This is a genomic window from Halobacterium sp. KA-6 (genome assembly GCF_021029015.1).
In the GTDB taxonomy this organism is placed as follows: domain Archaea; phylum Halobacteriota; class Halobacteria; order Halobacteriales; family Halobacteriaceae; genus Halobacterium.
Genome location: NZ_JAJJZH010000001.1, coordinates 651,730 through 706,060, shown reverse-complemented (window position 1 = coordinate 706,060; position 54,331 = coordinate 651,730). Strand labels below are relative to the sequence as shown.

The window sequence follows — 54,331 nt, the reverse complement described above, 5'->3', positions numbered from 1 at the left end:
CTGCCGTTTCTTTTCGCTGTAGAGCCTCGCCTCCGCCCGAGGACAGAAGGTTTATGCGCGGCGTGGTCCGCCACTTCGATATGTCAGACGCCGCCGTCGTCCTCCGCTGGCTCGTGTTGTACGGCGTGTTCCTCGTCGCCGCGCTGCCGATAGCGCGGCTGCTGTTCCCGTCCGCGCCCGACGACGGCGCGGGGTTCGCGATTCCAATCGCGACCGTCGTCGTGACGATGGTCGCGTTCTACGTCGGGCAGTTCAGTTTCGGGCCGTGGACCGCGCTCGTCAGCGTCGCGGCGCTGGTCGCGCTCGGCGCGGTGGGCCATCGGCTCGCGCAGCGTCGCGGACTGGCCGACTACGACTGGAACCGGGTCGCGGGCGCGTTCGCCGTGTTCGCGGTCGGGTTCGGGTTCGTGCTCGCGTTGCGGTCGATGAACCCCGTGATGAGCGGCTGGGGCGGCGAGAAGTTCCTCCACACCGGGCTGTTGAACGCCGTGCTGCGCGCGGAGGCGCTGCCGCCCGAGGACATGTGGTACGCGGGGAAGCCGGTGCGCTACTACTACGGGCTCCCGGTGTTCAACGCGGTCGCGGCGTTCCTCACGGACACGAGCGTGGAGTACGTCCACAACGTCGCGCTCGCGGGCTACTTCGGAACGCTCGTCGTGGGCGCGTACTCGCTGTGTGGGTGGATTACCCGGGACCGCGGCTACTCGCGGCGGCTCGGCGGCGCGCTCGGCGTGTTCTTCGTCGCGTTCGCCGGGAACGCCGTGACGATCGTCCGGTTCGCGCTCGGGCAGCTCCCCCGCGACCTCGCGGTGCGGTGGGGGCGGGCGGCGTTCAATCTGAACCGCTCGGACTACCCCCAGATTCTGTTCGAGCAGTCGTCGCTGTCCTCGTGGGGCTGGTGGGACACCCGCTACGTCGTCGAGGGCACGCTCCAGGAGTTCCCGCTGTACTCGTTCGTGAAAGCCGACATGCACGGCCACACCGTGACGACCGGCTTCCTCGTGCTGTCGGCGGCGCTGGCGTACGCTTACGTGCAGACGCCGACGACCGCCCGTAAGCGCCGTGCCGGCCTGCTGTTTGGCGGGCTCGGCGCGGTCGCGGGCTACTTCGGCGTGACGAACACGTGGTCGCTGCCGAGCGCGGTCGGGATGGCGTGGCTGGCGGTCGTCTACGCTGGCTCGCACCCGGCGACGCTCGTGCCGGGCCGCGTCGGGGAGCGACTCCAGGCTGTCGCACCCGACCGGGACGAGTCACGGCGCTCGCTGGTGCTCGCGGAGGCGTGGCGGACCGTACTCGCGGCGGTCGTCGCCGCGGGCGTCGGCGCTGTGGGATACCTGCTCGCGTCGCCGTTCCTGCTCGCGAGCGTCCCGCCGAACGACGGCATCGGGCTGTTCCCACCCCGGACGACCGCCGCGGGCGTACTGCTCATCTACGGCGCGCTACTCGCGCTGTTCGCGACGTACCTGTTTACGCGACTCTCCACCGTCGAAGACAGCGACACGACGGACGTGGCGAAAGCACTCGGCGCAGTCGCCGTCGTGGTCGGCGTCGGCGCGCTCGTCGGTGACCTCGGCGCCATCGTCGTCCTCCTGCCAGTCGTCGCGGGCGCGTGGCTCGCGATGCGCTTCCGGGAGTCGGCGGGCTTCGAGGCGATGCTCGTCGTGGGCGGCGTCGGGCTCGTCCTGGCGATGGAGCTCGTCCACGCCAAGGTCCACCCGTTCGAACTCGCGCGCTGGAACACCACGCTGAAAGTCGCCATCCAGGGGTGGGTGTTCTGCGGGCTCGCCGCCGGCCCCATCGCCGCGATTCTCGTGAGCGACGTTCGGGACGCCGCGCCCTCGCTAGCCGAGGTCCGGCAGTCCGGTACGGCGACCGCCACGACCGCCGTCTCGGTCGTACTCGCGCTCGTGCTCGTCTCCTCGGCGCTGTTCGCGCCCCTCGTCGTCGCGACGGACGTCGTCGAACCGTATCAGGACGGAGTGGAGCCGTCGCTGGACGGGTACGCCGACCACCGCGAAGACCACCCGCAGGAGGTCGCCGCGATGGAGTGGTTCGAGGACGAAGTGAGCGCGACGCAGTCGGTGCTCTGGATGGAGCGCGAGACCGGGACGCCGCCGTTCGTCGAGAAGCCGGGATTGAGCCGCGGCTGGCAGAACCCCGTCTCGACGCTCACGGGGCTCCCGGCGGTCGCGGGCTGGTTCCACGAGACCGGCTACCGCGGCGACGAGCCGTACTACCAGCGCGTCAGCGACGTGAACATCGTCTACGAGACGAACGACGCGCGCTCGCGGGCCGTCCTCCTCGACAAGCACGACGTGCAGTACGTCTGGGTCGGGCCGCTCGAACGCGAGGAGTACGACGTCGGGTCGCTTTCGAGCGACCCCGGCATCGAAGCGGTCTACCGGAACGACGCGGTCACCATCTACGAAGTCCACCACGACGAACTCGTCGACCAGTCCACCGAATAGGCCGAAGGCGTCCCGCGCCGAATCGGATTCGACGGCGTCGCCGCGCCCAACGCCGACAAGCGCGCGTTTCAAGTGTCTCAATCGGATACGTACGCACAACTGATGAGCGAGGACTTCTACGAAGCTCTCGGCGTCTCACGGGACGCCTCCGAGGAGGAAATCAAGCGGGCGTACCGCGAGAAGGTCTCGGAGTACCACCCGGACGTCAACGACGACCCCGACGCCGAAGAGAAGTTCAACAAGATACAGACGGCCAAGGACGTCCTCACCGACGAGGAGAAGCGCCAGCGCTACGACCAGCTCGGCCACGAGCGCTTCACGGAAGCCGAGAAGCGCGGCGGCGCCGGTGGCGGCGCGGGCGGCATGGGCGGCGGCCCGTTCGGCGGCGCTGGCGGCGGTGGCGCCGGCGGCATGGGCGACATCTTCGACCAGTTCTTCGGCGGTGGCGGCCGCGGCCAGCAGGGCGGCCCTCAGCCCGGTCGCGACCTCCGCACCCGCCTCACTATCTCGCTCGAAGAAGCCTACGAGGGCGTCCAGAAGCAGGTCACGGTCCGACGGCCCGAAGCCTGTCCCGACTGTGACGGCGCGGGCTACCCCGAGGACGCCGACGTGCGGACGTGCCCGCAGTGCGACGGCCAAGGCCAGGTGACGCAGGTCCGGCAGACGCCGCTCGGCCGCGTCCAGCAGACTCAGGAGTGTTCGCGCTGCGGCGGCGACGGCGAACTCGCCTCCGAGACGTGTTCGACCTGCAGCGGGCAAGGCCAGGTCCGCGAACAGGCGACGCTCACGGTGGACGTGCCCGCCGGCATCCGTTCCGGGCAGACGCTCCGCATGGACGGCGAAGGCGCGCCCGGCGACCGCGGCGCGCGCAACGGCGACCTGCTCGTCGAAGTCGCCGTCGAAGACCACCCAGACTTCGAGCGCGACGGCAACGACCTCCACCACCGCCACGCCGTCTCGTTCCCCCAGGCCGTCTTCGGCGACGAAATCGAAGTCCCCACGCTCGACGGCGGCGCAACCTTCGACCTCGACGCCGGCACCCAGAGCGGCGAGACCTTCCGCCTCAAAGGCAAGGGGATGCCCCGACTACGCGGCCGCGGCAGCGGTGACCTCTACGTCACTGTGCAGGTCGTCACGCCGGAGTCCCTCAACGACGAACAGCGCGAAGCCCTCGAGCAGTTCGCGGAAGCCGGCGGCGAAGAAATCGACGTCGACCAGGGCTTCTTCGAGAAACTGAAGAGTAGCTTCTAAACGCACTTTTTGCTGTGCGAGCGGCCTGCGGCCGCTCGCTGGCAGAACTTGCGGAAAAAGCACTCCTCGCTCCCTCCGGTCGCTCGTCGGCCTCGCGGCTTCGCCGCGAGTGAACCGCTCGCGCCATACGGCGCTCGCGGATGCTATCTCGACGGCTACGTAGGTTCAAGTAGGAAGCCGGGACCAACCCGGCGCGTGACCTGACGGCCGCCCGGTGTGCTCGGACGTGGAACGGCGGCAGCACACACCGGCACAGTTCGCCGCCTGCAAGCCCTTATCCGACGGTTCGGGTCCGCTTACAACTCCTCGTCGTAGTCGTAGAACCCCCTCCCGGTCTTCTTGCCGAGGTCGCCGGCGTCGACCTTGCGCTTGAGGAGGTAGGCGGGCTTGTATCGGTCGCCGAGCTCCTCGTGGAGCGTCTCGCTGGCGTCGTAACAGATGTCGAGGCCGATGTGGTCTGCCAATTCGAGGGGGCCCATCGGGGCGTTCGTACCGAGTTTCATCCCCTTGTCGATGTCCTCCTTCGTGGCGACGCCCTCGTCGAACGCGCGGATGCCCTCGTTTATCCACGGCATCAGGATGCGGTTCGTCACGAATCCGGGCTTGTCGTCGGACTCCCACGTCTCCTTGCCGAGCGCTTCGGCGAAGCCGTGGGCGAGGTCGACGACCTCCTCACTGGTCTTCTCGCCGACGACGACCTCCACGCCGGTCATGATGGGGACTGGGTTCATGAAGTGGAGGCCGACGATGCGGTCCTCGCGCTGGGTCGCGGCCGCGATGGTCGTAATCGAGAGCGTCGACGTGTTCGTCGCCAGCGGCACGTCGTCGGGGACTTCGTCGTCCAGCTCCGCGAAGATGTCCCGCTTGATGTCCATGTTCTCGACGGCCGCTTCCACGACGAGGTCCGACTCCGAGAAGTCTTCGAGGTCGGTCGTCCCCGTGATGCGGTCGCGGATGTCGCCGCGCTCGTCGGCGTCGACCTCGCCCTTCTCCACGAGGCGGTCCAGGGATTCCTCGATGCGGTCGAAGCCCTGCTCGACGAACTCCGTCTCGATGTCCCGCATCACGACGTCGTAGCCGGCGGTCGCGGCGACCTGCGCGATGCCCGCGCCCATCGTGCCAGCGCCGACGACGCCGACCGTCTCGATGTCTTGGAGGTCTCGCATAGCCGCGACTGCGACTGGCTGACACCTAAGGATGCCGGAACGTGGAAACACTCAAGCACCTTCGGGGGCTTCGTCCCGTCAACTGTGGCAGACGAGGACACGCGGGACGCGTTGCTGTCGCTGAAGTGCGTTGGGCCAGCGACCGCAGACGTCCTCGTCGACGCCGGCGTGGACGCCCGCGACCTCGAGTCGAAGGCGGTCTCGCACGCGGAACTCGTCGAACTCGGCGTCAATCCTGGGGTCGCTGCCCGCATCCGCCGCGAGCACTCTCTCCAGTGGTCGTTCGAGGGTGGGCAAGACCTGGACCGGCGCGCCGAGCAGGTGCGTGGCCTCCACGACGAGGAGCGCGAGTGGGTCGCTGCGAGCTACGGCGAGGACGAGGCGTCCGCCGACGGCAGCGGGGACGCGACCGCCGAGGAGTCGGCGTGGCGCAAGCAGCCCGTCACGCCGAGCGGCGGCGCGGACTCCGGGGTCGACGAAACCGAGGACGAGGCCGCGTGGCGCGAGCGGTCGTGGCCGAACGGCGACGACGGCGAGGCGTCGCCCGAGCGCGACGAGCGCGAGTGGCGCGAGCAGTCGACACCCACTCCCGTGACCGCCGTCGACGGAATCGACGCCCACGATGCGGAACTGTTGGCACGAGCGGGTGTGACCTCGGTTCGGAGCCTCGCGACCGCGCACGTCGAGCACGTCGCGGACTCGCTCGGCATCGCCGAGGACGAGGTCGCGGCGTGGAAGCGCGCCGCCGCCGACCTCGAACAGTAGTTACTCGGAGTGCAGTAAATATGCAGAGGATCGGCGCCTCGGAGCGGCTCGCGGACAGTTAGACACTTATACGTCCTCGCCGCACGTGCAGTTGATGCGTCCCTTCGAGGACTCTCCGATTTCGCGCGACGGGAAGGTACTGATTCTCGCGTACGACCACGGGCTCGAACACGGCCCGGTGGACTTCGAGGAAGTGCCCGAGACGATGGACCCCGGCAACGTCTGGGACATCGCCACCCACGACGCGGTGTCGGCGATGGCCGTGCAGAAGGGCATCGCCGAGGCGTACTACCCCTCCTACGAGGACGACGTGAACCTGCTCGCGAAGCTCAACGGCACGTCGAACCTCTGGATGGGCGAACCCGACTCGGCGGTGAATTGGTCGGTCGACTACGCCGCCGAACTCGGCGCGGAAGCCATCGGCTTCACGCTGTACGGCGGCTCGAACAACGAAATCGAGATGGCCGAGGAGTTCCAGCGCGCTCAGGAGGCCGCCCGGGACTACGACCTCCCGGTCGTGATGTGGTCGTACCCGCGCGGGCAGGGCCTCAAGAACGACACGTCGCCGGACACCATCGCGTACGCGGCGCGGCAGGCGCTGGAACTCGGCGCTGACGTCGCGAAGGTGAAGTACCCGGGGAGCACGGACGCGATGTCGCACGCCGTCGACATGGCGGGGCCGACGGACGTCGTGATGTCCGGCGGGTCGAAGACCAGCGACCGCGACTTCCTCGAGAGCGTCAAGGGCGCAATCGCCGCTGGCGCGAAGGGACTGGCGGTCGGGCGGAACGTCTGGCAGCGCGAGGAGCCCGAGCCGTTCCTCGACGCGCTCGAAGCGGTCATCTACGAGGAGACGAGCGTCGACGACGCCCTGGACCGAATCTGATGGTCGTCGAGGCAGTCTTCGACGTCGTCGCCGACGCCGCGCCCGAGATTCGCGACGGCCTCCCCGAGCGCCGCGCGAAAGCGGCGACCGAGAACGTCTCCGGGGACGTGCAACTGGAGGCGGACCTGTGGGCCGACGACCTGCTGGTCGAGCGGTTCGCCGACGTCGACGGCGTGAATTGGTACGCCAGCGAGGAGCGCGACGCCCTCGAAGTCGTCGGGGACGCCGACGACGGCTACGCGGTCGCCGTCGACCCACTGGACGGCTCCTCGAACGTGAAGTCGAACAACCCCTGCGGGACGGTCGTCGGCGTCTACGACGAGCAACTTCCCGCCTCCGGGCAGAGCCTCGTCGCCGCAGGGTTCGTGCTGTACGGCCCGATTACGACGATGACGGTCGCTCGCGACGGCGACGTCACCGAGTATCTCGTCGATGACGACGGGCGCACGGACCTCGGCCCCGTCGAACTCCCCGACGACCCGGTCGTCTACGGGTTCGGCGGGCGCGTACCGGACTGGACAGCCGACTTCGAGTCGTTCGTCCGCGACGTCGAGGACGAGCTGAAGCTCCGGTACGGCGGCGCGATGATTGCGGACGTGAATCAGGTCCTGACGTACGGCGGCGTCTTCGGCTATCCGGGCCTGCAGTCCCGGCCCGAAGGAAAGCTGCGCGCGCACTTCGAGTCGATGCCCATCGCGTTCGTCGTCGAACAGGCCGGCGGCGCGTCCAGCGACGGCTCGCAGTCGCTGCTCGACGTCGAGCCCGAGACGCTCCACGAGCGCGTGCCGACGTTCGTCGGGAACCAGTCGGTCATCGACGACCTCGAAGCCGCGCTACCGGACTGACTTTTACCGTCCAGTCCTTCTCCCGGGGTATGTGTGGCCGGTACGCGCTGTTCAGCGACCCGGAGGACCTCGCCGCGGAGTTCGTCTTGGACGACGCCGACTACGAGGCGACGTACAACGCCGCGCCCTCCGAGGAGTTGCCCGTGCTCCTGGACGACGACCCGACGGCGTTCTCGACGGCGCGCTGGGGGCTCGTGCCGTCGTGGTCCGAGGGCCCGAAGGACGGCCCCGACCCAATCAACGCTCGCGCGGAGACGCTGACCGAGCGCCGGCTGTTCGCGGAGGCGTACCGGGAACGGCGGTGCCTGGTACCCGCGGACGGGTTCTACGAGTGGACCGAGACTGGCGACGGCAAGCAGCCGTACTTCGTCTCGCGGGCCGACGGCCGGCCGCTCCTGCTGGCGGGGCTGTGGGAGACGTGGACGCCCGAGCAGAAACAGACCGGGCTCGGCGAGTTCGGGAGCGGCGGCCCGAGTCGAGACGTCGAGCCGGTGCGGTCGTTCACCGTCGTCACGACCGAACCCAACGACTTCCTCGCGGACTACCACCACCGGATGGCGGTCGTGCTCGACCCCGAGGCGGGCGAGCGGTGGCTGTCCGCGGACGACCCCAGCGACCTCCTCGAACCGTGCGACGTCGAGTTACAGGCGTGGCCGGTGTCGCAGGCGGTCAACAATCCGGCGAACGACCGGCCGGAACTCGTGGAGTCGGTCGCGTAGCTGGTCGGAATCGGGAGTACTAGACGGAACCGTGGCTACGAGATGTTCTGTCGGCGCTCCGGTAGCCGCCGGCAATTTGCCGGCGGCGTGGAGCATGTCAGAGGCACAGCCGGTGTTCGTACACCAGCATCCAACTGTCGATACGCGGAGGCCTTCACGTTACCGCTTGCACACCCACTCGGAAACCGAAGAAGAGTGATAATCCTGCCGGTCATTTATATACTCGTAGTCAGAAGTTGACACTCGTCCGGTGACACGATGACCGAAGCCGACGACGCCGTCGCGTTGCTCGCCCAGCGCGCGGAGCTGCTGCGCTCGCTCCGGGACGGCCCACGCGCGAAGCAGGACCTCGCGGCGGCACAGTCGGTCTCGCGGTCGACCGTCGACCGCGCGGTGCGCACGCTCGAAGCACACGGGTTTGTCGCCCGCGACGACGCCGTCTCGCTCACGCTCCGCGGGCGCCTCGCGCTCGACGCCTACGACGACTTCGTGGACCTCCTCGACGCGCTCGACACCGCGGGCGACCTGCTGGACGTGCTGCCGGCGGACGCGACAATCGACGGCGCGCTGCTGCGCGGCGCTGACGTCGTGCAGTCGAACCCCGTCGCGCCACAGCGCCCGTACGTCGCGTACCAGTCGGTCGTCGAGGACGCGACCGCGATTCGGGGCTTCGCGCCGGCCGTCCTCGACGAGAACGTCTCCCAATTCCGCGACCGCATCGTGGACGGAGCGGCACCGGTCGACCTCACCGTCGCGCCCGCGGCGCTGGACGAACTCGTCTCGTCGCACGCCGACGCCGTCGAGGAGGCGCTCGGAACCGGTCGGTTGACGCTCCGAGAGGCGACCACGGTGCTCGACTACGGACTGGTGCTCGCCGAGCAGCCCGAGCGCACGGTCGTCTGCGCGCTCGTCTTCGACGACCACGGGCTCGCTGGCGTCGTCGAGAACGACGAGCGCCACGCCATCGAGTGGGCCGATAGCATCTACGAGCGGATTCGGGAAGACGCCGAGCTACTTCACGGCTAGGAGGGGTTTCGTCTCGTATCCAGGTTGCAGACCGAAATCAGGTGACACGCGCGGCTACAACCGGTTTCAGTCGGACGGGCCTCCTCCCGAATATGTCGCACAACACAGGGGGTGAGCGGTCGTGGCGATAACCGGAACGGCTGGGGCGTTCCTGCTGGTGGGCCGCGTGCTGTTCGGCGGCCTCATCGCGTTCCAGGGGGTCAACCACTTCACGAACGTCGACCAGCTCACGGGCTACGCGGACGCGAAGGGCGTGCCCGCGCCGCGCGTCGGCGTCGTCGCGTCCGGCGTGATGTTGATACTCGGCGGCCTCTCCATCCTCGCCGGCGCGTACGCGACCATCGGCGCGGGCATGGTCGCGGTGTTCCTCCTCGTCACGTCGCCCGCAATTCACGACTTCTGGGCGGCGTCCGAGGAGCAAGCCCAGAGCGAGATGACCGACTTCATCAAGAACGGCGAGCTGCTCGGTGCGGCGCTAACGTTCCTCGCGATTAGCGGCACGGAGTGGGGGTACGCGGTCGGCATCGGCCTCTTCTGAGGCTCCCACTCGCGACTTCCGCCGGGCGAACGCCTTTGAGCGACGCGGCCGACACCTCGCGTATGGAGTACACGACACTCGGCGACACTGGGTTGGAGGTCTCCCGAATCTGTCTCGGTTGCATGAGTTTCGGCTCCTCGGACTGGCGGCCGTGGGTGCTGGACGAGGAAGAGGCGCGCCCCGTCATCGAGCGCGCCATCGAGTTGGGCGTGAATTTCTTCGACACCGCGAACATGTACTCCGAGGGCGAGAGCGAGCGCGTGCTCGGGAACGTGCTCGCGGACTACGACCGCGACGCGCAGGTCGTCGCCACGAAGGGGTACTTCCAGATGGACCCGGACGACCCGAATTCGGGCGGGCTCTCCCGGAAGGCAATCGAGCAGGAGTTAGACAATTCGCTGGACCGCCTCGGGATGGAGACGGTGGACCTCTACCAGACCCACCGCTGGGACTACAACACGCCCATCGACGAGACGCTGGCGGCGCTCACGGACGCCGTGCGGCGCGGGAAGACGCGCTACATCGGGACGTCCTCGCAGTGGGCCCACCAGTTCGCGGACGCGCTACACACCAGCGAGCGCGAGGGGTACGAGCAGTTCGCGACGATGCAGAACCACTACAACCTCGTCTACCGGGAGGAGGAGCGCGAGATGCTGCCGCTCTGCGAGAAGGAGGGTATCGGCGTGATGCCGTGGTCGCCGATGGCGCGGGGCTACCTCACGCGCCCCCACGAGGACGTCAAAGCCACCCAGCGCGGTGCCAGCGAGAAGCGCCTCTACGAGCACCCCTACCGGCAGGGCGGCGGCCCGGAAATCAACGAGCGCGTGCAGGAGCTCGCCGACGAGAAGGACGTGAAGATGGCCCAAATCGCGCTCGCGTGGCTGTTCCACAAGGACCGCGTGGACGCGCCCATCGTCGGCACGTCCAGCGTCGAACACCTGGAGGACGCCGTCGAAGCCCTCGACATCGACCTCTCGGACTCGGACATCGACTACCTCGAAGAGCCCTACGAGCCCGTGCCCGCCTCGGGCCACGAGTGAGGATGCAACCGGGCACGTACACGCTGCTCGTGGAACTCGCGGCGCCGGCGACCGTCGAATTCGGCGCGCGCGGCGCGTACGACCTCGACGCGGGCTGGTACGCGTACACCGGCAGCGCGTTCGGCGCTGGCGGACTGACGCGCGTCGAACGCCACCAGCGGCTCGCACGCGGCGAGTCCGACGCCCGCCACTGGCACGTCGACTACCTGCTCGGGCACCCCGAATCACGCATCCGGGAAGTCTACGTCACCGAGAACGAGGAAATCGAGTGCGAGACCGCACGCGCGCTGAACGAGGCTGGAACGCCGCTTGCGGGCTTGGGCGCGTCGGACTGCGAGTGCTCCACGCACCTCGCGTACAGTCCGGAGAGGGAATCAGTCGTCGAGGTCGCTGCCGCGCGTCACGAACGCCAGTTCTAGGCCGTCACTCCACGACGGTCCACTCGGTCGGTACGTCCGTGACGCCGCGGACGCGGACTTCGCGGTCGCCGTCGTCGGTCAGCCGGACGTCGACGACGCCGTCGAACAGCTGGCTGATGGTGTTGATGGTCTGGTCGTCGTGGCTCTCCGGGTCGACCGAGAACACGCCCAGCCAGCCCTGTGACTGTATCTGGCTCGTGAACACGTGGAGGAACCGGAAGAGCCGCTGGAGGTCGACGTACATCAACAGGGGAGAAAGCGAGTCGAAGCCCACGCGGAGCCGGTCGACGCCCGCGTCGCCGGCGCTGCGTGCGACTTCCGAGAACTCGATGCCCATCCCGGTCAGGTCGCCCGGCGAGGAGACGTAGTGGGTGTTGTCGCCGTTCGTAGCGCTGCCGCTCTGCGCGCTGACGCAGTCGATGATGCGGAGGAACCGGGGCTCCGCGCCGACCGCGTCAGCGTACTCGGTGGCCACCTCCTCCGCCGGGTCGCGCGCGGTCACGATGACGGAGCCGTCGCCGTCGGCCTCGCCGCGCGCCAGCAGCGACAGGAGGAGTTCGCGCTTACCAGACATCGCCGGGCCGCTCAACAGGAGGTTCGTGCCGTCGTCGAACCCCGAAACGAGCCCGGTGGGAAGCACCCCGTCGACGTTGTACGTCATTTGTACGGGCGAAACCGACGTCACCTCGGCCTGTTCCGCTTGCTGATAGTTGCACGGAGACACATAAGTATGTGCGGGATAGCGGGCCCTACGCCGGTTTCAACGGTGGATAGCCGTCCTACTGCGGCAGTACGCCCACGTCCGGTCGTGCGCGCTCGCTGGGGAGCTATCACTTCCCGGACGTTTCTCGCGGGCGCGGTCACGGCGGGCCCGCGTGCACGCCCGCGACCTCGTTGAACCGCGCGACGTCCGCGTCTGCACCGACCACGACGAGCGCGTCCCCCTCGGGAATCCGGAAGTCGGCGTCGGGCTGGGAGACGACGTCGCCGTTGCGCTGGACCGCGACCACCGTACACCCGGTGCGAGCGCGGACGTCCGCCTCCGCGAGCGTCTGGCCGACGAGCGCCGGTGCCTCGGTGCGCACGACGTCAATTTGCTTGTCGAGGGCCATCACGTCCTCGTCGAGGATGGTCTGGGCGAGCATCCGACCAGCGACCGTCGCCAGCGACAACACGTAGTCCGCGCCCGCCGCGTACAGTTTGCGGGCGCTCTCGGTGTCGTTCGCCCGGCAGAGAATCTCCACGCGCTCGCTCTCCTCGCGCGCGACGAGCGTGGCGAACACCGTCGACGTGTCGTCACCGAGCGCGAGCACGAGCGCGGTCGCGTCCTCGATACCCGCGCTGCGCAGCGTCCCACCCTCCGTGGCGTCCCCGACGACGTCCACGCCGGGGCGGTCCTCGATGTCCACGACCGTCGTGTCGATGTCCTCCTCGTCGAGCACCTCGCGGACGGTCGACCCGACCTCGCCGTACCCCGCGACGACGACATGCTCGTCGCCCTGCTCGTCGGTGGGCGCGAGCGTGCGCTCCTCGAAGGCTTCGAGGTCGTCCTCGCGGCCGGCGACCAGCAACACGGTGTTGCGCGTGAGTTCGCGGTCGGGGCCCGGGGAGCCGACGAACTCGCCGGCGAACCACGCGCCGACCGCGTTCACGCCGCCGGGTTCGAGCAGGTCGGTGTCGCGGAGCGTGGCGCCGTCGAGGTCGCTACCGTACTGGACGGGCATCTCCACGACTTCGAAGTCCTCGCCGATTTCGACCGCGTCCCCGAGCCGCGACGTGATGGTGGTCGTGACGTTGCGCGCGAGACTCCGACCGAGAATCTCCCGCGGCCCGAGCACGCGGTCCGCGCCCGCGTACCGGAGGTACTCCGAAAGCGACGGGTCCTCCACGAAACACACCGTCTGGACGTCGGGCGCGAGGTCGCCGACGGTCAACGCGATGGTGGCGTTGCGCTCGTCGCTCTCGTCGAGGACGACCGTGCGGGCGTCCGCGACGTTCACGCGTTCGAGGCCGCGCTCGGTCTCCGGGTCGCCGTGGACCGCCTGCCAGCCGTCCTCGTACAGCGAGAGCGCGGTGTCGCGGTCGTCGGTGAGGACGACGTACTCGACGCCCTGCGCGTCCAGTTCCGCCGCGAGCGTCTCGTCGCGCGCCCCGAACCCGCAGATGACGACGTGGTCCTCGAGGTCGACGCTGCGCGGCGGCTCGACCTCCAGACGCTCCTCCATCCACGGCACGACGAACAGCGGCAGCGTCAGGAAAATGAGGAAGACGCCGCTGAGCTGCATCACGACGACCGTAATCAGCATCACGTTCGACGTCCACGGTGCGTACTCGCCGTACCCAGTGGTGGTGAACGTCTGCCCGACGAATTGGAGGGACTCGACGTAGGTGAGCTCGCGGCCCTCGAAGAACGCCATCCCGTGCTTGAACGCGACGGTGTACGTCGCCGCGACGGCCACGAGGAGGCCGGCGTACGCGAGCACGCGGCGCTCCTGTCTCGACATCGCTGTGAGGTACCCGTGCACTGGACTTAAAACCCGAACGTTGAGAGGGGTGGCCGCCGAGGTGGTGGACATGAGTCTCGTCTCGCTCGTCGTGCACGCCGCGCTCGGCGTGTGGCTCGGCAGCATCGTCTTCTTCTCGTTCGTCGCCGCGCCCGCGCTGTTCGACGAACTCGGTGAGGAGCGCGCCGGCGACGCGGTCAACGTCGTCTTCCCGCGCTACTACTCGTTCGGCATCTGGATGGGCACAGTCGTGCTCGTCGTGTGGGCGCTCGGCCCGACCGTCGCCAACGTCGCCGAGCCGCCGCTGATTGCGGACGTCGGCGTCGTGGCGGCGTTCCTCGCGAACCTCTACGCCCGCTACCAGTTGATTCCGAAGATGGAGGCCGCCGGCTCCGACGCGTTCGCGCGCTACCACAAGCAGTCCGTCGGCCTGAACCTCGTCGCGCTCGTGGGGCTCGCCGCCGCGTTCGCCGTGCTCCACCTGTAAGTCGCAGCCCAGACCCGACCAGCCGGTTTGGATTCGAAGGTTCGACCGATTCCGTAGTTTGCTTCCGAAGGGACAACTCGCTTGAATGATTAGACCGTACTAGTTCCCAATGACAGAGCGACGAGTCCACATCGACATCTCGGGGATGACGTGCGCGAACTGCGCGTCCACCGTGGCGGACGCGGTCACGTCCCTCGACGGCGTCCACGACGCCGACGTGAATTTCGCGACGGACGGCGGCACCGTCGAGTACGACGCCGACGAGGTGTCGCTGGCCGACATCTACGCGGCCATCGAGGACGCCGGCTACGACCCCGTCGACGACGACCGGACGATTTCGGTGACGGACATGTCGTGTGCGAACTGCGCGACGACCATCGAGGACGCTGTCGGCGACGTGCCCGGGGTCGTCTCGGTGGACGCGAACTACGCCACCGACGAGGTCAGCGTCCGCTACAACCCCACGGAGGTGGACTTCGACGACGTCTACGCCGCCATCGAGGAGGCGGGCTACACGCCCGTCCGCGAGGAGAGCGGCGAGGGCGGCGAGAGCACGGGGGACAGCCGGAGCGCGGCGGACGCGGCGCGCGAAGCGGAGACCCGCCGCCAGCGCAACCTCACGCTGTTCGGCGCGCTGCTGTCCGTGCCGCTGCTGTTCTTCGTCGTGGAGACCCACCTCCTCGGCGGCGGTATTCTCCCGGAGACCGTCTTCGGCGCGCGCTTCGGCTGGGTGGAGTTCCTGCTCGCGACGCCGGTCTACGCCGTGCTCGGCCGCGAGTTCCTGGAGAACTCCTACAAGGCGCTCGTGAAGAATCGGACCGCGAACATGGACGTGCTCATCGCGCTCGGCTCGACGACCGCGTACGGCTACTCGGTCGTCGCGCTGCTCGGTGTCCTCCCGGAGGCGGGGCTGTACTTCGACACGGCCGCGCTCATCCTCGTGTTCATCACGCTCGGGAATTACCTCGAAGCGCGCTCGAAGAGCCAGGCCAGCGACGCCCTCCGGAAGCTGCTGGAGATGGAGGCTGACACCGCGACCGTCGTTCGCGAGGACGGTACTGAAGAGGAAATCCCGCTCTCCGACGTCGAAGTCGGCGACCGGATGAAGGTCCGGCCCGGCGAGAAGATTCCCACCGACGGCGTGGTCGTCGAGGGCGAGTCCGCGGTCGACGAGTCGATGGTCACGGGTGAGTCCGTCCCGGTCTCGAAGGAGCCCGGCGACGAGGTGGTCGGCTCCACGGTCAACGAGAACGGCGTGCTCGTCGTGGAGGCGACGAAGGTCGGCGAGGACACGGCCATCCAGCAAATCGTTCAGACGGTCAAGGAGGCCCAGTCGCGCCAGCCCGAGATTCAGAACGTCGCCGACCGCATCTCGGCGTACTTCGTGCCCGCGGTCATTGCCAACGCCGTCTTCTGGGCGGTCGTCTGGTACGCGTTCCCCGACGCGCTGACGGGCGTCGTCGGCGCGCTCCCGCTGTGGGGCGTCGTGGTCGGCGGTCCCGCGGCGGTGGGCGTCTTCGAGTTCAGCGTCGTCGTGTTCGCGTCGGCGGTGCTCATCGCGTGCCCCTGTGCGCTCGGGCTCGCGACGCCCGCGGCGACGATGGTCGGCACGAGCATCGGCGCGCAGAATAGCGTCCTGTTCAAGGGCGGCGACGTCCTCGAGCGCGTCCGCGACGTCGATACGGTCGTCTTCGACAAGACGGGCACGCTCACCACCGGCGAGATGGAACTGACCGACGTCGTCGCTATCCCGGACGAGGAGCACGCGGCTCCGGACGGCGGCGCAGTCGCGGCACCCGAATCCGGAGCGGCGGGCGACGAGTCGTTCGTCCTCCGGATGGCAGCAGCCGCCGAGTCCGGCAGCGAGCACCCGCTCGGTCAGGCAATCGTCGAGGGTGCGCGCGAGCGCGGCGTCGACGTCGGCGACGCCGAGGACTTCGAGAACGTCCCCGGACAGGGCGTGAAGGCGACCGTCGACGGGCGCGACGTGCTCGTCGGCAACCGGAAACACCTCGAAGACGCGGGCGTCGACGTCGCGCCTGCGGAAGCCGAGATGGAGCGCCTCGAACGCGAGGGGAAGACCGCGATGCTGGTCGCCGTCAACGGCCGCGTCGCGGGCGTCGTCGCGGACGCCGACACCGTCAAGGAGAGTTCCGCGCGCGCCGTCAGCGAACTCCGCGAGCGCGGCGTCGACGTCCACGTCATCACGGGCGACAACGAGCGCACCGCGCGTGCCGTCGCCGAGCAGGTCGGCGTCGACCCCGAGAACGTCCGCGCGGGCGTGCTCCCCGACGAGAAGGCCGATGCCGTCGACGACATCCAGGCGGACGGCACGCAGGCGATGATGGTCGGGGACGGCGTCAACGACGCGCCCGCACTCGCGACGGCGTACGTCGGGGTCGCCATCGGCTCCGGGACGGACGTCGCCATCGAAGCCGCGGACGTCACGCTGATGCGCGACGACCCCTACGACGTCGTGAAGGCCATCCGCGTCAGCGAGGGGACGCTCTCGAAGATCAAGCAGAACCTCTTCTGGGCGCTGGGCTACAACACCGCGATGATTCCGCTGGCGTCGCTGGGGCTGCTCCAGCCGGTGCTTGCGGCGGTCGCGATGGCCATCTCCAGCGTCAGCGTGCTCACGAACAGCCTGCTGTTCCGGCGCTATACGCCAGACGAGGACTATCGGCTGTTCGGCCGGTAGGCGAGGCGGCGTATAGCACGGGAGACGTAGTCTCCCGACGGTACACGCCGGACGAGGACTACCAGCTGTTCGGCCGGTAGCAGACGCCGCCAGGGTTCTTCCGCCGCTCTCGCGGGAAGCCGAAAAACCCTAGCCGGCGGGTCGTGTACGTGCTGTCGACATGACGACGACACTCACCGTCGAAGGCATGGGCTGTGAGGGCTGCGAGGACATCGTCGAGAACGCGCTGTCCGGCGTGGACGGCGTCGAGGAGGCGAACGCGGACCGCGAGGAGGGCGTCGCGACCGTCGAGGGCGACGCCGACGTCGAGGACCTCGTGGAGTCGGTAGAATACGCGGGCTACGAAGCGGCGCTCGCCGACTGACTGTAGTTAACTTCCCGGCGAAATAGTTATAATTTTACGAAGAGTGGGGGCGTCTATGGGACAGCGAGACGAGACGACGGGCTTCCAGCGGGACATCCTCTGCGTGCTCTGCGGGCTCGACGACCCGAAGGGCATGGAGATTCAGTCGGAACTCGAATCGTACTACGGCTCGGAGGTGTTGCACGCCCGCGTCTACCAGAACCTCGACTCGCTGGCCGAGCGCGGCCTCGTCGAGAAGGGCGAACGCGACTCCCGGACGAACTACTACCGCATCACGGACGTGGGCCGCGACGCCGTCCAGGACGTCCTCGGCTGGAAGCGCACGTACACCGAAGACGTCCACGCGGACACCGTGTAGCGGCCCGGCCAACCTCGCGCCGTACCGCATACTCGCCCGGAATAGCGTCGCGTTTCCCCGCCACGAACACGGGGGCGGTTACCCGACGGTAACTGGCTCACACCTCCGTTACCGAGCGCTAAAGGGGGTGGCGTCCACACTGTGTAGTAGATGACGACGACCGACGAACTCGTTCAGGACCTACCCCCGAGTGCGAAGCTCGTGCTGAAAGTACTGGAGTACAACGGCGGACTCACGCAGAAGCAAATTGTCGAGAACTCCCGGCTGTCCCAGCGCACGGTCCGGGACGCCCTCGACCGCCTCCAGGACGCCGACGTCGTGGAGAAGGACATCTACATCCCGGACGCCCGGCAGAACCTCTACCGGCTCTCCATCGACGAGAGCGAGGAGGACGCCGAACAGGAAGCGGAAGCCGTTCTCGACTAGCCGGTTCCTCCGGTCGTCGCGTTTCGCTACGCTCGGAGCCACAGGTTTTCTCCGGTTCGCGACGCTCAGACGAGCGACGCCGCTTCTTCGTCGACCGGTTCGAGGTGTTCGTTCCCCCAGTCCTCGAGCGCGGTCACGACCGGTTCCAGCGACTCGCCGAGTTCGGTGAGCGCGTACTCGACGCGGACGGGCTTCTCGCTGACGATGGTCCGGGAGACGACCTGCTTCTCCTCGAGGTCGTCGAGGCTCTCGGAGAGCACCTTGCTGGAGATGCCGTCGACTTCCTCCTGGAGGGCGTTGAAGCCGAGCGGGCCGCGCGTGAGCAGCCGGTGGATGATGACCGGGTGCCACTTCTTCCCGACGAGAGAGGCCGTCGCGGTAATCGAACACCAGCCGTCCCCGGGACACCACGCGGGCAACTGCTCGCTTTCGCTCATGGCTCCCAGTAGGAGTGACCGCCAGTTAAGGCTACCTAACGATAGCCCCTTACGTAATCGTAATCGGCTCCGCGGGACCGCCCCGGCCCGCTCACTCCTCGCCGCGACCGAACGGCGAGAGCCCCTTCCAGCCCGTGAGCGTGCCGATGTCGTCGACCACGTCCGCGAGCGCGCCGCGGGTTCGCTCCTCGCCGACAACCCACTCGCCGTCGCGCTCGATGGCCTCGAAGGCCCGCTCGTTCGCCTCGTCGAAGTAGATGGGGACGCCCGTCGCGTCGACGCCGACGAGCCGCGCGCCCTCGACGTGTTCGGGGACGTCGGTGAGCGGATCCGTCGGCGCGTCCGGGTTGATGCCTGCCATAGTCGACGTGAGCGCCGCCCCGCCTATGAACGCGGTGGCCAAACCCGGCGACGGCTCAGAGGTCCTCGGACTCCGCGAGCGAGCGAACGTCGTCGGCGCGCTCTCGAATCGCCGCGAGGTCGCCGGCGTCGCGCTTGTCGTCCAGGTGGCCGTACACGAGTCCCATGCGGTGGTTCGCCCGAAGGGCGTCCTCGTGCTCGGTGAGGAAGTCCCAGTAGAGGCTGTTGAACGGGCAGGCGTTCGCGCCGGTCGTGCTGTCGGGGTCGTACTGGCAGCCCGCGCAGAAGTCGCTCATGCGGTCGACGTAGTTCGCGGACGCCGCGTACGGCTTCGTCGTGAACGCCGCGGTGCCGAACGACCCCATGCCGACGACGTTCGGCGTGACGACCCAGTGGAAGGCGTCCACGAACCCGCCGTAGAACCACTCGTTGAGCGCCTGCGGACTGGCGCCGTACAGCAGCGCGAAGTTCGACAACACCATCAGCCGCTCGATGTGGTGGGTGTAGCCGCGGTCGTGGACGCGCTCTATGGCGGACCCCACGCACTCCATCTCGGTCGCGTCCGAGTCCCAGTACAGCGGGGGCAGGTCACGGGACTGGCCGAGTTGGTTCGCGTCCGCCAGCGCGGGCATCTCGCGGCGGTAGACGTGGCGCACGAACTCCCGCCAGCCGACAATCTGGCGGACGAACCCCTCGACGGAGTTCAGCGGGACGTCGTCGCGCTCGCGGTACTCCGAGATGGCGGCCTCCACGACTTCCCGCGGCCCGAGCAGGCCGACGTTCAGCGCCGCCGACAGCAGGCTGTGGTCGAGGTGCCAGTCGTCGGCGAACATCGCGTCCTCGTAGGGGCCGAAGTCGGCGAGACGATTCTCGAGAAAGTCGGCGAGCGCGCGCTCGGCGTGCTCGCGGGTCACCGGCCAGCCGAACCCCTCGGAGTCGCCCCACGTGTCGACCTCCTCGGCGACCCACTCGCGGACTTCGGGGACGTGCTCGCCGTACTCGAAGTCGGGGAGTGCCGGACTCTCGTAGTCGTCGGGCGGCGTCTCGCGATTCTGGTCGTCGTAGTTCCAAGCGCCGCCCTCGGGGTCGCCGTCGGTCGTCAGGTAGCCCGTCTCGCGGCGCATCCAGCGGTAGAACGCCTCGTGGCTGTAGGCGTCGCCGTCGCGGTCGTCGACCCACTCGTCGAACGCCGCGGGCGAGCAGAGGAACTGCTCGTTCTCGGCGACGCGCAGGCTGCCACCGCGCGCGTCGACGAGTTCGCGGAGGCGGTCGGCGGCGCCGTGGGTCGCGGGCCGCTGGACGACCAACTCGTCGCCGGGGTGAGCGTCGAAGTACGCGTCGAGGCCGTCGCCGAAGGAGTCCGCGCGCTCGTAGACGACATCCACGCCGTCCGCGCGGAGGTCGTCCGCGAGGTTTCGCATCGCGGCGAACACGAGCGTGAGCTTCTGGGGGTGGTAGCGCCGCCGGCGCGCGAAGTCGCTGGCTTCCACGAAGAGGACGCGGTCGGGGTCGTCGGCGAGCGGGCCGCGCTCCCGGGAGAGTTGGTCGCCGAGCACCCAGGCGGCAGTCATGGCGGGAGCGTCGGACGGAGCCGGCAAATGTCTGTGGGCGTCTTGCTGGGGCTACGGAGACAGGAAAATTGTTTGTCGGGGCCGGCCGATGCCGTCGGTATGCCCGAGTCCCTCCTCGACAGAGCGGCCCGCGTCGCGGGTCGCGTCGCGCCCTACGCGGTCGTCCCCGCACTGCTGACGCTGCTCGCGTTCGACAACGTCACCGCGACCGCCGCCAGCGGTGGCGGGCTCAGTTTCTCCGTGAAGTTCTCACTCCCGACCGCCGTCCCGACGCTGTGGACGGTCTTCGACCCGCCGACGACCGGCGTCTCGTTCGTCACGCCGACCTCGCTGAGCGTCCTCCCCGTCTACCTCCTCGTGGACGCGGTGCTCACGGCGGGCTACCTCGGCGGCATCTACGACGCCGCCCACGACGTCGAGCCGGACTTCGCGGAGAACGTTTCGTCGTACGCGCTGCCCGTGCTCGGCGTCCGCGTCGTCGAGTTCCTGACCGTCGGCGCGTTCGGGTTCCTGCTCGTCGCAGGCGGAAACGTCCTGCTGGCGTTCCTGGGCTTCCCGCTCGTGCTGCTCGCGGGCTACCTGCTCTGGGGCGCGCCGTTTCTCGTGGTCGCCCGCGACCGCGACGTCGTCGACGCGCTCGCGGAGAGCGTCGCGCTGGCGCTGGACGGCGGCCACTACCTCTACTTCTCCGTGGTGTTCGCCGTCGGCGTCGCCGTCGTCTCGCTGTTCGTCTCGCCCGTGCTCGCCGCGGGCGGCTTCGGGACCATCGTCGTGATGGCCGCCATTATCGCGTACCCCGCGCTACTCGCGTCGGCGGCCGCGATGCTCGTCGTGGACGAAGTGGCCGACCAGCCAGCACGCGACCAGCGAGCCCCCGACGAGCCATCGCCCGGCAACGACGGCCAGTCTCGCGGCGCTTAAGTCCCGGAGTCGCCTACGGCGCGTCGTGCAGAACGTCACGGACCGCACGAGCAACCCGTTCGGCATGCAGCCGCCCTGCGATTCGTTCATCCCGGGCTACGGCGACGCGAACGCGGACTTCCACGTCGTCGGCGACCACCCGGGCGTCCACGGCGGCGGCGACACCGGCGTGCCGTTCACGGGGACGCCAGGTGCCGAGCGCTTCCGACGCGCGCTGACGGCCGCGGGGCTGCTCGACAGCGACGACGAGCCGGTCGAACTCTTCCTCTCGTACCTCCACGCCTGCGTCCCCGACGGCGAGCCAACGGAGCGCGACTACACGGAGATGGAGCCGTTCTTCGACGCGGAACTTCGCGCCATCACCGCCCACGTGCTGTTGCCGGTCGGGGAGCGCGCGACCCGCCACGTCCTCGAAACGTACACCGCCATCGTCGCCGACGAGGTCGACCTCGCGGACGTCCACGGCGAGGAACTCCACGGCAGCGGCTGGCTGGTGGTGCCCGCGCTCGACCCCGACGAGTGGACCGACGACGACGAGGCCGCGTACGTCGACGCGCTCCGCGACCTCCGGGCGACGGACTACCACCGCGAGGCGGACCTCGGGCGGTTCCTCGTCGGCCCCGAGTCCTACCGCGTCCGGTAGCCAGCAGGTACGCATTTGTCGGGGTGCCGCGTACGGTGTGGTGTGCACCACATCCAGTTGTCGAACGCCGCCTTCGAGGGACACAACAGCGTCTACCTCCTCGGGGACGGCGACGCGGACGCGCCGGCGACGCTCGTCGACACGGGCGTCGCGACGCCAGCGGTGGAAGCCGAACTGCGCGCCGCGCTTGACGCGCGCGGCGTCGCGTTCGCGGACGTGGACCGCGTGTTGCTCACGCACTGGCACCACGACCACGCGGGGCTCGCGGGCGCGATTCAGAACGAGAGCGACGCCACTGTTCTCGTCCACGAGGCCGACGCGGCCCTCGTCGCGCAACGCGGGAACGCCCGCAGCGACCTTCAGGACGCGCAAGAAGCCGCGCTCTACGACTGGGGGCTCCCCGACGAGGAACGAGAAGGGCTACTCGCATTCAACGCCGAGCACCGCGGCCTCCGCGGTGAACCGGTTGACGTGACGGAAGTCGCGGACGGCGATACTGTGGCACTCGGCCCCCTCGAGGCCAAGGTCGTCCACCTCCCCGGGCACGCCGCCGGCCTCGTCGCGTACCTCGTCGAGCGTGAGGGGCGCCGCGAGGCGTTCGTCGGGGACGCTGTGCTCCCGAAGTACACACCGAACGTCGGCGGCGCGGACGTCCGCGTCGACCGACCGCTCGCGAAGTACCTCGACAGCCTGGAGCGCGTCGAATCGCTCGACCTGGACCGCGCGTGGCCCGGGCACCGCGGCCCGATAATCGCACCCAGCGAGCGCGCCCGCGACATCGCGGGCCACCACGAGGAGCGCACCGCGCGCGTCGAGAAGGCCGTCGCCGACCTCGCGCCCGCGACGGCGTGGGAGGTCAGCGCCGAACTGTTCGGCTCGCTGGCCGGCATCCACGTCCTCCACGGCCCCGGCGAGGCGTACGCCCACCTCGACCACCTCGTCCGCGAGGGGCTGCTCGAAGCGACCGCGGACGGCTACGTGCCGGCCTGAGCGCGTGCCGCAACCCCGGCTACTTTGCCGCTCGCCGCCGTAATTTCGAGTATGGTCGAGATGGAATCCGAGACGGAACTGGACGCCGGCGACCCCGCCCCCGACTTCCAGTTGGAGGGAACGGACGGCGAAACGTACAGCCTCGACGACTTCGCGGACTACGACGCGGTCCTGTTGGTGTTCACCTGCAACCACTGTCCGTACGCGAAGGCGAAGTTCGACGTGCTCAACGACATCGCGGCGGACTACGACGACGCCGCGGTCGTCGGCGTCAACCCCAACGACGCCGAGGAGTACCCCGACGACTCCTTCGAGCGCATGCAGGAGTTAGTGGACGAGGGCACAATCCAGTACGACGCCTACCTCCGCGACGAATCCCAGGAGGTCGCTCGCGCGTACGGTGCGGTCTGCACCCCTGACCCGTTCCTCCTGCGGAACACCGACGACGGCTTCGAAGTGGCCTACCACGGCCGCCTCGACGACGCGCTCAACCCCAGCGACGAGCCCACGCGACCCGGCGGCGACGTCCGCGACGCCATCGACAGCATCCTCGCGGGCGAGCCGGTCGAAAAGGAGTGGCGCCCCTCCCGCGGCTGCTCCATCAAGTGGACCGACGAGTAGTCGACGGTAGTTCTTTGAGCGGGCGGGCCGTCCGTCCGGCGTGACTCGACGCGCGACAGTCCTCGTTCTCGCAGCGCTGGCCTGCGGCGTGCTCTCGGCAGTAGCGCCCGAACTCGTTGGAACGGCGACCGTGGCTGGCTACCCCATCGCGGTCGTCGTCTCGCGCGTGTTCGCCGTGTTCGGGACGGCGTTCGCCGTCGCCGCCGCCTACCACGTCGCGGTGTCGCTGGCGCTGTCATCGACCATGGACAAGCGCCGCCGGCACCGCGCGCAGTCCGTGCTCCGGCTCGCGTTCCTCGTCGTCGCCGCCATCGCCGTACTGGGCGTCGCGACGGACCGCTGGGTGCCCGCGCTCGTCTCGCTGGGCGTCGCTGGCGTCGCGGTGTCGCTGGCGCTCCAGCAGCCGCTGTTGAGCCTGCTCGGGTGGGTGTACGTGATGACCAAGCAGCCCTACCAGGTGGGCGACCGCGTGCGCATCGACGACTCGAAGGGCGACGTCATCGACGTCGACTACCTCGTGACGACGCTGTGGGAAGTCAACGGCGAACTCGTCACGACGAACCAACCCTCCGGCCGCCACATCACGGTCCCGAACAGCGTCGTGTTGACCAGCCACGTCGTGAATTTCAGCCGCGAGGAGTTCCCGTACGTCTGGAACGAACTCCCCGTCCAGGTCGCCTACGAGACGGACCTCGAGTTCGCGAAGACACTCCTCCAGGAGACCACCGAGGAGTACCTCGGCGAGACGATGGCCCGCGAGGTCGAACGCTTCCGCCGCCAGCTCGCGGAGACGCCCGTCGAACTGGAGGTCCAGGACCGTCCGAGCGTGAACGTCAAACAAGGCGAGTCGTGGGTCGAACTCCGCGTGCGCTACCTCGTCAGCCCGAAGCGCGCCCAGCACGTCCGCAACGACCTCTACGAGCGCGTGCTCGAAGCGTTCAACGAGCACCCCGAGCGCGTGAAGTTCCCCGTGAGCCGGAACCGCTGAGTCCGGTACGGCTATGGGCCGCGCTCCCGACGGCGCACCCATGAACCGCGTGTTGAGCGACACCATCGACGCCTTCCTCGACGCCGCGAACCCCGAACCGTCCGAACTGCTCCAGGAGATGACCGCGTACGGCCGCGAGCAGAACTTCCCCATCGTCGGGCCGGACGTCGGCCAGTTCTTCCGCGTGGCGGCGACGCTCGCGGACGCCGAGCGCGTCTTCGAATTCGGCTCGGGCTTCGGCTACTCGGCGGCGTGGTTCCGTACCGCGCTCCCGGCGGACGGCGAAATCGTGCTCACGGACTACGACGAGTCGAACCTCGCGACCGCCCGCGAGTTCCTCGACCAGCAGGACGGCGCGATCGCCCACTACGAGGCCGGCGACGCGATGGCGACGTTCGAGCGCTACGACGGCCCCTTCGACGTCGTGCTGCTCGACCACGACAAACCACAGTACGTCGACGCGTTCGAGGACGCCCGCGAGAAACTCGCCGACGGCGGCGTAATCGTCGCGGACAACGTGATGGCGGGGCCAGTCGAACCCGAGAACGTCACGGCCGCGCTCGACGGCGCGGAGCCCGTCGACGACCACACGGCGGCAATCGCGGCGTACGTCGAACACATCCGCGACGGCCCCGACTTCGAGACCGCGTTCGTGCCGCTCGGCGAGGGTATCTCGGTCAGCGTGAAGAGATAGGTGCGTCAGTCGCGGTACGCGAGCAGCGCGGCTCCGGCAATCGCGAGCGCGGCGACGGCGAGCCCGAAGCCGGGCGAGTTAGCGTTCGAGCCGTCGGTCGTGGCGGCGGCCGTCGTGCCGTCGCTGTCATCGGTCGTGGACTCCGGCGTCTGTTCGTCGCCCACGGTGGTCGGCGTGTCGTCGCTGGTGCTCGCGGACTCGATGGACAGCGTCGCCGAAGTCTCGCCGCCGCTGGACTGCGGGTTGACGTCCAGTGGCGTCTCCCAGCTCCCCTGCACCATCGGGTGGTAGGCGTCGGCGTAGACGACGACAACTTCGTCGCCCGCGTCGAGGTCGTAGCTGCCGCCGAGCCCGAACGTCAACAGGTGCCCCTCGTTGGACGCGCTGACGCTGTCGAGGTCGTCGGAGACGTTCACCTCGATTGTGTCACCGGCGGCGTCGTCGCCGCGGTCGATGCCGATTTTCACGACGTCAGCCCGACTGACGTTGCCGGCGTCGACGCCGGAGTTCGAGTAGTCGACGGCGAAGCCGTTCCACGAACCGGCGGTGTCGTTGCCGGCGGTCGCGGTAACGGTGTGCGTCGACGGGCCGCTGGGGAACGTCGGGTCGGCCGAAATCGACCCGTCTGACGCGGCCCCGGCGACGCCGACGGTCGCGCCGGTGACGACGGCGAGCGCGACGAGGAGGGCGGTGAAGCGGGTGGTAGCGGGCATGATGCGTTCGGAAGCGAACTGCGCGCGGCGGAAGTGCTTTGTGACGGTCGCGTGCCGCACCGACAGGAACTCGTGGTCGGGGGGCGTCGGAGGGACCGTGCCACTGCTCCAGTTCGACACGGACTACCCGGTCGCCGACGCCGAGGCCGACGCGTTCGCCGACGTCGTCACCGACCTGTACGTCGAGACGATGAACGCCGACCGGTCGTACGTGGCAGTCGTCGTGCGGGACGACAGCCACCTCTCGCTCGGTCGCGCGGTCGCTGGCCGGCGGGTGTTCTGTTCAGCGGACGTTCGCGAGGGCCGAGACGAGGAGACGAAGCGCGCGTTCGCGACGGCCGTGATGGCCGAGGCCGCCGAGCGCTTCGACGTCCCCGAGGAGAATCTCAAAGTCGTGTTCACCGAGCACGCCGGCGCACAGATGCACGGCATCGACCGCGTCGGCGGCGACTGGGGTTAGTCGATGACTTCGAGCACTTCGTCGGCGTGCTCCTCGGGGTCGACGCCCTCGAACGCCGCGACGATGTCGCCGTCCGGCCCGACGACGTACGTGTTCCGGAAGACGCCCTCGACCTCGTTGCCGAAGACGTTCTTCTCGCCGTAGGAGTCGTAGGCGCTGGAGACCGAGCCGTCCTCGTCGCTCAACAGGTCGAACGGGAGGTCGTACTTCTCCGCGAAGTCCTCGAGGTCCTCGACGGGGTCGTCGCTGATGCCGAGCACGGGGACGTCGCGCTGCTCGTACTCGTCCCAGTTGTCGCGGAAACTGCACGCTTCCGTGGTGCAGCCCGGGGTGTCGGCGCGCGGGTAGAAGTAGACGACGACGTACTGGTCCTCGTAGTCGGACAGCGCGACAGGTTCGCCGTCCTGGTTCGGCAACTCGAAGTCGGGTGCGGGTTCGCCTTCCGAGAGCATACCTGCGATTCGCTCTCCCCCCGGGAAGCAGTTACGGTAGCAGCGAGAGCGCGTACAGGACACCCATCCCGACGGCGACGGTGGCGAGCATGTCCTCGGTCCGCCACGCGACGACGGCCGCTACCGCGCCCGCGAGGAGGCGGTCGTTCCCGAGGGAGACGGCGAGCGCGCCGTCGCTGAGCACGAGTTCCGGGAGGACGAGGGCCGCGAGCACGGCCGGCGGGACGTACGAGAGCACGCGCTCGACGCGCGGCGGCACGTCGTCGAGCCGACCGAACAGCGCGATGAACGACACCCGGAGGGCGTACGTGCCGGCCGCGGCCGCGAGGACGACCAACCAGAGGCTCACTGTCCCACCCCCGTCTCGCTCACGAGCACGGCGGCGGTCACGCCGGAGAGGCCGGCGACGATGATGCCGAGGTTCATCGGCGCGCCGACCGCCACGACGGCGACGAAGCCGCCGACCGTGGCCGCGACGGCGGTCGGTTCGTCGCTAATCGACGGGACGAGCAGCGCGAGGAACAGCAGCGGCACCGCGAAGTCCAACTGGAGGCCGTCCGGCATGCGGTCGCCGAACACCACGCCCGCGACCGTGCCGGCGAGGTACGTCACGTAGACGGCCGCAGCGGTGCCGAGGTAGTACGCCAGCCGGTCGGTGTCCTCGTTGCGCTCGAACTCGGTGACGGAGATAGCGAACGTCGTGTCCAGGAGGAACTGCGCGCAGACGAGCCGCCAGCGCTCGGACAGCCGACGGAAGTGTGGCGCGATGGCTGCGCTGTACATCGTGTAGCGGAGGTTGACAACGACTGCCGTGAGCGCGACGACTGCGAGCGGTGCGTTGCTGGCCAGGAGGTCGATGGCGGCGAGCTGCGACGCGCCGCCGAACACCGTCGCGGACATCGCGACAATCTGCACGCCGGAGAAGCCCGCCTGCACGGCCGCCGCGCCGACGACGAACCCGAACGGAATGTTGGCCGGGAGCGTCGGGAAGGTGTCCCAGACGCCGGCCAGGAAGTCCTCGCGTTGACTCACTGACTCGGAGTAGGCGGCGACGCCCGCTTGAACGTTCCGACGCCGTGGCGTCCCGCAGTCACGGGGTTACAGCGAGTAGTCGCCTTCCCGAATCTGGGCGTACTTGCGCTTGCGGTAGCGGAACTTCGCGCGCTTGTAGCGCGTGTACAGGCGGATGCCGCCCGCGGCCGAGCGCGCGTTCGACTTCGAGATTATCTTCCCGCTGTCGCTGGACTCGAGCATCTGTCGGGTGATGCGGATGGTCTTGTCCCAGTCGGCGGGCCCGAACTCCCCGACGACGTCCGCCATCGCGACGTTCCGCCGGATTTCGTCGCCGATGGCGTCGTGCCACGCGGCGTTGTACTCCCCGAGGTTGCCCTCGGCGGCGAGGCGGCCCGCGAGTTTCCCGGTGCGGTGGGCGACGTGGTCGCCGCCCTCGTGGAACGACGACGTCGCGCCCATCGCGCCGCCGACGACCGCGATGCCGGCGTCCGTGGGAGACTCGATGGGGCGCGTCGAGGAGATGGCGTACGTCTCCGTGCTGTTGGACTTCCCGTGGCCGTCCACGAGCGGGAAGTCCTCGTCGACGTCGTACTCGTCGCCGTACAGTTCCTCGAGGAGGCGCTTCAGGTACACCTTCCCGGAGGGGATGCGCTCGTCGTCCTCCCGGAGGAGTCGCCACTCGCTGGCGTCGAAGTCGTCGATGTCCAGGCCGATGGGCATCGTGAGGCCGACGCGTGCGACGCCGTCGCGGTTCGGGAACACCCACGGGTAGGCCGTCTCGCCGGGCATCCAGCCCCACCAGAACTTCAGCGTGTCCTCGTCGAACAGCTCCGCGGGGAACTGGCGGTACTCCTGGTAGGCGATGTGGTTGGCGGACGGCGGACTGAGCAGTTCGCTGGCGCGCTTGCCGTCGGGGAGCAGCGGGTCGAGCACGCGCATCGTCACCTGGCGCTGCGGGCCGTCCGCGAGCACGAGGTACTCCGCGGTGACTTCCTCGCCGTCGCCGAGCGTCAGCGTGTGCTCGTGGCCCCCAGAGAGGTCCGAGTCGACGCCCTTGACGTTCGTGCCGGCGACGTAGTCGGCGCCGGCGGCTTCGGCACGGTCGCGCAGCCAGTCGTCGAACTTCGCGCGGTGGAACGTGAACCCGAAGTTGTCGTAGTCGGCGTCGATGCCCGTGCGGTCCACGACGACCTCCTCGTCGGGGCCGATGAACGCCGCGTCCGCGAGTTCCTGCTCGACGACGTCGTCGGGAATGTCCGCGAAGTCGAGGTCCGCGACCTCCAGCCAGTAGTCCAGAAAGCCCGCAGCGTCCGTCGAGTCCGGGCCGAGGCGGTCGCGGTCGGCCCGCGGCACGCCCTTCTCGTAGACGACGGCGTCCGCACCCCGGTCGGCGGCCGCGTACGCGGCTGCCGACCCCGCCGGCCCGCCGCCCACGATGGCCACGTCTACGTCGGTCATAGTACTCTCGTCACCGCGCTGGCGTTAAAGTGCTTCGAGTTTTCACGCCGACACCCACGGAGTCGCGCGTTCCCGGCGACGCCGCCCACCCGAACACATAAGTTCTTCAACAGTAGTGTCGGGGTATGGACCGCGTGCGCGTCGCCTACGACGTCGTGCGAGCGTACGTGTACACCCTCCTGCTCGTGGCCGGTGCTACGGTCGTCTGGCTGCTCGCGCCCGAGATTGCGGAAGCGCCGCAGGTCGCGGGGCTGTGGTTCGCCGTCGGCGGATTCGGCGTGCTCGTGCTCGTCACGTTCCTGCTCGCGCAGTACGCGCGCCACGTCTGAGCACGGCCGCGTCAGTCGTCCGCGACGCCGTTCGGCGAGGAGAACGAGTAGAACTGCGCGTCGAAGTCCGTCAGCCCGAATTCGTCGACGAGGCCGTCGAGGTTCGCCTCGACTGCCTCGATGTCCGCGCGGAGTTCGTCGTACTCCGGGTGCTCGGCGAGGTCGCCGACTTCGCGCTCCAGGGCGGCGCGCTTCGAGAGCAGCCGGAAGTACCGCTGCACGTAGGCGTCGTACTGCTTGCGGTCGACGAGCGACGCCACCACGCTCCGGATGTCCTCCCGGGAGGCGGGCTTCGTGACGTAGTCGTCGAATCCCATTTCGAGAATGTCGAGGCCCGGTTCGACGGCGGTCACCATCGCGACCTGGCAGTCGTCGTACTGCTCGCGAATCGCGGTCAGCACTTCCCGCCCGGAGAGGCCCGGGAGCCGCCGGTCGAGCAGCACGACGTCGACCGCCTCGTCCAGCAGGTCGAGGGCGTCCCGGCCCGTGTGCGCGATGCGGACGTCGTAGTCGTCGCTCAGCCACGCGTCGTAGAGGCTGGCAAGCGCTCGCTCGTCCTCGACGACGAGAACCGTAATCGCATCGCTTCGTGCGTCGTCCGCCGCGCCGCCCGCATCCCGCTCAGGCATCGTCCACTCGTGTCCCAGACATACGCTACGTCGGAGCGCCGATAGGAAAGGCGGTCTACCTCGATAGAGTGATGTGAACCGTGACACCGACGAGCGTGGTACGAGCGGCCGTGCTACGCTCTGACAGCGTGATTTTGCAGCGGGATTACCCCTCGAAGACGACGTCGAAGACCTTCCAGATGGCAGCGTGGAGGTGCTGGCTGAACGTCTTCTGGGAGATGTCCATCGCGGCCGCGAGTTCGGCCTGTGAGCAGCGCCGGGGCTCGTCGAAGTAACCGCGTTCGTAGGCGAGGTACGCCGCCTCCCACTGGCGGTCGGTGAGCGCGTCGGCGACCAGCGACCGCACGCCGCTCTCCGTGACGAACGGCGCGACGATGTCGCAACTGCGCTTGCCCACGAACGCGGCAGACGGGTGGGCGTCCTGCACGCGGTCGACGACGCGCTGGAGGTCCGCGTCTGCGGGCACGACGGCGGAGATGCGAGCCGCGTCGTCGGTGGTGGTCGCCGTCTGCGTCAGCACGCCGAGGCGCGCCAGCGTCCCGACCACGGATTCGGGCGGGGAGAACTCCGCGATTACCTCGTCACCGACGGTCTGGAGCGCGTCGATTTCCCCGTCGAGGGTGGCGGCAGTGGCTCGCTCGGCCAGTTCGTCCCCAGCGCCGTCGGCGAGCCGCACGAACATAACGAGGCCGTCGTCGGTCCACAGCGAGTCCAGCAACTCCAGCCGGCAGTCCAGCGTCCGCGACACCCGGACGGCTGGGTAGGCCGTGTCCTCGACTTCGAATTCGAGTTCCGCGAACGCGGCTGGTTCGTCGGCCATCCCGTGTCCGGTAGGAAATATTGCCGGGGCCACTTCACTTCTGGGCGAAAGTTAGGGAAAAGAACACGTCCGTTCCGCGTGGCCACCGACTGGGTCAGGCCGCGCCAGTCACGGGAACAGACCGCGGTACTCGTGGGCGTCTGCGGTGCGTTCGAGCGCGAGGGTGTACGCGGCGGTCCGCAGGTCTGGGATGTCCTTCTGCTCGTAGGCGGCAAGCATCTCGTCGAACGCCGTCGTCAGCCGCGCTTCGAGGTCGCGGTTGACCTCCTCGAGTTCCCAGGAGTACTGCTGGCTGTTCTGCACCCACTCCAGGTACGAGACGATGACGCCGCCCGCGTTCGCGAGAATGTCCGGCACGACGGGGACGTCGCGCTCCTTGAGGACGTTCGCGGCGTCGAACGTCGTCGGCCCGTTCGCGGCCTCCACGACGACGTCGGCCTGCAGGCGCTCGGCGACGTCGACCGTGATGACGTCCTCGATGGCCGCGGGGATGAGCGCGTCCACGTCCATCGTCAGGAGGTCGTCGTTGCTGATGTGCTCGTGGGCGTCGTAGTCTTCGAGGCGGCCGTCGTTAGCGACGTGCGCGCCGACGGCCTCGACGTCGAGGCCGTCCGGGTCGTGGATGGCGCCCGTGACGTCGGAGACTGCGACGACGTTCGCGTCGCGCTCGGCGAGCAGTTGGGCGGTCACGCTGCCGACGTTCCCGAAGCCCTGGATGGCGATGTCGGCGTCCGCGATGTCCGTGCCGAGATACTCGAAGGTCTCCTCGGTGACGATGGTGACGCCGCGGCCGGTCGCCTCCACGCGGCCCGCGGTCCCGCCGACCTCGGGAGGTTTCCCCGTGACGACCTCGGGGACGGCGTAGCCCTGGTAGACGGAGTACGTGTCCATAATCCACGCCATCGTCCGCGGGTTCGTGTTCACGTCCGGCGCCGGGATGTCCGTGTCCGGGCCGATGATGCGCCGGATTCCCTCCGTGTAGCGGCGGGTGAGCTGCTCGATTTCGGACTGGGAGAGCTCCTTCGGGTTGCAGATGATGCCACCCTTCGCGCCGCCGAACGGCAGGTCCACGAGCGCGGTCTTCCACGTCATCCACCCCGCGAGCGCGGAGACCTCCTCCTCGGAGACGTTCGGGTGGTAGCGGATGCCGCCCTTGAACGGGCCGCGCGCGCCGTCGAACTGGCAGCGGTAGGCCTCGAACACTTCCACGGAGCCGTCGTCCATCTCCACGGGGAGACTCACGGACAGCGTCCGCTCGGGGTACTTCAGTCGCTCGAAGATGCCGTCGTCGATGTCGACGTACTCCCGCGCCTGCTCCATCTGCGCGAGCATGTTGTCCAGCGGACCGGTCTCTGTCATGTCTCGGCAGTATTTGCGCAGTACATAAGGAGATGCCGCATCGCGGCCGCCGTGAGACACGTTCGCGGTGGGCAGTGTCCGTAGGCCGTGCCCTCACCTCACTCGGGCACGCGCCTACTCCTCGCTGATGTCCGCGTCCGGGAGTTTCAGGACGTTCTCGCGGCCGATGCGGAACGACTCCAATTCGTCGCTCTCGCGCATGTCCTTGACGACCTGGCTGGTCTTGGCTTCCGTCCAGCCCATCGACTCCACGACGTCCTGCTGTTTCGCGCGACCGCCCTGCTCGCTGAGGAACCGCTTGACGCGCTCCTCGTTACTCAACAGCTCCTCGGGCGGCTCCGTCCCCGCCGCTGCACCCGCGGTCGCGCCCGCGCCTGCTTCCTCGGCGGATTCTTCGGCGGATTCTTCGACGCCGGACGGTGCTTCACCAGCACCGCCGCCTCCGCCGCCGGTATCGGTCGGTTCGGCGGGACCGCCCGTGCCGCCGCCTTCACGACGGAAGTAGAGCCAGCCTGCGCCCGCGACCACGAGCACTGCCACGAGCGCGCCGACGAGCGCGGGCAGCACGACGCTGCTCTCGCCGCTGGACGCGGCAGTCGTCTCCGTCGGCTCGGTCGTCCCGGTCGCGTCGCTCGGCTCGATGACGAGGCGCGGCTGGTCGGTGCCGAAGTCCGCCGGGCCGCTCCACTGCACGGACGTCGCCGTCTCCTCGGATGGCACCGGGTCGACGTCCGTCGCCGCGTAGCCGTCCGGCCACGAGAACTGCAGCGACGTCTCGTTGTTCAGGTAGAACCCCTCCAGCGAGTCCCCGGCGACGATGCGCTCGCCGTCGGTCGCCGCGAAGCCGCCCCACTCGAAGGTGTAGACGACGAACCCGTAGGAGTCGGCGAACTCCGCGCTCGTCTGCTGGAACGCCCGCACGGAGACGTTCTCGACGCTCATGTTGCGACCCGTGGCGTTCTCCGCGGACGCCACCGTCGACTCGATGCGGGTGCGGAACCGGGCGACGTACCGCGACCGGTTCGCCTCGATGTCCGCCTGCAACTCCTCGAACGCCTGCGTCTCGTTCTCAGTCGTCAGTTCCATCCGGTACTTGAACGACCACGCGGCGCTGCCGTCCTCCTCGAGCGCCGCGGACAACGTCACGTCGTCCGGGTCGAACTCCCCCTGTGCGACGCCGAACGGGCCGTCCGGCGCACCGGTGCCCGCCGCTGGCGCGGCGACCGCCGCCACGACGAGCAACCCAACCACCCAACACGCCAGACCGCGGTCCATACGCTCACTCCGGTCGGTGCGCTTGAAAACGTTGTTATCGCTGACCCGCGGTCGTGTCACTCTGATTCGAGGTCCGCGTGACGAAGCCACAGTCCACGCCGAGCGACGCGAAAATGAGAGAAAGTCGCGACTGGCCGTCAGGCCGACGCTGCGCTGACGGGCTCGCCACAGGTCGGGCACGCCGACCCCGACGGCGTCTCGTCGAGGTCACTCGCGTGCCCCGTCCAGCCGCAAATCGGACACTGAACCGGCTCGCTCCGGGACATGCTTCGTCTAGGGGTGCGTGCGCCCGCCCGAAAAGCGTGGTGCCGGGTCAGCCGTCCGCGGACTGCTCGGGTGCCGCCAGCGCCGTGAATTCGACGTCGTGGTCGAGCATGTACTCGCGGAACTCCCCGACCATCGCCGGCAGTGCACCGAGAATCCCGCGCTCGAAGGAGACGACGACCACCTCGTCCTCGATGAACCCCGTGAACAGCACCATGTCGTCGGCGACCTTCACGAGTTGGGTGACGTTCTCGGCCCCCATCTGGGCCTCGTAGGCCGTCTTCGCGACGAGTTCCTGGAGCTCGGAGTCGGCGGCGTCGGCGTCCTCGTCGGTCCACTCGAGGTCCTCGCGCTCGTGGAGCACGTCCTGCTCGCGGGTGTCCGGGTCGATGCGAACGAAGAAGCGCACCTTCTGGCCGGCGTGCGAGACGACGATGTCGCACATGTCCTCGGCGTAGCCCATACCTCGGTGTGCGAGTGGCTACCAAATAGAACTGTGGGCGAACCGCCGAGTAGTCAGTACGCGTCGGCGAACTCGCGGGCGCGCTCCCGGATCCCCGCGTCGTCCATTCGGACGTGCTCGCCGTCCCGGTAGAGGACTTCGCCGTCGACCATCGTGAACGTCACGTCGTCGCCGTGCGCCGCGAACGCCAAGTGCGAGTAGGGGTCGTGAATCGGCGTCGAGCGCGCGTTGTCGGTCGTGAGCCCGACCACGTCCGCCGTCCATCCCTCGCGGAGTTTGCCGACCGTCTCGAAGCCCGCGGCCTTCGCGCCGTTGCGGGTCGCCATCTCGAAGACGGTGCGCGCGGGAATCGCGGTCGGGTCCAGTTCCTCGACTTTCCCGAGGAGGCTTGCCTGGCGCATCTCCGTGAACGCGTCCAGCGTGTTGTTGCAGGGCGGGCCGTCGTTGCCGAGCGCGACGTTGATACCCCGGTCGAGGTAGTCCCGAATCGGCGCGACGCCGGAGGCGAGTTTCATGTTCGAGGACGGGCAGTGCGTGACGTGCGTCCCGGTCTCGGCGAGCACCTCGCGCTCGGTCTCGTCCGTCCACACGCAGTGCGCCAGCACCACGTCCTCGCCCGTCAGCCCGACTTCGTCGAGCCAGTGGACGTTGCGCATCCCCGTCTCGTCCTCGACGGTCTCGATTTCGCCGCGGTTCTCGCTGGCGTGCGTGTGGATGCGCACGTCGTACTCGTCGGCGAGGCTGCGGCAGCCACGGAGACACGCCTCGGTGCAGGAGACGGCGAATCTGGGCGTGATGGCGTACCGGATGCGGTCGTTCCGGATGCCATCGTACTGCTGGATGAGGTCTTCTGTCTCGGCGAGTGCGGCGTCGGTGTCCTCCAGGAGGCCGTCGGGGGAGTCCTTGTCCATCAGGACCTTCCCCATGAGCGCGCGGACGCCGGCGTCGGCGGCTGCGTCGAACGCCTCGTCGGCGTGCGCGACCGAGAGGTGGTCGATGGCCGTGGTCGTCCCCGACTCGATTAGTTCGAGGTAGCCGAGGTCCGCGGCCGCGCGCATCTCGTCGGGCCCCATCGACGCCTCCATCGGGAGCACGTGGTCGAACAGCCAGTCCAGCAGCTCCTCGTCGTCGGCGATGCCGCGGCCGAGGCTCTGCACGGAGTGGATGTGCGCGCCGACGAGCCCGGGGGCGAGCAAGTCGCAGTCGACGCGCTCGTGGTTCGGGTACGCGTCCGCGAGGTCCCCACGGTCGCCGACCGCCTCGATGCGGTCGCCGGCGACGACGACCGCGCCGTCGTCGATGGTCCGGTCGGCGTCACAGACGACAGTGTCGGCGCACAGTAGCGTCATACCGTCACCACGTACGCCGCCTCCGCCCCTAACGCGTTGCGGTCTCGCCCCTCACCGCGCGCGACTCGCCGCTACGTTGAAGCCGCCAGCGCGGAACCAGCCACTATGAGCGCGCTCTCGCGGTTCCGGTCGTGGCTCGGCAGCGTCGACTTCGCCGTGACGACCACGTCGGTCGTCGTCGCGCTCGCCGGCGTCTCGCTGGTCTTCTCGCACGTGCCGGGCGAACGGGACGCGTTCGCCCTCGTGATTCTCGCGGGCGTCGCGGTCCCGAACATCTACGCGGACTCGTGGACCGAGCGCCTCGACAGCCGGCTCGCTGGCGTCGCGTGGGCGCTGGCGGCCTGTGGCGCGGTCGGCGCGTGCTACCTCCTCGTGGCGACCGTCGTGCGCGCGGTCGCCGGCGAGACGGCCGCGACCGTCACGGGGCTCGTGGTCACGTGGCTGCTCGGACTGGTAGCGTCGCGCGCCATGACGTAGACTCAGGGCCGGCGGTTCGCGGCGTACCCGCCGACGAGCCCGCCAGCGGCGAACGCGACTGCGACGACGAGCGCCCCGCCAGCGACGACGAGGCGCGGCACGGCCGTGAGGAGGTCGACGAGTGCGGTCGTCGTCACGAGCGCGTAGTGGAAGTGGTGGAAGATTCCCACCGTGTCGCCGTAGAAGACGAGCCACCAGAACCCCGCACCGACGCCGACACCCGCGAGGCTGCCGGTCGCGGCGCCCGCGCGGAACGGCGCGTGGTCGGCGGCGACCGCCGCGACGAACCCGCCGACGGCACCGACCGAGAGCACGCGGAACGCAATCGTCCCGACGCTCGGGTGGTGGTGTGGCAACCCCGAGACGGCCGCGAGGAGCGCAGCCTGGACGAGTGAGCCGGCGACGACGGCGAGCGCGATTCGACGCACGGGGAGGGGTACGGGCCGGACGGACTGAAGCCTTCCGCCGACAATTCGCGGGACGGGTCGGCTACCGAATACACTCCTCGCTACCGACCGGTTTTAAATCCATTACTGGGCAGGGCAGAGGTTCAACCGCGTCGCCGTGCGACGGTTTGCTGTTCGCAGTCGTCCACGCGTCTCGCTCGTGGATAACCTCTCGTTTCGTCCGTGCTATCGCCATCCAGTTATCGCCAATAGTAACAACCGTTTGATATATCTGTCACCGGGTTCTGGGTGAACACGTGGGGGTCATCGCCGAATTCACGTTCCGGCACCCGGGACTGCCGTTGATGCCAGCGCTCGAAGAGAGCGGCGTGCAACTCGACGTCGAACAAGCCGTCGCCGCCGACCCCGACGAGCCCGTCCTGTTCGTGTGGGCGTCCGACGGCGACCTCGACGACTTCGAAGCCGCCGTCGCGGACGACCCGACGGTCGCGGACCTCACGCTCGTCGAGGACGCCGACGACCGCCGGCTCTACCGGGTGGCCGTCAGCGGCGAGACGCCCGTGTCGCTGTACCCGATAGACGACCGCATGGAGGCCTCGCGCCTCGACGTCTCCTCGTCGGCAGACGGCGTGGAGGCGCGGCTCCGGTTCCCCGACCGGGAGAGCCTCTCGGAGTTCCAGCCGCGCGTCGAAGCGCGCGGCGTCGACGTCACCCTGCGCGGCGTCTACAGCGACACCGAGACGGCGCTCGGCGACGAGTACGGGCTCTCCGCGAAACAGCGCGAGGCGCTCGTAACCGCCGCGGAATTGGGCTACTACGACGTCCCCCGCCAGGCGTCGCTGTCCGACGTCGCCGACGAACTCGGCATCTCCTCGCAAGCGGTCAGCGAGCGCCTCCGGCGCGGCGTCAAGACGTTCGTGCGGGAGGGGCTGGACTGATAGCAATCGTCATACGGCTGCCGCGCGACGCGCAACTGTGAACACTCGCGCAATCGGACTGGTGCTCGCCGTCGCCGTGCTGCTGAGCGGCTGCACCGCGCCGCCCGTGGACCGAACACCCGAAGAGCCCGGGAGCGACGTTCGCGTGCACGTCGTCGACGACCACGCGGACGCGTCGGTCGTCACGGTCAGCACCGCACCCGCCGGCCACGAAGGGCTCGCCGTCGAACTCGTGAACGGCACGGTGCTGGAGTACCCGGACGCCCGCGGCACCGAGGACATCCCGGAGACAGTCGTTCCGCGAACGGTCTCCCTCCGGCCAATCGGTGACGGCGTGGAGTCGCGGACGTACCGCTGGAACGGCACGCAGAACACGACTGCGCTGTTCGAGAACGTCCCGCGGAACGCCACGGTCTTCTACTCGGTCGCGAAGCCGACCGGCGACGAGCCGATGCGGACGCTCGGCCGGCTCACCTGCGGGCCCGAAGCCACGCTCACCGAGGTCACCATCCGCATCAACGTGGACGGCAGCATCGCGGCGGGCAACAACTGTCAGGTCGACTGACGCGACCGCGGCCGCGACCGCGGGACCGCGACGCCTTTGTACCGCAGGCGCCCACCGAGTAGTATGCGCGTCGAGAACTCCTTCATCCCCGCTCCCGGCGTCGGCGAGACAACCGAGCGACGCCTCTGGCAGCACGGCGTCACGCACTGGGACGACTTCGACGCGAGCGCGCCCGGCGTCGGCGAGACCACCGCCGCGAACGTCCACGCGTTCATCGACGACGCCCGGGCCGCGCTCGACACGGGCGACACCCATTTCTTCGCCGACACGTTCCCGAACAACGCGCTCTGGCGGCTCTACGAGAACGTCGCCGACGACGTCGCGTTCTTCGACATCGAGACCACCGGCCTGGACAAGCGCTCCAGCGACATGACGACGGTGAGCGTCCACCACGGGGGGAGCACCGAGACGCTCGTGCGCGGCGACGACCTCACCAGCGAGAACCTCGCGGAGCTGCTGGACGCCTCGCTCGTGGTGTCGTTCAACGGGAAGCGCTTCGACCAGCCGTTCGTCGAGCACAACTACGACGTCAGCGTCGACGTCCCGCACCTCGACCTGATGTACCTCTGCCGACGCCTCGACCTGACTGGCGGGCTCAAGCAGGTCGAAAAGGACCTCGGCATCGACCGCGGCGGGATGGACGTAGACGGCCGCGAAGCCGTCCGGCTCTGGCACCGCTACGAGGACGGCGACGAGGCCGCCCTCGACAAGCTCGTGGAGTACAATCGCTACGACACCCAGAACCTCGAGACGCTCCTCGATACGGTCACCGGCCGGCTCCACGAGGAAGTCTTCGAGCCCCACGCCTGAGGCGACGCAGTTCTCCCGACGTTTTCTTTCCTCGAGCCGCGGCCACCACCACGTTTTATTACCTAGTTTTACAACCTAGTTATTCATGCCGACGCAGCTCGAACACGCCCGCGACGGGACCGTCACGCCCGCCATGGAACGAGTCGCCGAACGCGAGAACCGCGACCCCGAGTTCGTCCGCCAGCAAGTCGCCGACGGGCAGGCCGTCGTCCCGAACAACCACGAACACGCCTCGCTCGACCCGATGGCCATCGGGCGCAAGTTCGCCACGAAGGTCAACGCCAACATCGGGAACAGCGAGACCACCAGCAGCCGCGAGGAGGAACTCCAGAAGCTCCACACCGCGGTCCACTACGGCGCGGACACCGTGATGGACCTCTCGACGGGCGCGAACCTCGACGACATCCGCGAGATGCAGGTCGAGCACTCGCCGGTGCCCGTCGGCACGGTCCCTATCTACGAGGCCGTCACGCGCGTCGACGACGTTCCCGACATCACGCCCGGCCTCCTGCTGGACGTCGTCGAGAAGCAGGCCGAGCAGGGCGTCGACTACATGACGATACACGCGGGCGTGCTCGCCGAACACCTCCCGCTAACGGACGGCCGCACCACTGGCATCGTCTCGCGCGGCGGATCGATTCTCGCGCAGTGGATGGAGGAGAACGGCTCCCAGAACCCCCTGTTCACGCACTTCGAGGACATCTGCGAGATATTCCGCGAGCACGACGTGACGTTCTCACTGGGCGACGGGCTCCGCCCCGGGTCGCTGGCGGACGCTAGCGACGACGCCCAATTCGCGGAACTGGAGACGCTCGGCAAGCTCACGCAGGTCGCGTGGGACCACGGCGTCCAGGTGATGGTCGAAGGCCCCGGCCACGTACCGATGGACGAGATTCGGGAGAACGTCGAGCGCCAGCAGGAAGTCTGCGACGGCGCGCCGTTCTACGTGCTCGGGCCGCTGGTGACGGACGTCGCGCCCGGCTACGACCACATCACGAGCGCCATCGGTGCGACCGAGGCGGCGCGTGCGGGCGCTGCGATGCTGTGTTACGTCACGCCGAAAGAACACCTCGGCCTCCCGGACGCCGAGGACGTTCGCGAGGGGATGGCTGCTTACCGCATCGCCGCGCACGCCGGCGACGTCGCCGCCGGCCTCCCGGGCGCCCGCGACTGGGACGACGCCCTCTCGGAGGCGCGCTACGAGTTCGACTGGTCGCGGCAGTTCGACCTCGCGCTCGACCCCGAGCGCGCCCGCGACTACCACGACCAGACGCTCCCCGGCGACAACTACGAGGACGCGCGCTTCTGCTCGATGTGTGGCGTGGAGTTCTGTTCGATGCGCATCGACCAGGACGCCCGCGACGCCGACGGCGAGATGGCGGGCATCGACAGCGAGACCGACCTCGGAGCGTCGCCAGCGGCCGACGTGAACCTCCCGCCGGTCGGCGTCCACGACACTAGTGACGTACCCGAGAGCGCGGATTTCGAGGAACACGACCACGCCGACGACCTCGCGGCCGACGACTAGGAACTGGCGTCGACGACCGTCTCGAACAGCGGTCCGACGACCTCGGCGAGGTCGTCGTCGGCGTCGACGGCGAGGTGGGCGTGACAGCGGCCGTTCGCGGTGCCGACGCGGTGCGTGACGGCGTGGAGGAACTGGACGAGCTGCTGGCGGCCGGTCTCGTCGGTGGGTCGGGGAAGGCCGTCCACGCAGACGACGAGCCGGTCCGACTCGGTGGCGTCGCCGTCGAGGTTCGCAATCGTGTCCGAGACGACGACGCCGGCCTCCGAGAGCGCGAGGTCGTCGTAGACGCCCGTGTCGTACAGGTGGTCCACGCTCGTGCAGCACCGTCCCGACGCCTCGCCGACGGTCGCGCGGACGCGGTGCGCGTCGTCGGCGCTCTCGTGGGTGAGTCGGCGGCAGGCGTCGTCGTGACTGGTTTCGCCGAGAACGAGCGTCGTCCCCTCTCGGGCCTCGCCAGTGTCCGGGGCGCTAGCGGAGCGCCCTGCGTCGCCGCTCATCGATAATTCTATCGACAGGTTGACGGTTAATCGTTGTGGCTCCCGTCACCGGCGAGCACCGCCGCCTCGCTGGTGTACTCCGCGATGGCGGCGCGGTCGCCGGTCAGCCCCGTGCCGACGTAGTACGACGCACACGCGTTCGCGAGCCACAGCGACGGCTCCCACTCCCACTCGCAGGCTCGCGCGAAGCCGAGCGCTGCCGAGAAGCGGTCGCCGCCGCCCGTGAACCGGGAGACGTCCGCCGTCTCGAAGTTCGGCACGGCGACGACGTCCTCGCGCGTGGCGGCGACCGCGCGCTCCTCGCCGTGCATCACGACCCCCGTAATGCCCGCGACTTCACGGAGTTCTCGGGCTTCCTCGACGACGCTGCCCTCGATCCCGACCGCCGACGCCAGCGAATCGAGTTCCTCGTCGTTCGCGCTCACGATTACGTCGTAGCGGTCCGCGAGCGCGCCCAGCGCGTCCACGAAGCCCGCGCGCTCGGCGGGCGTGCGCACCGCGACGCCGCCCGGGTCGAGCACGAGCACGCCACCCTCGCCGGGGCGGTCGGCCGCGCGGTGGAGCGCGTCCGTGGAGTTCGCCAGCGACGACCAGTTCGTCCAGACCACCGCGTCCGCGTCCAGCGCTTCGTCGCCGCCCACGTTCACGAGGTCGTCGTACGTCCACGTCCGGATGTCCGTCGACTCCGTGGTGAGCATCATCGCGGAGTCCTCGAATTCGTAGACGTTCACGGACGCGGGCGCGCCCATCGAGTGGGCGGCCGCGTCGAGCACCCCGAACACCTCGTGGTCGAGGTGGCCGTACAGTTCGACGTCCGCGCCCAATTCGCGGCCCTGTATCGCCGCGTTCACCGCCTGTCCGCCGGGTTCGACGCCGCGGTGCTCGGTGACGAACGAGCGCTGCCCGCCCGACAATTGCTCGACGAACACGCTGCGGCTCTCGGTGGCGTGCCCGCGGTCGAGCACGCCGAACCGGCGGTCGACGCTCCCGTCCGGCAGCATCGTCATCGTCGGGGAGGGGGCGTCCGCGAGCCGCGCGGCCAAGTCCATGTCTCGTGGTTCGTGCGGCACCACTAAACGGTTCCCCGATTCGCTACTCGGCACGGATGCGCCGAGTCGCTGCGAGGAAGCCGTCGGCGTACGACTCGTCGAGCACGATCTGGGCCGCGTCGCGCGCGGCGTCGTCGGCGTTCGCCACGGCGTAGGACTCGCCGGCCACGTCGAACAGTTCCACGTCGTTCGCGGAGTCCCCGACGGCGGCGAAGTCCGCGGGCTCGTAGCCGAGTTCCGTGGCGACGACCTCTAGGGCTGCGCCCTTGCTCGGCTCGGTGGCCTTCACGTGGTACGCGAACCCCGTATCCACGACGCTCAGGCCGTGCTCGTCGGCGAGTTCTGTGAGCACGTCCAGCGGGCGCTCGCGGTTCACCGCCAATTCGGTCTCCCGCCAGCGGTTCACGAGGTCCGACTCCCCCCAGCCGAGGTCGAAGCCCGCGTCCGCGAACGCCTCGCGGACGTCCGCGGCGGCGTCCCGGTCGCCGAAGTAGAACAGTTCGTCGTTCACGTACGCGACGCCGCCGTTCTCCGCGATGACGCGCTCTTCGACGCCGACGAACTGGCAGAGCGCGACCGGGTAGGGCAGCGCCTTCCCGGTCGCAATCACGACCGGCGCCTCCCACTCCCGGAGCACGTCCAGCACGCGGCTGTCGATGGACCGGTCCGGGCGACTCAGCGTCCCGTCGATGTCGACGGCGAGCGGCGCGACCATACCCCGAGAAGGGAGCGCTGGCGTAAATGCCGTACTCTTCGCGAGCGCTCGCGCGTCAGGGTGCGTACGTCCCCTCGAGGAGCGCGTCGTCGATGACGTGGCCCTCGACCGCGGCTTCGACCTCTTCTCGGCCCGCCGACTCGGGCAGGTCGAGTTCGGTGTCGAGCGCGTACAGTTTGAATCGGTACGTGTGTTCGCGGTCCGGCGGGGCCGGCCCGCCGTACCCGCGCTCGTCGAAGTCGTTCGTCCCCTCGGTTGCGCCGTCGGCGCTCGCGTCCCAGTCCTCTGGAATCTCCTCGACGCTCGGCGGGACGTTCCACACCGTCCAGTGGTCCCAGATTTTTCCGGCGGGCTCCCGGGCGTCCGGGTCGTCCACGACGAGCGCCAGCGACACCGCGTCGTCGGGCACGCCCGAAATCGACAGCGGCGGGTTGACGTTCGCGGCGTCGTGGCCGTACTGCTCGGGAATCCGGGCGCCGTCGTCGAACGCCGAGCTGGACACGGACAGACTCACGCGCGACCACTCCAGTGCATTGTCGGCTGCTCGCTCGGCACACACAAAAAGCTCGTCGCCGGCCACGGGAGGCCACGTGTGGCCGGTCCCGGAGTCGGGCGGCGAACCCGGCGGGTATCAAAGGGGTTATTTCGTCGTTGGCTGTACGTTGAGGTGGCGACGCGCGCCGTGGTAGCTCAGTGGCCAGAGCAGTCGATTTGTAATCGACCGGTCGGGGGTTCAACTCCCCCCCACGGCTTCCCTTCTCAGTCGTCGGTCGCGGCTTCCGGCCGGTAGCCCCGGCTGATGGCCTTCCACTTCCCGGTGGCGAAGCGATAGTAGTTGATGACGGCGGGCGCGACCGTCTCCGCGAAGAACGCGAGGTAGACGCCCATAATCCCCAGCGACGTCGTCGCGCCGAGATAGACCAGCGGGATGGCGAGCCCGAACATGCCGAAGACGCGGCTGTAGAACGGCCAGCGAGTGTCGCCCGTGGCGTCGAGCGCACCCGCGACCGCACTCGTGACGCCCTGCGGAACGATGGCGAGCGCGGCCGCGTACACCATCCCGACTGCGATGGGGACGCTCGCGGACGTCGGGTCCTCGACGAACAGCACGACGATGTCCCGGGCGAAGATGGCGACGAGCGCGGCGAACAGCGCGTACGTGGCGACGGAGAACACGACGATTTCGCGGCCGTAGGCTTCCGCGGTAGACTCGTCGCCGCGGCCGAGTTCCTGCCCGACGAGGCTGGACGCGGCGAGGCCGAACCCCCAGCCGGGCGCGTTCATGATGCCCCAGATGCGCCGCGTGACGACGTACGCGGCGACGACCTCGGAACCGAGCAGGCCGACGAACGCCAGCAGAGGGAAGCGCGCGCCCGTCCAGACGGAGTTCCGGCCGACGACCGGCAGGCCGATGGTGACGACGTCGCGGCACGTCTCGCGGTCCCAGTAGCCGCCGAACGGGGAGACGGTGACGGGGAACGCGCCGACGAGTGGGAGGCGGCCGCGCGTGATGCCGACGACGAACGCCGCGACGATGACGACGTTGCTGACGACGGTGCCGAGCGCCGCGCCCTCGACGCCCCACCCGAGCGCGAAGATGAACACGGCGTTGAGGCCGATGTTGACGACGGCGCCGCCCGCGCGCAACACCATCGCGGTCCACGCGTCGTCGGCGCCGATGAGCGAGCGGCTCCCGACGAGGTTGAGGCCGGCGAACGGGACGCCGAACGCGAGCACGCGGAGGTAGTCCGCGCCGTACGTGACGGCCGCGGGGTCGTCGGTCAGCAGGTCGATGAGTTCGACGGGGAAGAGGTAGAACAGCGCGGCGACCGGGAGCGTCGTCGCGAACACGAGCAGCGTGCTCGACCGGATGGCCTGCCCGAGTTCGTCGTAGGCTTCGGCGCTGAAGCGCTGGGAGACGAGCGCGATGGTCCCCGCCGCGAGGCCGCCGCCGAGGCTGAACGCGGCGCCCCAGAACGGGCCGGCGAACCCGACGCCAGCGATGGCGGAGCTGCCGAGGACGACGCCCACCATGGCGACGTCCGCGGCGCTCTTGGACATGCGCGCGACGCCGGTGACGATGCGGGGCCACGCGAGGTCCGAGGTCCGGCGCGCGCGCTCCTCGGAGATGAGCCCGAGGCGCGCCAGCGCCAGCCCGATTTCGCGGAGGAGCCGACTGAACGGGTTCGGGACCACGACTACCTCGTGCTCGGCGTGGGCCGGACAAAAACGCAACTATTTCGGAACGAAATACAGACCGGGCCGAACGTCGTGGGGCGTCCGCCGCGCTACGCCCGCCAGCCGCGCGGCGTGTCGTTGAGGCGCTCGCAGCCGTCCGCGGTGACGACCACGAGGTCCTCGACGCGCACGCCGAACTCGCCGTCGAGGTAGACGCCGGGCTCTATCGAGAACACCATTCCCTCCGCCAGCGGCCGGTCGTTGCCGCCGACGATGTACGGCTCCTCGTGGACGTCGAGCCCCACACCGTGGCCCGTGCGGTGGACGAACGCCTCGCCGTAGCCCGCATCCTCGATGGCTTCGCGCGCGGCAGCGTCCACGTCCTCCGCGGGGACGCCCGGTTCGACCGCGTCGACCGCGGCCTGCTGTGCTTCCCGGACGACGTCGTGGACGCGCTCGAACTCGGCCGGCGGGTCGCCCGCGAACACGACCGTGCGCGTCTGGTCGCTGGGGTAGCCGTCGACGCGCGTCCCGAAGTCCAACACCACGGGGTCACCCCGCTGAATCTCGCGCTCGGACCGGTGGTGGTGTGGTTTCGCTCCGTTCGGCCCGCTCCCGACGATGGTCTCGAAGGAGGTGCCGTCGCCGCCGTGCGCGACGAGGCGGTCCTCGACGAACGTCGCGAGTTCCCGCTCCGTCATCCCGATAGCGTCCGCGCCGAGGTCGCGGACGTCCTCCATCGCGGCGTCGGCGGCGTCCGCGGCGCGCCGGAGCGCGTCCAACTCGGCGTCGTCCTTCTGCACGCGCAGCGGGCCGAGCACCTCGTCCGCGAGCCCCCACGTCGCGTCCGGGAGCGTCGCGCGGAGGTCCTGCGTGAAGCGCGCCCACATCGTCGGGTCAACGAGCAGTTCGCCGTCGGTCATCCCGAGGTCCCTCGCAGTTTCGGCGACCAACTCGGTCGGGTCCTCGACGTCCGCCCACAGCCGGACGTCCTCGACCCACGTCGCCTCCCGGAGCTGTTCGCCGTACAGTTCGGGCGCGACGAACGCCGGGTCGCCCTCGGCGGGCACGAACAGGAAGAGGTGTCGCTCGCCGGGCTCCTCGCGGAACCCGCCGAGATAGTAGAGATTCGGACTCGGGAACAGGACGACGCCGCTAGCGCCGCGCTCCTGGAGTCGTTGCTGGCACTCCCGGGTGCGCGTCTGGAACGCTGACATGCCGTGAACTCGCTCGTGGACGCCCTTAACAGTAGTCGAGTGGAACGCTGGCCGGCTGGAATCGGCGACGAACACCCCCGAAGGTCCGTGGTAACTCGACTCTCGGAAGCGTTATCCCCGAAGCGGCCCTACGATTGTTTGTAATGGCAGAAGGCAAGGTTGACTTCTTCAACGACACTGGCGGCTACGGTTTCATTTCGACTGACAGCGACGACGTGGACGACGACGAGGACGTGTTCTTCCACATGGAGGACATCGGCGGTCCCGACCTCGAAGAGGGTCAGGAAGTCGAGTTCGACATCGAGTCCTCCCCGAAGGGCCCGCGCGCGACGAACCTCGTCCGCAACTAAGTCCTATCCGCCGTCGCTTTCAGTGACGGCCGACGTTCCAATTTTTTGAGACGCTACACGACGTAGCGACCGCTGTGTGTACGCACGCATCGACTTCGAACAGCGAGTCGCTCGACTACGGACGGTTTTTCTAGTGGCGGCGCCTCCACTCGCGTATGGGAATTACGGAGGCTCTCGGGAACGCGCTGGCGGACCGAGCGTACCAGTTGGTCGGTGTGGTGTTCGGCGTGGCAGCGATAGCGCACTTCGCGCTGTGGGCGCAGGCGCCCGGCCAGACGCTCGACACCGCGGTCGCGACGGGCGACGTGAGCGCGGCGCTGCCGGAGGCGATAGCGTACGCGCAGGGCCACCCCGCGTACCTGCTGGCGTTCGTCGTCGGCGCGGTGTTGCTCGTGCGCCAGCCCTGAGTCGCTCTCGGAACCCTCTACTTGCTCGAAGCCGACGATAGACTGTGTACCGGAGTGGCCACTACGGCGTCGCGTTGCTCGCGTACGCACCCGTCCTGTACGTACTGGGCTCGCTGGGCCGCGTCGTCGCGGCTGGGGCGGGGCTGGCGCTCGTGCTCGCGCTGACGCCGCTGCCCGACGCCGACCACGACGTCCCGCTGATTTCGCACCGCGGCGTCACGCACACGCTACTGTTCGCTGGCGTCGTCGGCGCCCTCGTCGGTGGCGGGGCGTGGCTCCTCACTGGTCCGGCTGGACTCGCGCTCGCGCCCGACCAGGCAGTCGAGCTGACTGTAGGTGCGGGTGGGGTCGCGGCGTTCGCGATTCTCGCGCACCTGCTGGCGGACGCGCTCACGCCGATGGGCGTCGCCGCGCTGTGGCCGGTGTCGAGCAAGCGCTACTCGCTGGGGCTGACCACCGCCGACAGCACCGTCTGGAACGTCGGCCTGTTCGCCCTCGGCGTGTTCGCGACGGCGGCCGCGGTGGTACTGGCGACTCCTCTCGCGTAAGTTACATAATCGAATTTTTGCGAGGGCTTATGCCCCGTGTCCGTGTACGTCCGCGCATGAGCGGCTCCGATACGCCTCTCGACGGCGCGCCCCTCGACCCGGACGGCAGCCTCGACGACAGTCTGCCGCCCGCCGAGGCGTTCGCGCTGCTCGGGAACGAGACCCGAATCACTATCCTGCAGGAGCTGTGGCTGGCGCCCGACCACCCGGTCGCGTTCTCGGACCTCCGCAAGCGTGTCGGGATGAAAGACAGCGCGCAGTTCAACTACCACCTCTCGAAGCTCACCGACCACTTCGTGCGGCAGGTCGAGGGCGGCTACGAGTTCCAGTACGCCGGCGAGAAGGTCGTCCGCGCCATCCTCGCGGGGACGTTCACCGAGCGCGTCGAACTGGAGTTCCCGGTGACCGGCGACTGCTTCGACTGCGGCGGCTCGCTGGAAGCCGCGTACGCCGACGAGCGCCTCACCGTCCGGTGTACGGACTGCGGGAGCGTCTACGGCCGGTACGCGTTCCCACCGGGCGGGCTGCGCGACCGCTCGACGACCGAAATCGAGGCGGCGTTCGACCAGCGCGTGCGCCACCTCCACTGTCTCGCCGCGGACGGCGTCTGCCCGGAGTGTGGTGGCCGCGTGGACACCGCCGTCGTCCCCGACGACGAGGACCTGCTCGGACTGGACGTGCGCGTCGACCACACGTGTGTGCAGTGCCAGCACACCATCTCCTCGCCGGTCGGGCTGTCGCTTCTGGACAACTCCAGCGTGGTGGCGTTCCACGCCGACCACGGCGTCGAACTCGACACGCGCAAGCACTGGACGCTCCCGTGGTGCGTAACCGACGCGTCGACGACCTACGACGCCGACCCGACGCGCGTGACGGTGACCATCGTGCTGGACAGCGAGGCGATGGACGTCACGCTCGACGGCGACCTCCGCGTCGTCGACACCGAGCGCCGCTGTGCGGACGCTGCCGACGACGCGGGCCGCGTCTCCGCGGACTGAGCGCGTCGTTCGGCCGCGAACAACAGGAAACGTCTTCCGGTTCGTCGATTCTTATCTTTTCCCGACACGACCAGCCGGTGCCGGCGGCCAGGGGCACAGCCGGGGCGCGACTGGACGCGGAGACGGACGGCCTTATCCCTTCTCGCGCGCAATCTCGGCGCATGGAGACTACGACGGAGAGCACGTTCCGCGTGCTCGGCGCCGCCCCCGAGCACGCCGACGACCTCCTGTTGCTCGACCGGGCCGACCACGAGCCAGTCCGCGTCGCTGCTGAGGGGTACGACGACCTCGCGGTCGACGCGCTTCGCCCGGGCTACCTTGTCGACGCGACGCTCTCGTGGGACGACGGCGACGCGCGCTTCGCCGAACTCGACGTCCGCAAGCGCACGCTGTTCACGTACGCCGACGCCGTCTCGGGCCTGTTCGAGGCCGCCCTCGACACGATGGAGCAAGCCCACCAGGAGGGCACCGGCGTGCAGGGCCGACCGACGTTCAGCGCGGACGGCGAACCCAACGGCGCGGTGTACGCGTTCGCCGAACAGCCCGGCGAGCGCGACGTCTTCGAGGAGATACAGACCGGGGCGCTCCCGCTGGAGCCGCTCATCGACCGGCTGAACGAGGAGGAGGACTGCGAGCACGAGGTGTTCGTCTTCCGGCCGCTCGAACACGACTTCGTCGTCGTCTACCTCGTCCTGCACAAGAACTCGATTCTCGCAGACACCGTCCGCGACACCTACGACTGTCCGCGCCCCGCGGAATCCTGACGTCGGACGGCCGTCGCACCCACAAGAGTCTGTCGCCGGTTCTATCGGCGTTTGACCTAACCGAACTACTAATAGTCGACCATCCGACAGTCACGACGCTGGTCCCCGCGAGCCCCTGATTGGTACCGCGACGTAGCGACAGCGCTGCCGGGACTGGCAGGTACACATGAACGCGCGAACGATTACCGCCGTCGCCATCGCTGCCGTCCTCGTCGTCTCGGCAGCGGGCGCCACGGCACTCGCCCAGCCGAACAGCCCCGCCGCCGACTCGCCCGCGACCGCCGACACTGACGCGGACGCGGTCCAGCAGTCGGACGGCGAGACGAACTACACGCGACTGTACGTCGACGAACAGTACCGCAACCTCCGCCTCAAGCCCGGTGAGAGCAAGACCGTCACGATAACCGTCGAGAACGGCGAAGACGAGGCCGTGACGCTCTCGCCGCACCTGTTCGTGCCGCCGCGCGGCGAGCGCCCCGTCGAGGAGTCGTGGGTCTCCATCGGCACCTCCGACCTCCAGCTCGACGCCGGCGAGGAGCGCGAGTTCGACGTCACCGTCTCCGTCCCCGAGGACGCCGAACTCAACCGGTACGCCGGGGCAATCGCGCTCACGAACGAGACGATTTCCTACCCCGGTCGCCCCGCGCAGCCCGCCAACGGCGTCTCCCTGAACGTCGAAGTCTGGCAGGAGCCCACCGTGCGCGTCGTCTCGGACACGTACATGCACTCGCAGGTGCAGGCCGGCGACTCGTTCACCCGCGAGTTCGTCGTGGAGAACACCGGCGACCAGGCCGTCCCGGTGAGCCCCGAACTCGTCACCGAGGACCGCTACCGGCCCCACGCCAACCGCGACAGGCTCGAACGCTCGTGGGTGGAAATCGACGCGCCCAACGAGATTTCCCCCGGCGAGACGGCGACCATCGAAGTCACCGTCACGCCGCCGAGTGACGCCGACCGCGGCGACTACCGCGCCGAACTCGACCTCGGGCTGAAAGACCCGGCGCGCCCCGACCGCTCCTCGTACTGGCAGCGCGTCAGCCTCCGCTTCCAGGTGTGGACGCAGCCCGACCAGCCCTTCCAGACGTCGTTCGAAGTGAGCGACGACACCGAGAACGTGACCCTCGACCTGTCCGCGAGCCGCTACCGGAGCGCCGACAGCGAGCCGGCGAGCTTCGACGTGACGTTCGTCTCGCCGAACGGCACGGAGGTCGCAGCCGAGCGCGTCAGCGTGACGAACCGCGGCACCGTCGACCTCGGTTCGTCCCGCCGGCAGGCGACCACTGATGGAACGTACGCCGACAGCGGCGAACACCAGACGTTCCGGTACCGACTCGACGACCCCGACGCGGGGGCGTGGTCGGTGAAGATTATGCCGGAGAACGCGATGCAGTTCTCCTACGAAGTCACGCGCAACGAGGCGTAGTCCGCGACCCTACTTTTCTTCGGCGAGCCGCACGAGGTTCGCCAGCGTCTCGTTGACCGGCGTCTCCACGCCGTGGGTCGCGCCGCGCCGGACGAGCGCACCGTTCAGCGCCTCGATTTCGGTGCGCCGACCGCGCTCGACGTCCTGCCGCATCGAGGACGGGTTCGTCGCCGTTCGTTCGGCGACCTCGCGCGTGCGCTCGACGGCGTCCCGCGGCACCGCGATTCCCTCGGCGCGCGCGACCGCGACGCCCTCCTCGACCGCGCGCCGGAGCACGCGCTCGCCGCTCTCGGACTCGACGAGCGCGCCGTTCGGCACGCGCGCGAGCGCCGTCGCCGCGTTGATACCCGCGTTCACGAGCACCTTCGTCCACACAGCGGCCTCGGGGTCGTCGGTCACACTCGTCTCGATACCCGCCGCAGTCAAGCAGTCGGCGACGGCCTCGACGCGGGCGTCGTTCTCCACGAAGTAGCGGCCGATGGTGGTGTCGCCACGACCCGCATGTCGGACGTGCCCGGGCGCTTCGCGGACCGCGCCGTGCGTCGTCGTCCCCGCAATTACGCGCTCTCGGGGGACGTGGTCAGCGATTACTTCGGCGTTCCCGAGGCCGTTCTGGAGCGTGAGCACGTCCGCGTCGTCGAGGTGACCCGCGACGTCGGCGAGTGCGTCGCCGGTGTCGTAGCTCTTCACGCAGACGACGAGCAGGTCGGCGTCCGCGGCGGCCGCGTGTTCCGTGGCCACGTCCAGCGAAATCTGCTCCTCGCGGCCGTCCGGATGTGTGAACCGGAGGCCGTGCTCGCGGACGCGACGGACGTGGTCGCCGTCCCGGCCGAGCAGTGTCACGTCCACGTCCGCCGTGGCGAGCGCTCCCGCGAGCAGCGACCCGAGCGACCCCGCGCCGAGGACGACCACGCGCATGGGCGGCGGTACGGCGGGTGTCGGTAAAGCCTCCCGGGGTTCGATGGGACTTAGGGGGCGGGCGTCCGCGAGCGACTATGGGACTCCGAGACGCCGCCGCGCCGCTGGCCGCCGCCGGCCTCTGGGGCGGGATGTACGTCGTCAGCAAGTGGGGGTTCGCCTCCGTGCCGCCCGTGACGCTGGCGTTCCTCCGAATCGTGGTCGGCGGCGTCGCGCTCTACGTCGCGCTGCGCGCGCTCGGAACGGAGGCGTCGTTCTCGTCGCGGGACCGTCGCGGCTTTCTCCGACTGGGCGCGTGGGTGGCGCTCACGCTGGCGACGCAGTTCGTCGGCACCGACCGCACCACCGCCAGTCAGGGGTCGCTGTTGACGATGCTGACGCCCGTGTTCACGCTGCTGCTCGGTGTCACGATGCTCGACGAGCGGCTGACGTGGCGCTCCACCGGCGGGATGGCGCTCGCCGGCGTCGGCACCGCGCTCGTCGTCGCGGGCCAGTACGGGCTCTCTATCGGCGGCGGGAGCGCGGTCGGCGTCGCGGTGCTGTTCGTCGCGAGTGCGGCGTGGGCCGCCTACACCGTGGACGGCGCGCGCCTCGTCCGGAAGCACGGCGCACTCGTCGCGGCGACGTACAGTTCGCTCGCCGCGGTGCCAGTGCTCGGCGTGCTCGCCGCCGTCGAACTCGCGATGACCGGCGCGACCGTCCCCCTCACGCCGGGCGTCGTCGGCGCAGTCGCGTACCTCGGGATCGCGAGCACGGCGGCCGCGTGGTTCCTCTGGTACCGCGGCGTCGAACGCACCACGGCGACCGTAGTCGCAGCGTGCTTCTTCGCGCAGCCGCTGGTCGGCGGCGTGCTCGGCGCGCTCCTGCTCGACGAGACGCTGGGCCCGGGATTCGCCTTCGGCGGCGTCGTGATGGGCGTCGGCGTCGCGCTCGTCAGCACCGCGCGCACGGAGTAGCCGCGCGACAATCCTTTTGTACTCCGCCCGCTTCTCCCGGAGACATGGACCGGGACCGCGGCCAGCTGTTGCTCGTCGCGGGGCTCGGACTCGCGCTCGCGTTCGTGGTGCTCGCGCTGGTGTTGAACGCGGTCGTGTTCACGGAGAACCTCGCCACCCGGAACCACGGCGAGACCGACGACGTGGTCGGCTACGAGCGCGCGACCGAGGTCGCCGTCGGCGGGTTGCTCGTCCAGACGAACGCGTACGACGACGCCGACCACGCGAACCTCCGGAGCGCGCTGAGCGCGAATGTCGAAACGTGGGACGCGAACGCGTCGCTACTGTCCGCGAGCAGCGGCACCATCACGGCAGCCTCCGTCCGAAGCGTCGAGAACGGGACGCGCATCGTGCAGGCCGACGAGCGGAACTTCTCGGACGCGAACGGGACGACCGACTGGACGGCAGCCGTAGACGTGAGCGAGACGCGGCGCTTCGAGGCAGTCGTCACGCCGACGAGCGGCAGCCCCGTGGCGTTCACGTTCTCGGACGGAACCGCGTCGTGGCGTGTCGAAGTCTCGGAGAACGGCACGAACGCCGACTACACCGACGTGGACGTCCGGAACGAGACCGGCGACGTGCTCGCAGAGACCTACGTCGAGTCCGGCACCGCTTCCATCGACGTCACCGAGGGCACGGTGAACGGGACGCGGGTCGCGAACTGGACGTTCGCCGAGAACGTCAGCGCGCCCTACAGCATCAGCGTCGAGAACGGCGGGAACGCGAACGGCAAGTACGGGTTCGTCGTGGACGTGCCGAACGCGGACGATGACGTGGCTGCCGGCACGTACGCGGACCGTAGCAACGGGTCGCCGGCGGCAGTCCCGGCGCTCTACAGCGCGACCGTGGCCGTCTACGTGCAGGACGCGCGCGTGACCTACGAGACGAACGTCACCGTCGCACCCGAGTCGTCGCCGGCAGCGGCACCGTGGGCGAGTCCGAGCGAGTAGTCTAATTCCATACTCGTAATCGAGTGGCAATATGTCGGGTCGACCCGTGTTTTGAAAACCCCGCACGACCACCTGTGTGGTATGGATTTGCACAGCAGGAGCGTCCGCGAGGACGTCCGTGAACTCGGTGCCACGCTCGGCGACGCGATGCGCACCCACGAGTCGCCGGCGGCCTACGACGCCGTCGAGGCCGCGCGCACGGCCGCCATCGACTACCGACGCGGCGACAGCGACGACCGCGACGCCCTCCGCGAGGTCGTCGCCGAAGCCGACGTGGACGGCTACGAGGACCTCGCGCGGGCGTTCGCTGGCTACTTCGAACTCGTGAACCTCGCGGAGGAGCGCGAGCGCGTGCGCGAACTCCGCCGCAGCGAGGCCGAGGGCACGCTCGCGGACAGCGTTCGCGGAGCGGTAGACGTGCTCGCCGATGCGGGCGCGAGCGCAGACGACGTCGCCGGGATTCTCGACGACGTCCACGTCGTGCCGACGTTCACCGCGCACCCGACCGAAGCGCGGCGGAAGACCGTCAAAGCCCACCTCAAGCGCATCCGCGAACTGCTCGAGGAACTCGACGAGCGCCGGCTCACGCCCCGCGAGCGCGAGCGGACGTGGCGGCGCATCGAGGCGAACGTCGAGTCGCTGTGGACGACGCGGCGCGTGCGCGAGCGCCAGCCGACGCCGTTCGACGAGGCGCGCGACGTCCAGTTCTACCTCGCGAACGCCGTCTACGACGTCGTGCCGGAGGTGTACGCGGACCTCGACGACGCGCTCGCCGAGCGCTACGACGACCCGCCCGAGATTCCGGAAGTGCTGGCGTTCCGGTC

Annotated in this window: 63 protein-coding genes and 1 tRNA gene (1 of these 64 cut by a window edge); 38 read left to right on the top strand and 26 right to left on the bottom strand. The window is 69.1% G+C overall.

The features are described 5' to 3' along the window. Positions 1–80 precede the first annotated feature (80 nt). Together LPA46_RS03940 and dnaJ are read left to right on the top strand one after the other, a co-directional pair. Positions 81–2,468: a DUF2298 domain-containing protein gene (locus tag LPA46_RS03940; RefSeq protein ID WP_230891479.1), complete on the top strand. Its 2,388-nt coding sequence runs from the start codon at positions 81–83 to the stop codon at positions 2,466–2,468. Between the two features lie 102 nt (positions 2,469–2,570). Beyond that, positions 2,571–3,719 carry a molecular chaperone DnaJ gene (gene dnaJ / locus LPA46_RS03935; protein ID WP_230891478.1) on the top strand — a complete coding sequence of 383 codons (1,149 nt, stop codon included), beginning with the start codon at positions 2,571–2,573 and terminating at the stop codon, positions 3,717–3,719. 296 nt (positions 3,720–4,015) lie between these two features. Here dnaJ and LPA46_RS03930 read toward each other — a convergent pair whose 3' ends face one another. Beyond that, positions 4,016–4,885 (bottom strand): 3-hydroxyacyl-CoA dehydrogenase family protein, encoded by an 870-nt coding sequence (locus LPA46_RS03930; protein WP_230891477.1) that lies wholly within the window; start codon positions 4,883–4,885, stop codon positions 4,016–4,018. An 84-nt stretch (positions 4,886–4,969) separates the two neighbouring features. Here LPA46_RS03930 and LPA46_RS03925 point away from each other — a divergent pair, with 84 nt between their 5' ends. The 8 genes from LPA46_RS03925 (at position 4,970) to LPA46_RS03890 (ending at position 11,123) form a co-directional block, all read left to right on the top strand. After that, entirely contained in the window at positions 4,970–5,650 is a 681-nt protein-coding gene (locus LPA46_RS03925; protein WP_230891476.1) for a DUF4332 domain-containing protein, read from the top strand. A gap of 94 nt (positions 5,651–5,744) precedes the next feature. Then, positions 5,745–6,536: a class I fructose-bisphosphate aldolase gene (locus LPA46_RS03920; protein ID WP_230891475.1), complete on the top strand. Its 792-nt coding sequence runs from the start codon at positions 5,745–5,747 to the stop codon at positions 6,534–6,536. Continuing rightward, positions 6,536–7,381: a class 1 fructose-bisphosphatase gene (locus LPA46_RS03915; RefSeq protein WP_230891474.1), complete on the top strand. Its 846-nt coding sequence runs from the start codon at positions 6,536–6,538 to the stop codon at positions 7,379–7,381. Before LPA46_RS03920 ends, LPA46_RS03915 begins: the two co-directional genes overlap by 1 nt. A 29-nt stretch (positions 7,382–7,410) precedes the next feature. Continuing rightward, positions 7,411–8,100, top strand: coding sequence for an SOS response-associated peptidase (locus tag LPA46_RS03910; protein WP_230891473.1), 690 nt, complete (start codon positions 7,411–7,413; stop codon positions 8,098–8,100). 258 nt (positions 8,101–8,358) lie between these two features. Beyond that, the gene (locus tag LPA46_RS03905) at positions 8,359–9,126 is read left to right on the top strand and encodes a helix-turn-helix transcriptional regulator (RefSeq protein ID WP_230891472.1); all 768 of its coding nucleotides are present in this window, start codon (positions 8,359–8,361) and stop codon (positions 9,124–9,126) included. Positions 9,127–9,247: 121 nt separating this feature from the next. Continuing rightward, the gene (locus LPA46_RS03900; protein WP_230891471.1) at positions 9,248–9,664 is read left to right on the top strand and encodes a DoxX family protein; all 417 of its coding nucleotides are present in this window, start codon (positions 9,248–9,250) and stop codon (positions 9,662–9,664) included. Between the two features lie 62 nt (positions 9,665–9,726). Continuing rightward, positions 9,727–10,704 carry an aldo/keto reductase gene (locus tag LPA46_RS03895; protein ID WP_230891470.1) on the top strand — a complete coding sequence of 326 codons (978 nt, stop codon included), beginning with the start codon at positions 9,727–9,729 and terminating at the stop codon, positions 10,702–10,704. Between the two features lie 2 nt (positions 10,705–10,706). Then, positions 10,707–11,123, top strand: a complete 417-nt coding sequence (locus LPA46_RS03890; protein WP_230891469.1) for a GIY-YIG nuclease family protein — start codon at positions 10,707–10,709, stop codon at positions 11,121–11,123. A 4-nt stretch (positions 11,124–11,127) separates the two neighbouring features. Here LPA46_RS03890 and LPA46_RS03885 read toward each other — a convergent pair whose 3' ends face one another. Together LPA46_RS03885 and LPA46_RS03880 are read right to left on the bottom strand one after the other, a co-directional pair. After that, positions 11,128–11,784, bottom strand: coding sequence for an RAD55 family ATPase (locus LPA46_RS03885; protein ID WP_230891468.1), 657 nt, complete (start codon positions 11,782–11,784; stop codon positions 11,128–11,130). Positions 11,785–11,983: 199 nt separating this feature from the next. Then, positions 11,984–13,627, bottom strand: a complete 1,644-nt coding sequence (locus LPA46_RS03880; RefSeq protein ID WP_230891467.1) for a potassium channel family protein — start codon at positions 13,625–13,627, stop codon at positions 11,984–11,986. 70 nt (positions 13,628–13,697) lie between these two features. Between LPA46_RS03880 and LPA46_RS03875 the strand changes: the two genes are divergently transcribed. The 5 genes from LPA46_RS03875 to LPA46_RS03855 all read left to right on the top strand — a co-directional run bounded on the left by LPA46_RS03875 (position 13,698) and on the right by LPA46_RS03855 (position 17,963). Further along, positions 13,698–14,114 (top strand): DUF4149 domain-containing protein, encoded by a 417-nt coding sequence (locus LPA46_RS03875; protein ID WP_230891466.1) that lies wholly within the window; start codon positions 13,698–13,700, stop codon positions 14,112–14,114. A 109-nt stretch (positions 14,115–14,223) separates the two neighbouring features. After that, the gene (locus tag LPA46_RS03870; protein ID WP_230891465.1) at positions 14,224–16,815 is read left to right on the top strand and encodes a heavy metal translocating P-type ATPase; all 2,592 of its coding nucleotides are present in this window, start codon (positions 14,224–14,226) and stop codon (positions 16,813–16,815) included. 160 nt (positions 16,816–16,975) lie between these two features. After that, positions 16,976–17,179, top strand: coding sequence for a heavy-metal-associated domain-containing protein (locus LPA46_RS03865; protein WP_230891464.1), 204 nt, complete (start codon positions 16,976–16,978; stop codon positions 17,177–17,179). 55 nt (positions 17,180–17,234) lie between these two features. Continuing rightward, the gene (locus tag LPA46_RS03860) at positions 17,235–17,537 is read left to right on the top strand and encodes a PadR family transcriptional regulator (protein WP_230891463.1); all 303 of its coding nucleotides are present in this window, start codon (positions 17,235–17,237) and stop codon (positions 17,535–17,537) included. 150 nt (positions 17,538–17,687) lie between these two features. Next, on the top strand, positions 17,688–17,963 hold the full coding sequence (locus LPA46_RS03855) for a MarR family transcriptional regulator (RefSeq protein ID WP_230891462.1): 276 nt from the start codon (positions 17,688–17,690) through the stop codon (positions 17,961–17,963). Positions 17,964–18,028: 65 nt separating this feature from the next. Here LPA46_RS03855 and LPA46_RS03850 read toward each other — a convergent pair whose 3' ends face one another. From LPA46_RS03850 to LPA46_RS03840, 3 genes are all read right to left on the bottom strand, one after another. Next, positions 18,029–18,400 (bottom strand): winged helix-turn-helix transcriptional regulator, encoded by a 372-nt coding sequence (locus LPA46_RS03850; protein WP_058982169.1) that lies wholly within the window; start codon positions 18,398–18,400, stop codon positions 18,029–18,031. A 91-nt stretch (positions 18,401–18,491) separates the two neighbouring features. Further along, positions 18,492–18,761 carry a hypothetical protein gene (locus LPA46_RS03845; RefSeq protein WP_230891461.1) on the bottom strand — a complete coding sequence of 90 codons (270 nt, stop codon included), beginning with the start codon at positions 18,759–18,761 and terminating at the stop codon, positions 18,492–18,494. Between the two features lie 55 nt (positions 18,762–18,816). Then, entirely contained in the window at positions 18,817–20,331 is a 1,515-nt protein-coding gene (locus LPA46_RS03840) for a cryptochrome/photolyase family protein (protein ID WP_230891460.1), read from the bottom strand. Positions 20,332–20,430: 99 nt separating this feature from the next. On the opposite strand from LPA46_RS03840, the gene LPA46_RS03835 reads away from it, so the two are divergent. From LPA46_RS03835 to LPA46_RS03810, 6 genes are read left to right on the top strand one after another with little or no spacing between them, the layout of a single operon-like run. Further along, complete coding sequence (locus LPA46_RS03835) at positions 20,431–21,252, top strand: hypothetical protein (protein ID WP_230891459.1); 822 nt, start codon at positions 20,431–20,433, stop codon at positions 21,250–21,252. A 25-nt stretch (positions 21,253–21,277) separates the two neighbouring features. Then, on the top strand, positions 21,278–21,895 hold the full coding sequence (locus LPA46_RS03830) for a uracil-DNA glycosylase family protein (RefSeq protein WP_230891458.1): 618 nt from the start codon (positions 21,278–21,280) through the stop codon (positions 21,893–21,895). Between the two features lie 42 nt (positions 21,896–21,937). Beyond that, positions 21,938–22,885: an MBL fold metallo-hydrolase gene (locus LPA46_RS03825; RefSeq protein WP_230891457.1), complete on the top strand. Its 948-nt coding sequence runs from the start codon at positions 21,938–21,940 to the stop codon at positions 22,883–22,885. Positions 22,886–22,936: 51 nt separating this feature from the next. Further along, positions 22,937–23,506: a thioredoxin family protein gene (locus tag LPA46_RS03820; protein WP_230891456.1), complete on the top strand. Its 570-nt coding sequence runs from the start codon at positions 22,937–22,939 to the stop codon at positions 23,504–23,506. Positions 23,507–23,546: 40 nt separating this feature from the next. Further along, positions 23,547–24,494, top strand: a complete 948-nt coding sequence (locus tag LPA46_RS03815; protein WP_230891455.1) for a mechanosensitive ion channel family protein — start codon at positions 23,547–23,549, stop codon at positions 24,492–24,494. Positions 24,495–24,534: 40 nt separating this feature from the next. After that, the gene (locus LPA46_RS03810) at positions 24,535–25,188 is read left to right on the top strand and encodes an O-methyltransferase (RefSeq protein ID WP_230891454.1); all 654 of its coding nucleotides are present in this window, start codon (positions 24,535–24,537) and stop codon (positions 25,186–25,188) included. Positions 25,189–25,193: 5 nt separating this feature from the next. Here the strand turns inward: LPA46_RS03810 and LPA46_RS03805 are convergent, their stop codons facing one another. Continuing rightward, positions 25,194–25,961, bottom strand: coding sequence for a hypothetical protein (locus LPA46_RS03805; RefSeq protein ID WP_230891453.1), 768 nt, complete (start codon positions 25,959–25,961; stop codon positions 25,194–25,196). Between the two features lie 37 nt (positions 25,962–25,998). Here LPA46_RS03805 and LPA46_RS03800 point away from each other — a divergent pair, with 37 nt between their 5' ends. Next, on the top strand, positions 25,999–26,361 hold the full coding sequence (locus tag LPA46_RS03800; RefSeq protein WP_230891452.1) for a tautomerase family protein: 363 nt from the start codon (positions 25,999–26,001) through the stop codon (positions 26,359–26,361). On the opposite strand, the gene bcp is transcribed toward LPA46_RS03800, so the two are convergent. From bcp to LPA46_RS03780, 4 genes are all read right to left on the bottom strand, one after another. Further along, a complete protein-coding gene (bcp, locus tag LPA46_RS03795; protein ID WP_230891451.1) occupies positions 26,358–26,813 on the bottom strand; it encodes a thioredoxin-dependent thiol peroxidase in 456 nt (151 codons plus the stop codon). The genes LPA46_RS03800 and bcp overlap by 4 nt on opposite strands. A gap of 31 nt (positions 26,814–26,844) precedes the next feature. Beyond that, positions 26,845–27,162 (bottom strand): AzlD domain-containing protein, encoded by a 318-nt coding sequence (locus tag LPA46_RS03790; protein ID WP_230891450.1) that lies wholly within the window; start codon positions 27,160–27,162, stop codon positions 26,845–26,847. Then, a complete protein-coding gene (locus LPA46_RS03785) occupies positions 27,159–27,845 on the bottom strand; it encodes an AzlC family ABC transporter permease (protein WP_230891449.1) in 687 nt (228 codons plus the stop codon). The genes LPA46_RS03790 and LPA46_RS03785 overlap by 4 nt, the downstream gene beginning before the upstream one ends. A 66-nt stretch (positions 27,846–27,911) precedes the next feature. Continuing rightward, entirely contained in the window at positions 27,912–29,285 is a 1,374-nt protein-coding gene (locus tag LPA46_RS03780; RefSeq protein WP_230891448.1) for an NAD(P)/FAD-dependent oxidoreductase, read from the bottom strand. 125 nt (positions 29,286–29,410) lie between these two features. Between LPA46_RS03780 and LPA46_RS03775 the strand changes: the two genes are divergently transcribed. Further along, positions 29,411–29,614 (top strand): hypothetical protein, encoded by a 204-nt coding sequence (locus tag LPA46_RS03775; protein ID WP_230891447.1) that lies wholly within the window; start codon positions 29,411–29,413, stop codon positions 29,612–29,614. 11 nt (positions 29,615–29,625) lie between these two features. Here the strand turns inward: LPA46_RS03775 and LPA46_RS03770 are convergent, their stop codons facing one another. The 7 genes from LPA46_RS03770 to LPA46_RS03745 all read right to left on the bottom strand — a co-directional run bounded on the left by LPA46_RS03770 (position 29,626) and on the right by LPA46_RS03745 (position 35,773). Then, positions 29,626–30,243: a response regulator transcription factor gene (locus LPA46_RS03770; protein ID WP_230891446.1), complete on the bottom strand. Its 618-nt coding sequence runs from the start codon at positions 30,241–30,243 to the stop codon at positions 29,626–29,628. Between the two features lie 145 nt (positions 30,244–30,388). Beyond that, the gene (locus LPA46_RS03765; RefSeq protein WP_230891445.1) at positions 30,389–31,063 is read right to left on the bottom strand and encodes a helix-turn-helix domain-containing protein; all 675 of its coding nucleotides are present in this window, start codon (positions 31,061–31,063) and stop codon (positions 30,389–30,391) included. Between the two features lie 108 nt (positions 31,064–31,171). Then, positions 31,172–32,422, bottom strand: a complete 1,251-nt coding sequence (locus tag LPA46_RS03760; RefSeq protein WP_230891444.1) for a Glu/Leu/Phe/Val family dehydrogenase — start codon at positions 32,420–32,422, stop codon at positions 31,172–31,174. Between the two features lie 114 nt (positions 32,423–32,536). Further along, complete coding sequence (locus LPA46_RS03755; RefSeq protein ID WP_230891443.1) at positions 32,537–33,697, bottom strand: helix-turn-helix transcriptional regulator; 1,161 nt, start codon at positions 33,695–33,697, stop codon at positions 32,537–32,539. Between the two features lie 137 nt (positions 33,698–33,834). Further along, a complete protein-coding gene (locus LPA46_RS18775) occupies positions 33,835–33,963 on the bottom strand; it encodes a hypothetical protein (protein ID WP_269069708.1) in 129 nt (42 codons plus the stop codon). 47 nt (positions 33,964–34,010) lie between these two features. After that, positions 34,011–34,424 (bottom strand): hypothetical protein, encoded by a 414-nt coding sequence (locus tag LPA46_RS03750; RefSeq protein WP_230891442.1) that lies wholly within the window; start codon positions 34,422–34,424, stop codon positions 34,011–34,013. A 53-nt stretch (positions 34,425–34,477) separates the two neighbouring features. Continuing rightward, a complete protein-coding gene (locus LPA46_RS03745) occupies positions 34,478–35,773 on the bottom strand; it encodes a 5'-deoxyadenosine deaminase (RefSeq protein WP_230891441.1) in 1,296 nt (431 codons plus the stop codon). Between the two features lie 105 nt (positions 35,774–35,878). Between LPA46_RS03745 and LPA46_RS03740 the strand changes: the two genes are divergently transcribed. After that, on the top strand, positions 35,879–36,250 hold the full coding sequence (locus tag LPA46_RS03740) for a hypothetical protein (protein ID WP_230891440.1): 372 nt from the start codon (positions 35,879–35,881) through the stop codon (positions 36,248–36,250). Positions 36,251–36,252: 2 nt separating this feature from the next. Here LPA46_RS03740 and LPA46_RS03735 read toward each other — a convergent pair whose 3' ends face one another. Then, a complete protein-coding gene (locus LPA46_RS03735; RefSeq protein WP_230891439.1) occupies positions 36,253–36,678 on the bottom strand; it encodes a hypothetical protein in 426 nt (141 codons plus the stop codon). Between the two features lie 275 nt (positions 36,679–36,953). Between LPA46_RS03735 and LPA46_RS03730 the strand changes: the two genes are divergently transcribed. From LPA46_RS03730 to thiC, 4 genes are all read left to right on the top strand, one after another. Then, positions 36,954–37,595, top strand: coding sequence for a helix-turn-helix domain-containing protein (locus LPA46_RS03730; RefSeq protein WP_230891438.1), 642 nt, complete (start codon positions 36,954–36,956; stop codon positions 37,593–37,595). Between the two features lie 37 nt (positions 37,596–37,632). Next, complete coding sequence (locus LPA46_RS03725) at positions 37,633–38,160, top strand: hypothetical protein (RefSeq protein WP_230891437.1); 528 nt, start codon at positions 37,633–37,635, stop codon at positions 38,158–38,160. Between the two features lie 63 nt (positions 38,161–38,223). Further along, positions 38,224–38,970 (top strand): ribonuclease H-like domain-containing protein, encoded by a 747-nt coding sequence (locus LPA46_RS03720; RefSeq protein WP_230891436.1) that lies wholly within the window; start codon positions 38,224–38,226, stop codon positions 38,968–38,970. 85 nt (positions 38,971–39,055) lie between these two features. Continuing rightward, the gene (gene thiC / locus LPA46_RS03715) at positions 39,056–40,498 is read left to right on the top strand and encodes a phosphomethylpyrimidine synthase ThiC (protein ID WP_230891435.1); all 1,443 of its coding nucleotides are present in this window, start codon (positions 39,056–39,058) and stop codon (positions 40,496–40,498) included. Here thiC and LPA46_RS03710 read toward each other — a convergent pair. Genes LPA46_RS03710 through LPA46_RS03695 form a run of 4 tightly spaced genes read right to left on the bottom strand, consistent with a single transcriptional unit; the run spans position 40,495 to position 43,273 of the window. Further along, the gene (locus LPA46_RS03710; RefSeq protein WP_230891434.1) at positions 40,495–40,995 is read right to left on the bottom strand and encodes a DUF7504 family protein; all 501 of its coding nucleotides are present in this window, start codon (positions 40,993–40,995) and stop codon (positions 40,495–40,497) included. The genes thiC and LPA46_RS03710 overlap by 4 nt on opposite strands. A gap of 26 nt (positions 40,996–41,021) precedes the next feature. Next, complete coding sequence (locus tag LPA46_RS03705) at positions 41,022–42,044, bottom strand: carbohydrate kinase family protein (RefSeq protein WP_230891433.1); 1,023 nt, start codon at positions 42,042–42,044, stop codon at positions 41,022–41,024. Positions 42,045–42,087: 43 nt separating this feature from the next. Beyond that, entirely contained in the window at positions 42,088–42,759 is a 672-nt protein-coding gene (locus LPA46_RS03700; protein ID WP_230891432.1) for a phosphoglycolate phosphatase, read from the bottom strand. A 55-nt stretch (positions 42,760–42,814) separates the two neighbouring features. Continuing rightward, on the bottom strand, positions 42,815–43,273 hold the full coding sequence (locus LPA46_RS03695) for a YbhB/YbcL family Raf kinase inhibitor-like protein (protein WP_230891431.1): 459 nt from the start codon (positions 43,271–43,273) through the stop codon (positions 42,815–42,817). 165 nt (positions 43,274–43,438) lie between these two features. On the opposite strand from LPA46_RS03695, the gene LPA46_RS03690 reads away from it, so the two are divergent. Further along, a tRNA-Thr gene (locus tag LPA46_RS03690) sits at positions 43,439–43,511 on the top strand. A gap of 7 nt (positions 43,512–43,518) precedes the next feature. Here the strand turns inward: LPA46_RS03690 and LPA46_RS03685 are convergent. Continuing rightward, positions 43,519–44,955, bottom strand: coding sequence for an MATE family efflux transporter (locus LPA46_RS03685; protein ID WP_230891430.1), 1,437 nt, complete (start codon positions 44,953–44,955; stop codon positions 43,519–43,521). A 92-nt stretch (positions 44,956–45,047) separates the two neighbouring features. Beyond that, a complete protein-coding gene (locus tag LPA46_RS03680; protein WP_230891429.1) occupies positions 45,048–46,154 on the bottom strand; it encodes a M24 family metallopeptidase in 1,107 nt (368 codons plus the stop codon). 143 nt (positions 46,155–46,297) lie between these two features. On the opposite strand from LPA46_RS03680, the gene LPA46_RS03675 reads away from it, so the two are divergent. The 6 genes from LPA46_RS03675 (at position 46,298) to LPA46_RS03650 (ending at position 50,644) form a co-directional block, all read left to right on the top strand. Next, complete coding sequence (locus tag LPA46_RS03675) at positions 46,298–46,504, top strand: cold-shock protein (protein WP_230888480.1); 207 nt, start codon at positions 46,298–46,300, stop codon at positions 46,502–46,504. Positions 46,505–46,659: 155 nt separating this feature from the next. Continuing rightward, positions 46,660–46,911 (top strand): hypothetical protein, encoded by a 252-nt coding sequence (locus LPA46_RS03670; protein WP_230888481.1) that lies wholly within the window; start codon positions 46,660–46,662, stop codon positions 46,909–46,911. Between the two features lie 44 nt (positions 46,912–46,955). Continuing rightward, the gene (locus tag LPA46_RS03665) at positions 46,956–47,459 is read left to right on the top strand and encodes a metal-dependent hydrolase (RefSeq protein ID WP_230891428.1); all 504 of its coding nucleotides are present in this window, start codon (positions 46,956–46,958) and stop codon (positions 47,457–47,459) included. A 56-nt stretch (positions 47,460–47,515) separates the two neighbouring features. Continuing rightward, positions 47,516–48,457, top strand: a complete 942-nt coding sequence (locus tag LPA46_RS03660; protein ID WP_230891427.1) for a winged helix-turn-helix domain-containing protein — start codon at positions 47,516–47,518, stop codon at positions 48,455–48,457. Positions 48,458–48,618: 161 nt separating this feature from the next. Next, on the top strand, positions 48,619–49,221 hold the full coding sequence (locus LPA46_RS03655) for a DUF6663 family protein (protein ID WP_230891426.1): 603 nt from the start codon (positions 48,619–48,621) through the stop codon (positions 49,219–49,221). A gap of 166 nt (positions 49,222–49,387) precedes the next feature. Continuing rightward, positions 49,388–50,644, top strand: a complete 1,257-nt coding sequence (locus tag LPA46_RS03650; protein WP_230891425.1) for a hypothetical protein — start codon at positions 49,388–49,390, stop codon at positions 50,642–50,644. 9 nt (positions 50,645–50,653) lie between these two features. On the opposite strand, the gene LPA46_RS03645 is transcribed toward LPA46_RS03650, so the two are convergent. Next, a complete protein-coding gene (locus LPA46_RS03645; RefSeq protein WP_230891424.1) occupies positions 50,654–51,562 on the bottom strand; it encodes a ketopantoate reductase family protein in 909 nt (302 codons plus the stop codon). Between the two features lie 77 nt (positions 51,563–51,639). Here LPA46_RS03645 and LPA46_RS03640 point away from each other — a divergent pair, with 77 nt between their 5' ends. From LPA46_RS03640 to ppc, 3 genes are all read left to right on the top strand, one after another. After that, a complete protein-coding gene (locus LPA46_RS03640) occupies positions 51,640–52,518 on the top strand; it encodes a DMT family transporter (protein WP_230891423.1) in 879 nt (292 codons plus the stop codon). A gap of 44 nt (positions 52,519–52,562) precedes the next feature. Continuing rightward, entirely contained in the window at positions 52,563–53,507 is a 945-nt protein-coding gene (locus LPA46_RS03635) for a DUF7261 family protein (RefSeq protein WP_230891422.1), read from the top strand. An 81-nt stretch (positions 53,508–53,588) separates the two neighbouring features. Continuing rightward, positions 53,589–54,331, top strand: the 5' end (the start) of a protein-coding gene (gene ppc, locus LPA46_RS03630; protein ID WP_230891421.1) for a phosphoenolpyruvate carboxylase. Its footprint extends 1,939 nt past the window's final position; 743 of the gene's 2,682 nt are visible here — the first part of the coding sequence; it begins with the start codon at positions 53,589–53,591; its stop codon lies off the right edge, out of view.

Coding starts and splice junctions, on each gene's coding strand:
- LPA46_RS03940 (WP_230891479.1), top strand. CDS start 81: ATGTCAGACGCCGCCGTCGTCCTCCGCTGGCTCGTGTTGTACGGCGTG.
- dnaJ (WP_230891478.1), top strand. CDS start 2,571: ATGAGCGAGGACTTCTACGAAGCTCTCGGCGTCTCACGGGACGCCTCC.
- LPA46_RS03930 (WP_230891477.1), bottom strand. CDS start 4,885: ATGCGAGACCTCCAAGACATCGAGACGGTCGGCGTCGTCGGCGCTGGC.
- LPA46_RS03920 (WP_230891475.1), top strand. CDS start 5,745: ATGCGTCCCTTCGAGGACTCTCCGATTTCGCGCGACGGGAAGGTACTG.
- LPA46_RS03915 (WP_230891474.1), top strand. CDS start 6,536: ATGGTCGTCGAGGCAGTCTTCGACGTCGTCGCCGACGCCGCGCCCGAG.
- LPA46_RS03910 (WP_230891473.1), top strand. CDS start 7,411: ATGTGTGGCCGGTACGCGCTGTTCAGCGACCCGGAGGACCTCGCCGCG.
- LPA46_RS03905 (WP_230891472.1), top strand. CDS start 8,359: ATGACCGAAGCCGACGACGCCGTCGCGTTGCTCGCCCAGCGCGCGGAG.
- LPA46_RS03895 (WP_230891470.1), top strand. CDS start 9,727: ATGGAGTACACGACACTCGGCGACACTGGGTTGGAGGTCTCCCGAATC.
- LPA46_RS03890 (WP_230891469.1), top strand. CDS start 10,707: ATGCAACCGGGCACGTACACGCTGCTCGTGGAACTCGCGGCGCCGGCG.
- LPA46_RS03885 (WP_230891468.1), bottom strand. CDS start 11,784: ATGACGTACAACGTCGACGGGGTGCTTCCCACCGGGCTCGTTTCGGGG.
- LPA46_RS03880 (WP_230891467.1), bottom strand. CDS start 13,627: ATGTCGAGACAGGAGCGCCGCGTGCTCGCGTACGCCGGCCTCCTCGTG.
- LPA46_RS03875 (WP_230891466.1), top strand. CDS start 13,698: ATGAGTCTCGTCTCGCTCGTCGTGCACGCCGCGCTCGGCGTGTGGCTC.
- LPA46_RS03870 (WP_230891465.1), top strand. CDS start 14,224: ATGACAGAGCGACGAGTCCACATCGACATCTCGGGGATGACGTGCGCG.
- LPA46_RS03865 (WP_230891464.1), top strand. CDS start 16,976: ATGACGACGACACTCACCGTCGAAGGCATGGGCTGTGAGGGCTGCGAG.
- LPA46_RS03860 (WP_230891463.1), top strand. CDS start 17,235: ATGGGACAGCGAGACGAGACGACGGGCTTCCAGCGGGACATCCTCTGC.
- LPA46_RS03855 (WP_230891462.1), top strand. CDS start 17,688: ATGACGACGACCGACGAACTCGTTCAGGACCTACCCCCGAGTGCGAAG.
- LPA46_RS03850 (WP_058982169.1), bottom strand. CDS start 18,400: ATGAGCGAAAGCGAGCAGTTGCCCGCGTGGTGTCCCGGGGACGGCTGG.
- LPA46_RS03845 (WP_230891461.1), bottom strand. CDS start 18,761: ATGGCAGGCATCAACCCGGACGCGCCGACGGATCCGCTCACCGACGTC.
- LPA46_RS03840 (WP_230891460.1), bottom strand. CDS start 20,331: ATGACTGCCGCCTGGGTGCTCGGCGACCAACTCTCCCGGGAGCGCGGC.
- LPA46_RS03835 (WP_230891459.1), top strand. CDS start 20,431: ATGCCCGAGTCCCTCCTCGACAGAGCGGCCCGCGTCGCGGGTCGCGTC.
- LPA46_RS03820 (WP_230891456.1), top strand. CDS start 22,937: ATGGTCGAGATGGAATCCGAGACGGAACTGGACGCCGGCGACCCCGCC.
- LPA46_RS03810 (WP_230891454.1), top strand. CDS start 24,535: ATGAACCGCGTGTTGAGCGACACCATCGACGCCTTCCTCGACGCCGCG.
- bcp (WP_230891451.1), bottom strand. CDS start 26,813: ATGCTCTCGGAAGGCGAACCCGCACCCGACTTCGAGTTGCCGAACCAG.
- LPA46_RS03780 (WP_230891448.1), bottom strand. CDS start 29,285: ATGACCGACGTAGACGTGGCCATCGTGGGCGGCGGGCCGGCGGGGTCG.
- LPA46_RS03775 (WP_230891447.1), top strand. CDS start 29,411: ATGGACCGCGTGCGCGTCGCCTACGACGTCGTGCGAGCGTACGTGTAC.
- LPA46_RS03770 (WP_230891446.1), bottom strand. CDS start 30,243: ATGCCTGAGCGGGATGCGGGCGGCGCGGCGGACGACGCACGAAGCGAT.
- LPA46_RS03765 (WP_230891445.1), bottom strand. CDS start 31,063: ATGGCCGACGAACCAGCCGCGTTCGCGGAACTCGAATTCGAAGTCGAG.
- LPA46_RS03760 (WP_230891444.1), bottom strand. CDS start 32,422: ATGACAGAGACCGGTCCGCTGGACAACATGCTCGCGCAGATGGAGCAG.
- LPA46_RS03755 (WP_230891443.1), bottom strand. CDS start 33,697: ATGGACCGCGGTCTGGCGTGTTGGGTGGTTGGGTTGCTCGTCGTGGCG.
- LPA46_RS18775 (WP_269069708.1), bottom strand. CDS start 33,963: ATGTCCCGGAGCGAGCCGGTTCAGTGTCCGATTTGCGGCTGGACGGGG.
- LPA46_RS03750 (WP_230891442.1), bottom strand. CDS start 34,424: ATGGGCTACGCCGAGGACATGTGCGACATCGTCGTCTCGCACGCCGGC.
- LPA46_RS03745 (WP_230891441.1), bottom strand. CDS start 35,773: ATGACGCTACTGTGCGCCGACACTGTCGTCTGTGACGCCGACCGGACC.
- LPA46_RS03740 (WP_230891440.1), top strand. CDS start 35,879: ATGAGCGCGCTCTCGCGGTTCCGGTCGTGGCTCGGCAGCGTCGACTTC.
- LPA46_RS03720 (WP_230891436.1), top strand. CDS start 38,224: ATGCGCGTCGAGAACTCCTTCATCCCCGCTCCCGGCGTCGGCGAGACA.
- thiC (WP_230891435.1), top strand. CDS start 39,056: ATGCCGACGCAGCTCGAACACGCCCGCGACGGGACCGTCACGCCCGCC.
- LPA46_RS03710 (WP_230891434.1), bottom strand. CDS start 40,995: ATGAGCGGCGACGCAGGGCGCTCCGCTAGCGCCCCGGACACTGGCGAG.
- LPA46_RS03705 (WP_230891433.1), bottom strand. CDS start 42,044: ATGGACTTGGCCGCGCGGCTCGCGGACGCCCCCTCCCCGACGATGACG.
- LPA46_RS03700 (WP_230891432.1), bottom strand. CDS start 42,759: ATGGTCGCGCCGCTCGCCGTCGACATCGACGGGACGCTGAGTCGCCCG.
- LPA46_RS03680 (WP_230891429.1), bottom strand. CDS start 46,154: ATGTCAGCGTTCCAGACGCGCACCCGGGAGTGCCAGCAACGACTCCAG.
- LPA46_RS03675 (WP_230888480.1), top strand. CDS start 46,298: ATGGCAGAAGGCAAGGTTGACTTCTTCAACGACACTGGCGGCTACGGT.
- LPA46_RS03670 (WP_230888481.1), top strand. CDS start 46,660: ATGGGAATTACGGAGGCTCTCGGGAACGCGCTGGCGGACCGAGCGTAC.
- LPA46_RS03660 (WP_230891427.1), top strand. CDS start 47,516: ATGAGCGGCTCCGATACGCCTCTCGACGGCGCGCCCCTCGACCCGGAC.
- LPA46_RS03655 (WP_230891426.1), top strand. CDS start 48,619: ATGGAGACTACGACGGAGAGCACGTTCCGCGTGCTCGGCGCCGCCCCC.
- LPA46_RS03650 (WP_230891425.1), top strand. CDS start 49,388: ATGAACGCGCGAACGATTACCGCCGTCGCCATCGCTGCCGTCCTCGTC.
- LPA46_RS03645 (WP_230891424.1), bottom strand. CDS start 51,562: ATGCGCGTGGTCGTCCTCGGCGCGGGGTCGCTCGGGTCGCTGCTCGCG.
- LPA46_RS03640 (WP_230891423.1), top strand. CDS start 51,640: ATGGGACTCCGAGACGCCGCCGCGCCGCTGGCCGCCGCCGGCCTCTGG.
- LPA46_RS03635 (WP_230891422.1), top strand. CDS start 52,563: ATGGACCGGGACCGCGGCCAGCTGTTGCTCGTCGCGGGGCTCGGACTC.